Origin of the sequence: Pseudomonas sp. HR96 (assembly GCF_034059295.1) — a bacterium.
In the GTDB taxonomy this organism is placed as follows: Bacteria; Pseudomonadota; Gammaproteobacteria; order Pseudomonadales; family Pseudomonadaceae; genus Aquipseudomonas.
In genome coordinates, this window is the sequence record NZ_CP139141.1 from 1,745,797 (window position 1) to 1,801,801 (window position 56,005).

55 protein-coding genes (1 of these 55 cut by a window edge) are annotated in these 56,005 nt (G+C 64.9%); 31 read left to right on the top strand and 24 right to left on the bottom strand.

Going from position 1 to position 56,005, the window contains the following annotated elements:
• Window positions 1-256 precede the first annotated feature (256 nt).
• The 16 genes from flhA to SFA35_RS08290 all read left to right on the top strand — a co-directional run bounded on the left by flhA (window position 257) and on the right by SFA35_RS08290 (window position 16,796).
• On the top strand, window positions 257-2,386 hold the full coding sequence (flhA, locus tag SFA35_RS08215; protein ID WP_320577103.1) for a flagellar biosynthesis protein FlhA: 2,130 nt from the start codon (window positions 257-259) through the stop codon (window positions 2,384-2,386).
• Between the two features lie 12 nt (window positions 2,387-2,398).
• Entirely contained in the window at window positions 2,399-3,721 is a 1,323-nt protein-coding gene (gene flhF / locus SFA35_RS08220; protein ID WP_320577105.1) for a flagellar biosynthesis protein FlhF, read from the top strand.
• A gap of 115 nt (window positions 3,722-3,836) precedes the next feature.
• Window positions 3,837-4,670 carry a flagellar synthesis regulator FleN gene (fleN, locus tag SFA35_RS08225; RefSeq protein ID WP_320577106.1) on the top strand — a complete coding sequence of 278 codons (834 nt, stop codon included), beginning with the start codon at window positions 3,837-3,839 and terminating at the stop codon, window positions 4,668-4,670.
• Window positions 4,664-5,413, top strand: coding sequence for an RNA polymerase sigma factor FliA (gene fliA, locus SFA35_RS08230; protein ID WP_320578908.1), 750 nt, complete (start codon window positions 4,664-4,666; stop codon window positions 5,411-5,413). The genes fleN and fliA overlap by 7 nt, the downstream gene beginning before the upstream one ends.
• Before the next feature lie 115 nt (window positions 5,414-5,528).
• Entirely contained in the window at window positions 5,529-5,903 is a 375-nt protein-coding gene (locus SFA35_RS08235) for a chemotaxis response regulator CheY (protein WP_213876002.1), read from the top strand.
• Between the two features lie 19 nt (window positions 5,904-5,922).
• Complete coding sequence (locus SFA35_RS08240) at window positions 5,923-6,711, top strand: protein phosphatase CheZ (RefSeq protein WP_320577109.1); 789 nt, start codon at window positions 5,923-5,925, stop codon at window positions 6,709-6,711.
• A 44-nt stretch (window positions 6,712-6,755) separates the two neighbouring features.
• Complete coding sequence (locus SFA35_RS08245) at window positions 6,756-9,002, top strand: chemotaxis protein CheA (protein ID WP_320577112.1); 2,247 nt, start codon at window positions 6,756-6,758, stop codon at window positions 9,000-9,002.
• Window positions 9,003-9,066: 64 nt separating this feature from the next.
• A complete protein-coding gene (locus tag SFA35_RS08250) occupies window positions 9,067-10,194 on the top strand; it encodes a chemotaxis response regulator protein-glutamate methylesterase (protein ID WP_320577114.1) in 1,128 nt (375 codons plus the stop codon).
• Complete coding sequence (locus tag SFA35_RS08255; RefSeq protein ID WP_320577117.1) at window positions 10,194-10,934, top strand: flagellar motor protein; 741 nt, start codon at window positions 10,194-10,196, stop codon at window positions 10,932-10,934. Before SFA35_RS08250 ends, SFA35_RS08255 begins: the two co-directional genes overlap by 1 nt.
• Complete coding sequence (gene motD, locus SFA35_RS08260; RefSeq protein ID WP_414058531.1) at window positions 10,934-11,803, top strand: flagellar motor protein MotD; 870 nt, start codon at window positions 10,934-10,936, stop codon at window positions 11,801-11,803. The genes SFA35_RS08255 and motD overlap by 1 nt, the downstream gene beginning before the upstream one ends.
• 95 nt (window positions 11,804-11,898) lie before the next feature.
• On the top strand, window positions 11,899-12,687 hold the full coding sequence (locus SFA35_RS08265; RefSeq protein WP_320577121.1) for a ParA family protein: 789 nt from the start codon (window positions 11,899-11,901) through the stop codon (window positions 12,685-12,687).
• Window positions 12,687-13,613 (top strand): CheW domain-containing protein, encoded by a 927-nt coding sequence (locus SFA35_RS08270; RefSeq protein WP_320577124.1) that lies wholly within the window; start codon window positions 12,687-12,689, stop codon window positions 13,611-13,613. Before SFA35_RS08265 ends, SFA35_RS08270 begins: the two co-directional genes overlap by 1 nt.
• Before the next feature lie 28 nt (window positions 13,614-13,641).
• The gene (locus tag SFA35_RS08275; protein WP_320577126.1) at window positions 13,642-14,121 is read left to right on the top strand and encodes a chemotaxis protein CheW; all 480 of its coding nucleotides are present in this window, start codon (window positions 13,642-13,644) and stop codon (window positions 14,119-14,121) included.
• Window positions 14,122-14,514 (top strand): DUF2802 domain-containing protein, encoded by a 393-nt coding sequence (locus tag SFA35_RS08280; RefSeq protein ID WP_320577128.1) that lies wholly within the window; start codon window positions 14,122-14,124, stop codon window positions 14,512-14,514.
• Window positions 14,515-14,736: 222 nt separating this feature from the next.
• Entirely contained in the window at window positions 14,737-16,131 is a 1,395-nt protein-coding gene (locus SFA35_RS08285; RefSeq protein ID WP_320577130.1) for an ATP-binding protein, read from the top strand.
• Window positions 16,128-16,796 (top strand): response regulator, encoded by a 669-nt coding sequence (locus SFA35_RS08290; protein WP_320577132.1) that lies wholly within the window; start codon window positions 16,128-16,130, stop codon window positions 16,794-16,796. The genes SFA35_RS08285 and SFA35_RS08290 overlap by 4 nt, the downstream gene beginning before the upstream one ends.
• Window positions 16,797-16,875: 79 nt before the next feature.
• On the opposite strand, the gene SFA35_RS08295 is transcribed toward SFA35_RS08290, so the two are convergent.
• The 5 genes from SFA35_RS08295 to SFA35_RS08315 form a co-directional block, all read right to left on the bottom strand.
• A complete protein-coding gene (locus SFA35_RS08295) occupies window positions 16,876-17,181 on the bottom strand; it encodes a protealysin inhibitor emfourin (protein WP_320577134.1) in 306 nt (101 codons plus the stop codon).
• Window positions 17,181-18,242 (bottom strand): M4 family metallopeptidase, encoded by a 1,062-nt coding sequence (locus SFA35_RS08300; RefSeq protein WP_320577137.1) that lies wholly within the window; start codon window positions 18,240-18,242, stop codon window positions 17,181-17,183. The genes SFA35_RS08295 and SFA35_RS08300 overlap by 1 nt, the downstream gene beginning before the upstream one ends.
• An 87-nt stretch (window positions 18,243-18,329) precedes the next feature.
• A complete protein-coding gene (locus SFA35_RS08305; protein WP_320577139.1) occupies window positions 18,330-21,119 on the bottom strand; it encodes a dermonecrotic toxin domain-containing protein in 2,790 nt (929 codons plus the stop codon).
• A gap of 206 nt (window positions 21,120-21,325) precedes the next feature.
• Window positions 21,326-21,640, bottom strand: coding sequence for an EscU/YscU/HrcU family type III secretion system export apparatus switch protein (locus SFA35_RS08310; RefSeq protein WP_320577143.1), 315 nt, complete (start codon window positions 21,638-21,640; stop codon window positions 21,326-21,328).
• Window positions 21,637-23,253 carry a flagellar hook-length control protein FliK gene (locus SFA35_RS08315; protein WP_320577145.1) on the bottom strand — a complete coding sequence of 539 codons (1,617 nt, stop codon included), beginning with the start codon at window positions 23,251-23,253 and terminating at the stop codon, window positions 21,637-21,639. The genes SFA35_RS08310 and SFA35_RS08315 overlap by 4 nt, the downstream gene beginning before the upstream one ends.
• Before the next feature lie 178 nt (window positions 23,254-23,431).
• Between SFA35_RS08315 and ccmA the strand changes: the two genes are divergently transcribed.
• From ccmA to SFA35_RS08370, 11 genes are all read left to right on the top strand, one after another.
• Window positions 23,432-24,058 carry a cytochrome c biogenesis heme-transporting ATPase CcmA gene (gene ccmA, locus SFA35_RS08320; RefSeq protein ID WP_320577147.1) on the top strand — a complete coding sequence of 209 codons (627 nt, stop codon included), beginning with the start codon at window positions 23,432-23,434 and terminating at the stop codon, window positions 24,056-24,058.
• On the top strand, window positions 24,055-24,723 hold the full coding sequence (gene ccmB, locus SFA35_RS08325; RefSeq protein ID WP_320577149.1) for a heme exporter protein CcmB: 669 nt from the start codon (window positions 24,055-24,057) through the stop codon (window positions 24,721-24,723). Before ccmA ends, ccmB begins: the two co-directional genes overlap by 4 nt.
• Window positions 24,724-24,804: 81 nt before the next feature.
• Window positions 24,805-25,593: a heme ABC transporter permease gene (locus SFA35_RS08330; RefSeq protein WP_320577151.1), complete on the top strand. Its 789-nt coding sequence runs from the start codon at window positions 24,805-24,807 to the stop codon at window positions 25,591-25,593.
• Window positions 25,590-25,766: a heme exporter protein CcmD gene (gene ccmD, locus SFA35_RS08335; protein WP_320577154.1), complete on the top strand. Its 177-nt coding sequence runs from the start codon at window positions 25,590-25,592 to the stop codon at window positions 25,764-25,766. Before SFA35_RS08330 ends, ccmD begins: the two co-directional genes overlap by 4 nt.
• Complete coding sequence (gene ccmE, locus SFA35_RS08340; protein WP_320577157.1) at window positions 25,763-26,260, top strand: cytochrome c maturation protein CcmE; 498 nt, start codon at window positions 25,763-25,765, stop codon at window positions 26,258-26,260. Before ccmD ends, ccmE begins: the two co-directional genes overlap by 4 nt.
• Before the next feature lie 11 nt (window positions 26,261-26,271).
• A complete protein-coding gene (locus SFA35_RS08345) occupies window positions 26,272-28,245 on the top strand; it encodes a heme lyase CcmF/NrfE family subunit (RefSeq protein ID WP_320578910.1) in 1,974 nt (657 codons plus the stop codon).
• Window positions 28,242-28,778, top strand: coding sequence for a DsbE family thiol:disulfide interchange protein (locus SFA35_RS08350; RefSeq protein WP_320577159.1), 537 nt, complete (start codon window positions 28,242-28,244; stop codon window positions 28,776-28,778). The genes SFA35_RS08345 and SFA35_RS08350 overlap by 4 nt, the downstream gene beginning before the upstream one ends.
• The gene (locus SFA35_RS08355; RefSeq protein WP_320577163.1) at window positions 28,775-29,278 is read left to right on the top strand and encodes a cytochrome c-type biogenesis protein; all 504 of its coding nucleotides are present in this window, start codon (window positions 28,775-28,777) and stop codon (window positions 29,276-29,278) included. The genes SFA35_RS08350 and SFA35_RS08355 overlap by 4 nt, the downstream gene beginning before the upstream one ends.
• Complete coding sequence (ccmI, locus tag SFA35_RS08360) at window positions 29,271-30,473, top strand: c-type cytochrome biogenesis protein CcmI (RefSeq protein ID WP_320577166.1); 1,203 nt, start codon at window positions 29,271-29,273, stop codon at window positions 30,471-30,473. Before SFA35_RS08355 ends, ccmI begins: the two co-directional genes overlap by 8 nt.
• Before the next feature lie 25 nt (window positions 30,474-30,498).
• The gene (locus SFA35_RS08365; protein ID WP_320577168.1) at window positions 30,499-30,894 is read left to right on the top strand and encodes a hypothetical protein; all 396 of its coding nucleotides are present in this window, start codon (window positions 30,499-30,501) and stop codon (window positions 30,892-30,894) included.
• Between the two features lie 54 nt (window positions 30,895-30,948).
• Window positions 30,949-31,569, top strand: coding sequence for a hypothetical protein (locus SFA35_RS08370; protein WP_414058503.1), 621 nt, complete (start codon window positions 30,949-30,951; stop codon window positions 31,567-31,569).
• A 63-nt stretch (window positions 31,570-31,632) separates the two neighbouring features.
• Here SFA35_RS08370 and SFA35_RS08375 read toward each other — a convergent pair whose 3' ends face one another.
• The 6 genes from SFA35_RS08375 to gcl form a co-directional block, all read right to left on the bottom strand.
• Window positions 31,633-32,634, bottom strand: coding sequence for a sulfate ABC transporter substrate-binding protein (locus tag SFA35_RS08375; RefSeq protein ID WP_320577170.1), 1,002 nt, complete (start codon window positions 32,632-32,634; stop codon window positions 31,633-31,635).
• A gap of 98 nt (window positions 32,635-32,732) precedes the next feature.
• The gene (locus SFA35_RS08380) at window positions 32,733-33,560 is read right to left on the bottom strand and encodes an ion transporter (RefSeq protein WP_320577172.1); all 828 of its coding nucleotides are present in this window, start codon (window positions 33,558-33,560) and stop codon (window positions 32,733-32,735) included.
• A 30-nt stretch (window positions 33,561-33,590) separates the two neighbouring features.
• Window positions 33,591-34,478 carry an urea transporter gene (locus SFA35_RS08385; RefSeq protein WP_320577174.1) on the bottom strand — a complete coding sequence of 296 codons (888 nt, stop codon included), beginning with the start codon at window positions 34,476-34,478 and terminating at the stop codon, window positions 33,591-33,593.
• 97 nt (window positions 34,479-34,575) lie between these two features.
• A complete protein-coding gene (locus SFA35_RS08390) occupies window positions 34,576-35,475 on the bottom strand; it encodes a 2-hydroxy-3-oxopropionate reductase (RefSeq protein ID WP_320577176.1) in 900 nt (299 codons plus the stop codon).
• Window positions 35,476-35,486: 11 nt separating this feature from the next.
• Window positions 35,487-36,269: a hydroxypyruvate isomerase gene (hyi, locus tag SFA35_RS08395; RefSeq protein WP_320577178.1), complete on the bottom strand. Its 783-nt coding sequence runs from the start codon at window positions 36,267-36,269 to the stop codon at window positions 35,487-35,489.
• Between the two features lie 10 nt (window positions 36,270-36,279).
• Window positions 36,280-38,055 carry a glyoxylate carboligase gene (gcl, locus tag SFA35_RS08400; RefSeq protein WP_320577181.1) on the bottom strand — a complete coding sequence of 592 codons (1,776 nt, stop codon included), beginning with the start codon at window positions 38,053-38,055 and terminating at the stop codon, window positions 36,280-36,282.
• Window positions 38,056-38,291: 236 nt separating this feature from the next.
• On the opposite strand from gcl, the gene SFA35_RS08405 reads away from it, so the two are divergent.
• Window positions 38,292-38,717 carry a heme-binding protein gene (locus SFA35_RS08405; RefSeq protein WP_320577183.1) on the top strand — a complete coding sequence of 142 codons (426 nt, stop codon included), beginning with the start codon at window positions 38,292-38,294 and terminating at the stop codon, window positions 38,715-38,717.
• A gap of 570 nt (window positions 38,718-39,287) precedes the next feature.
• Here SFA35_RS08405 and SFA35_RS08410 read toward each other — a convergent pair.
• The 6 genes from SFA35_RS08410 to SFA35_RS08435 all read right to left on the bottom strand — a co-directional run bounded on the left by SFA35_RS08410 (window position 39,288) and on the right by SFA35_RS08435 (window position 46,301).
• Window positions 39,288-39,893 (bottom strand): TetR/AcrR family transcriptional regulator, encoded by a 606-nt coding sequence (locus SFA35_RS08410; protein ID WP_320577185.1) that lies wholly within the window; start codon window positions 39,891-39,893, stop codon window positions 39,288-39,290.
• A 266-nt stretch (window positions 39,894-40,159) separates the two neighbouring features.
• On the bottom strand, window positions 40,160-41,557 hold the full coding sequence (locus SFA35_RS08415) for a sigma-54 dependent transcriptional regulator (RefSeq protein ID WP_320577187.1): 1,398 nt from the start codon (window positions 41,555-41,557) through the stop codon (window positions 40,160-40,162).
• Window positions 41,554-43,281 (bottom strand): sensor histidine kinase, encoded by a 1,728-nt coding sequence (locus tag SFA35_RS08420; protein ID WP_320577189.1) that lies wholly within the window; start codon window positions 43,279-43,281, stop codon window positions 41,554-41,556. Before SFA35_RS08420 ends, SFA35_RS08415 begins: the two co-directional genes overlap by 4 nt.
• A gap of 44 nt (window positions 43,282-43,325) precedes the next feature.
• Window positions 43,326-44,204 carry an alpha/beta hydrolase gene (locus tag SFA35_RS08425; RefSeq protein WP_414058504.1) on the bottom strand — a complete coding sequence of 293 codons (879 nt, stop codon included), beginning with the start codon at window positions 44,202-44,204 and terminating at the stop codon, window positions 43,326-43,328.
• Complete coding sequence (locus SFA35_RS08430) at window positions 44,204-45,601, bottom strand: aspartate aminotransferase family protein (RefSeq protein WP_320577191.1); 1,398 nt, start codon at window positions 45,599-45,601, stop codon at window positions 44,204-44,206. The genes SFA35_RS08425 and SFA35_RS08430 overlap by 1 nt, the downstream gene beginning before the upstream one ends.
• Window positions 45,594-46,301 carry an MtnX-like HAD-IB family phosphatase gene (locus SFA35_RS08435; RefSeq protein ID WP_320577193.1) on the bottom strand — a complete coding sequence of 236 codons (708 nt, stop codon included), beginning with the start codon at window positions 46,299-46,301 and terminating at the stop codon, window positions 45,594-45,596. Before SFA35_RS08435 ends, SFA35_RS08430 begins: the two co-directional genes overlap by 8 nt.
• Window positions 46,302-46,586: 285 nt before the next feature.
• Here SFA35_RS08435 and SFA35_RS08440 point away from each other — a divergent pair, with 285 nt between their 5' ends.
• The 3 genes from SFA35_RS08440 to SFA35_RS08450 all read left to right on the top strand — a co-directional run bounded on the left by SFA35_RS08440 (window position 46,587) and on the right by SFA35_RS08450 (window position 48,970).
• Window positions 46,587-47,360 (top strand): MipA/OmpV family protein, encoded by a 774-nt coding sequence (locus tag SFA35_RS08440; RefSeq protein WP_320577195.1) that lies wholly within the window; start codon window positions 46,587-46,589, stop codon window positions 47,358-47,360.
• 106 nt (window positions 47,361-47,466) lie between these two features.
• A complete protein-coding gene (locus SFA35_RS08445; RefSeq protein ID WP_320577198.1) occupies window positions 47,467-47,649 on the top strand; it encodes a hypothetical protein in 183 nt (60 codons plus the stop codon).
• A gap of 121 nt (window positions 47,650-47,770) precedes the next feature.
• Window positions 47,771-48,970 carry a PLP-dependent aminotransferase family protein gene (locus SFA35_RS08450; protein WP_320577200.1) on the top strand — a complete coding sequence of 400 codons (1,200 nt, stop codon included), beginning with the start codon at window positions 47,771-47,773 and terminating at the stop codon, window positions 48,968-48,970.
• A 142-nt stretch (window positions 48,971-49,112) separates the two neighbouring features.
• Here SFA35_RS08450 and SFA35_RS08455 read toward each other — a convergent pair whose 3' ends face one another.
• The 7 genes from SFA35_RS08455 to puuE all read right to left on the bottom strand — a co-directional run.
• Window positions 49,113-49,901, bottom strand: coding sequence for an outer membrane protein OmpK (locus SFA35_RS08455; protein WP_320577201.1), 789 nt, complete (start codon window positions 49,899-49,901; stop codon window positions 49,113-49,115).
• A gap of 245 nt (window positions 49,902-50,146) precedes the next feature.
• On the bottom strand, window positions 50,147-51,499 hold the full coding sequence (locus SFA35_RS08460; RefSeq protein WP_320577203.1) for a nucleobase:cation symporter-2 family protein: 1,353 nt from the start codon (window positions 51,497-51,499) through the stop codon (window positions 50,147-50,149).
• 117 nt (window positions 51,500-51,616) lie between these two features.
• Entirely contained in the window at window positions 51,617-52,960 is a 1,344-nt protein-coding gene (locus tag SFA35_RS08465) for a urate hydroxylase PuuD (RefSeq protein ID WP_320577205.1), read from the bottom strand.
• 48 nt (window positions 52,961-53,008) lie between these two features.
• Window positions 53,009-53,512, bottom strand: coding sequence for an ureidoglycolate lyase (locus SFA35_RS08470; RefSeq protein WP_320577207.1), 504 nt, complete (start codon window positions 53,510-53,512; stop codon window positions 53,009-53,011).
• Between the two features lie 93 nt (window positions 53,513-53,605).
• Complete coding sequence (alc, locus tag SFA35_RS08475; RefSeq protein WP_320577209.1) at window positions 53,606-54,601, bottom strand: allantoicase; 996 nt, start codon at window positions 54,599-54,601, stop codon at window positions 53,606-53,608.
• 49 nt (window positions 54,602-54,650) lie between these two features.
• A complete protein-coding gene (gene uraD / locus SFA35_RS08480; RefSeq protein ID WP_320577210.1) occupies window positions 54,651-55,166 on the bottom strand; it encodes a 2-oxo-4-hydroxy-4-carboxy-5-ureidoimidazoline decarboxylase in 516 nt (171 codons plus the stop codon).
• On the bottom strand, window positions 55,163-56,005 hold the 3' portion of the coding sequence (gene puuE, locus SFA35_RS08485) for an allantoinase PuuE (protein WP_320577212.1). Its footprint extends 117 nt past the window's final position; 843 of the gene's 960 nt are visible here — the last part of the coding sequence; the start codon falls outside the window, past its right edge; it ends in the stop codon at window positions 55,163-55,165. Before puuE ends, uraD begins: the two co-directional genes overlap by 4 nt.

The following is a 56,005-nucleotide window of genomic DNA, read 5'->3' on the forward strand; positions in this document are numbered from 1 at the left end:
TGCTACTGGACGCATATATATCGAAACAGACGTGGGAGCGCGCGAAGCCCGCGATAGGCCGCGCGGGCGGCCGGTGGTGGCCATATTGGACCTCTCGACGAACACTCACCCCCATATTGGACCTCTCGCTATTTCCCGCCTGTATCCCCCTCGACACAACTTTGCAATTCTTTAGGGAAAGTTGGAAAGCTTCTTGCACAAGCCTTGTTACAACGCCTTGGGCGTCAAAAGATTGCTTGCACAATGGGGTACGTCGGTGGATCGCTCACAACTGATCAATACGGTTCGCAGCAACGCCAAGGGCCTGGGGCAGGGCAGCCTCGGCGTGCCTCTGTTGTTGCTGGTGATGTTGGCAATGATGATGTTGCCGATTCCGTCGTTCCTCCTCGACGTGTTCTTCACTTTCAACATTGCCTTGTCCATCGTCGTGCTGCTGGTCTGCGTGTACGCCATGCGGCCGCTGGACTTCGCCGTGTTCCCGACCATCCTGCTGGTGGCCACCCTGCTGCGCCTGGCGCTCAACGTCGCCTCGACGCGGGTGGTGATGCTCCACGGCCAGGAGGGCCACGCTGCGGCGGGCAAGGTGATCCAGGCGTTCGGTGAGGTGGTGATCGGCGGCAACTACGTGGTCGGTATGGTGGTGTTCGCCATTCTCATGATCATCAACTTCGTGGTGGTGACCAAGGGCGCCGGGCGCATCTCCGAGGTGAGCGCGCGCTTCACGCTGGACGCCATGCCCGGCAAGCAGATGGCCATCGACGCCGACCTCAACGCCGGCATCATCGACCAGAACCAGGCCAAGGCCCGGCGTATGGAAGTGGCGGCAGAGGCCGAGTTCTACGGGTCGATGGACGGTGCCAGCAAATTCGTCCGCGGTGACGCCGTCGCCGGCCTGCTGATTCTCTTTATCAACCTGCTCGGCGGCATGGCCGTGGGCATGATCCAGCACGGCATGAGCTTTGCCGACGCCGGCAAGGTCTACGCCCTGCTGACCATCGGTGACGGCCTGGTGGCGCAGTTGCCTTCGCTGCTGCTGTCCACTGCCGCCGCCATCATGGTGACCCGTGCGTCGGGCTCCGAAGAAATGGGCAAGCAGATCCACCGGCAGATGTTCGCCTCGCCCAAGGCGCTGGCGGTGTCGGGTGGCCTGATGGCGGTCATGGGCCTGGTGCCCGGCATGCCGCACCTGTCGTTCCTCAGCCTGGCGGCCATGGCTGTGGGCGGCGCGTACCTGCTGTGGCAGAAACAGAACCTGGTCAAGGAGCAGGCCCTGGCCGAAGTGGCGCGCCAGCAGGAGATGCTGCCGTCGCCAACCCGCACCCAGGAAACCAAGGAGCTGGGCTGGGACGACGTCACGCCCATCGATATGATCGGCCTGGAAGTGGGCTATCGGCTGATTCCGCTGGTGGACCGCAACCAGGGTGGCCAGCTGCTCGCGCGGATCAAGGGTGTGCGCAAGAAGCTCTCCCAGGACCTGGGCTTTCTCATGCCCACCGTGCACATTCGCGACAACCTCGACCTGGCGCCCAGCGCCTATCGCCTGACGCTGATGGGGGTGATCCTCGCCGAAGCGGAGATCTACCCCGACCGCGAGCTGGCGATCAATCCTGGTCAGGTGTTCGGCACCCTCAACGGCATCACCGCCAAAGATCCGGCTTTTGGCCTGGACGCGGTATGGATCGAGTTGAGTTTGCGTAGCCAGGCGCAATCTTTAGGCTATACCGTGGTCGATGCCAGTACAGTAGTGGCAACGCACTTGAACCAGATCCTGTCCAAGCACGCTCACGAGCTGATTGGCCACGAGGAAGTCCAGCAATTGCTGCAAGTACTGGCCAAAGGCTCGCCCAAGCTGGCTGAAGAGCTGGTGCCGGGTGTGCTGTCGTTGTCGGCGCTGCTCAAGGTGTTGCAGGCATTGCTGTCCGAACAGGTCCCGGTCCGCGATATCCGCAGCATAGCCGAGGCTATCGCCAACAACGCGGCCAGGAGTCAAGATACTGCCGCTTTGGTGGCACACGTGCGGGTCGGTTTGTCCCGCGCCATCGTCCAAAGCATTGTAGGCATTGAGCCGGAGCTGCCTGTGATCACGCTGGAGCCAAGGTTGGAACAGATCTTGCTCAATAGTCTTCAGAAGGCGGGTCAGGGTCAGGAAGAAGGCGTTTTGCTGGAACCGAGCATGGCCGAGAAGTTGCAGCGTTCGTTGATAGACGCCGCACAGCGCCAGGAAATGCAAGGCCAGCCAGTGATCCTGCTGGTGGCCGGGCCGGTTCGAGCGATGCTTTCGCGGTTTGGGCGTCTGGCGGTACCGAATCTGCATGTGTTGGCTTACCAGGAAATTCCTGACAACAAGCAAGTGACTATCGTCGCGACAGTAGGGCCCAACGGCTGAGGGTGATGGGTTATGCAAGTGAAGCGTTTTTTCGCCGCCGATATGCGTCAGGCCATGAAATTGGTCCGCGACGAGCTGGGCGCCGATGCCGCGATTATCGGTAACCGCCGCATCGCCGGCGGTGTCGAGCTGACGGCTGCGCTGGACTACAAGCTGTCGGCGCTGGCCCCCCGCGTACCCAACATCGAGCTGGAAGATGAACTGCGCAAGACCCAATCGCGTATCGTTTCCGCCCAGGCCGAACTGAGCAACCGCAGCGACAGCGACGGCGCCAACAACCGCCAGCTGTTCGCCGGCCTGCCGTTGACCGCCTCCGAGCCGCTGGTCGAGCCCAATTTCGTCGAGCCGGTGCGCCCCGCCGCAGCTGTGGCCCCTGCGCAGCCCGCGGTCGACCAGCGTCTGTTCGACTCCATGCGTTCGGAGCTCAACGGCCTGCGCGAGCTGCTGGAAGTGCAACTCGGCTCGCTGGCCTGGACCCAGCTGCAAGGCAGCCAGCCGGAGCAGGCCAACCTCTGGCGCCGCCTGCAACGCATCGGCCTGTCCGGCCCACTGTCGCGCGAGCTGCTGAGCCTGACCGGTGAAATTCGTGAACCTCGCCAGGCCTGGCGCATGCTGCTGGCCCACCTGGCGCGGATGATCCATACCCCGGAAGTCGAGCCACTGGAAGAGGGCGGTGTGATTGCCATGGTCGGCCCGGCCGGCATGGGCAAGACCACCACCCTGGCCAAGCTGGCGGCGCGCTACGTACTCAAGTACGGCGCCCAGAGCATCGCCCTGGTGAGCATGGACAGTTTTCGCATCGGCGCCCAGGAGCAACTCAAGACCCTGGGGCGGATCCTCAACGTTTCGGTGACCCAGGTCGACCCGGGCCAGTCGCTCGGCCAGGCATTGGAGCCACTGCTGCGCAAGCGCGTGATCCTGATCGACACTGCCGGCCTGCAGGCCAGCGACCCGGCCCTGCGCATGCAACTGGAAAGCCTGGCCGGGCGCGGCATTCGCGCCCGCAACTACCTGGTACTGGCCACCACCAGCCAGAAGCAGGTGCTGACCGCCGCCTATCACAGCTACAAGCGCTGTGGCCTGGCCGGTTGCATCCTGACCAAATTGGATGAAACGGCGAGTCTCGGCGAAGTGCTGAGCCTGGCCATCAGTACCGAATTGCCAGTGGCCTACCTCACGGACGGCCCGCGCATTCCGGACGATTTGCACCTGCCGCGCCGGCACCAGCTGGTCAGCCGCGCGGTGAACGTGCAAATGCAGGAGGAGCCCAGCGAAGAGGCCATGGCCGATATGTTCGCTGACCTCTACCACAGCCCTGACAAGCGTGTGGGCTGAGGGAGATGGGTGAGATGACGTTCCAAACTACCTACATCGATGGTCTGCATGCCCTGGTTGTCCAGGCGCAGTCGGTCGTGTGGCCTCGGTCTAAGTGACAAGGTAAACAACGAACATGGGCAGCATGCATCCCGTACAGGTGATCGCGGTGACCGGCGGCAAGGGTGGCGTCGGCAAGACTAACGTGTCAGTGAACTTGTCTCTGGCGTTGGCCGAGCTTGGCCGCAGGGTCATGCTTCTGGACGCCGACCTGGGGCTGGCGAACGTCGACGTCCTGCTGGGGCTGACACCCAAACGCACCCTGGCCGACGTGATCGAAGGCCGCTGCGAGCTGCGCGACGTGATGTTGCAAGGCCCCGGCGGGATCCGCATCGTGCCGGCCGCGTCGGGCACCCAGAGCATGGTGCACCTGTCGCCTGCGCAGCACGCCGGATTGATCCAGGCGTTCAGCGACGTCGGCGACAACCTCGACGTGCTGGTGATCGACACGGCCGCCGGTATCGGCGAGTCGGTGGTCAGCTTCGTGCGCGCCGCTCAGGAGGTCCTGCTGGTGGTGTGCGACGAGCCGACCTCGATCACCGACGCCTACGCCCTGATCAAGTTGCTCAATCGGGACTACGGCATGAACCGTTTCCGGGTGCTGGCCAACATGGCCCAGAGCCCGCAGGAAGGTCGCAACCTGTTCGCCAAGCTGACCAAGGTGACCGACCGCTTCCTCGACGTTGCACTGCAGTATGTCGGTGCCGTGCCGTACGACGAGTGCGTACGCAAGGCGGTGCAAAAACAACGCGCGGTGTACGAAGCTTTCCCGCGTTCCAAATGTGCCCTGGCGTTCAAGGCCATTGCCCAGAAGGTCGATACCTGGCCGTTGCCCGCCAACCCGCGGGGGCACCTGGAGTTCTTCGTCGAACGTCTGGTTCAGCAAACTAGCGCAGGGCCCGTATCATGAGCGCGAGCGGATATCGTATGTACAGCAAGGCTTCCCGCGAGTCCCAGCAGTACGAGTTGATCGAGCGCTATGCGCCTCTGGTCAAGCGAATCGCCTATCACCTGCTGGCGCGCCTGCCAGCCAGCGTGCAGGTGGAGGACCTGATCCAGGCCGGCATGATCGGCCTGCTCGAGGTGTCCACCAAGTACGACTCGAGCAAGGGCGCCAGTTTCGAGACCTACGCGGGTATCCGTATCCGTGGCGCGATGCTCGATGAAGTGCGCAAAGGTGACTGGGCACCCCGTTCGGTGCACCGCAATACGCGCATGGTCAGCGACGCGATTCGCGCAATCGAGGCAAAAACTGGCCGCGACGCTAAAGATCACGAGGTTGCTGCCGAACTCAAGTTGAGTCTCGACGATTACTACGGGATCTTGAACGATACCTTGGGCAGCCGGCTGTTCAGTTTCGACGACCTGTTGCAGGACGGCGGCGAACACGAAGGCTTGCATGAAGATGGCGCCAGCGGTTCGCTGGAGCCCTCGCGTGACCTGGAGGACGAACGCTTCCAGGCGGCCCTGGCCGACGCGATCGCCGGCTTGCCGGAGCGCGAGAAGCTGGTCCTGGCGTTGTATTACGACGAGGAGCTGAACCTCAAGGAAATCGGCGAGGTATTGGGGGTCAGCGAGTCGCGTGTCAGCCAGTTGCACAGCCAGTGCGCGGCACGTCTGCGCGGCCGGCTGGGCGAGTGGCGAGCGCGATAGCGGGTAACGGGAATGCCTGACAGCAGTCGCTGGAAGATAAAAATCGGATTTGATTGAACGCCCGCCCAGGGTCTGGGCGAGTCAAGACTGCTTGGAGGTCTAATTGGACAAGAACATGAAAATCCTCATCGTTGACGATTTTTCGACGATGCGGCGGATCATCAAGAACCTGTTGCGTGATCTGGGCTTTACCAACACGTCCGAGGCCGATGATGGCAACACGGCGCTGCCGATGCTGCAAAGCGGTGGGTTCGACTTTTTGGTGACCGACTGGAACATGCCCGGCATGTCCGGCATCGACCTGCTCAAGCAGGTGCGTGCCGATGACCGCCTCAAGCACCTGCCGGTGCTGATGGTGACCGCCGAAGCCAAGCGCGAGCAGATCATCGAAGCCGCCCAGGCCGGCGTCAACGGCTATGTGGTCAAGCCTTTCACCGCTCAGGTGCTGAAAGAAAAAATCGAGAAGATTTTCGAGCGCGTCAACAGCTGATGACCGCCACGGGGGCGCAATGGACCAGAAAAAGAATTCTTTGGGGGACTTCGAGTCGACCCTGAAGAAACATGCCGTCGAACTGGTGGACAGCCTTGAAAAAGGCAAGTTCGGCGACGCGGTGCAGTTGATCCATGAGCTGAACCAGACCCGTGATCGCGGCTTGTATCAGGAAGTCGGCAAGCTGACGCGCGAGTTGCACAGCGCCATCGTCAGCTTCCAGATCGACCCGCACATGCCGCAGGCCGAGGAGGTCTCGCAGATCACCGACGCCACGGAGCGGCTGTCCTATGTCGTGCGGCTGACCGAGAACGCGGCCAACCGGACCATGGACCTGGTGGAGCAGAGCACGCCGGTGATGAACGCGCTGAGCGACGAAGCCCATGCCCTGAGCGTCGACTGGCAGCGCTTCATGCGCCGGGAAATCGGCGCCGAGGAGTTCCGCGAGCTGGCTCGTCGGGTCGACGGCTTCCTGACGCGCAGCGAGCAGGGCAACCGCGAGGTGGGCAGCCACCTCAACGACATCCTGCTGGCCCAGGACTACCAGGACCTGACCGGGCAGGTGATCAAGCGCGTTACGCAATTGGTCACGGAAGTGGAAAGCAACCTGCTCAAACTGGTGTTGATGGCCAGCCAGGTGGACCGCTTCGCGGGCATCGAACACGACCATCAGCAGCTTCGCGATGAAAAAGATCACGAAATACATCCTGCCAGGGGTGAAGGTCCGCAGATTCATGCCGATAAACGTGAAGACGTTGTATCCGGTCAAGACGATGTCGACGATCTGCTGTCCAGCCTGGGCTTCTAAGCAACACCCAGGCTCGTGATTACTTCATTCCAGGGAGCACCCATATGAGCTTCGGCGCCGACGAAGAAATCCTCCAGGATTTCCTGGTAGAGGCCGGCGAAATTCTCGAGCAGCTGTCCGAACAACTGGTCGAGCTTGAGAGCCGGCCAGATGATGCGGATTTGCTCAATGCAATTTTTCGCGGTTTTCACACTGTAAAAGGCGGTGCCGGGTTTCTCCAGCTCAACGAGCTGGTGGAGTGCTGCCACATTGCCGAGAACGTCTTCGACATCCTGCGCAAGGGTGAACGTCGCGTCGACTCTGAGTTGATGGACGTGGTGCTCGAGGCACTGGATGCCGTCAACGGCATGTTCAGCGAGGTGCGCGAGCGCACCGACATCACCCCAGCCTCGCCCCAGCTGCTCGAAGCCTTGGCGCGCCTGGCCGAACCTGCCGGTGCCGAGCCTGCGCCAGCCGTGGCGGCACCCGCGCCGGCGGCTGCGGCCAGCGCTGCGCCTGCCGGCGCAGCCGATGAAATCACCGACTTCGAATTCGAAGCGCTGCTCGACTCGCTCAACAACGTCCACGAAGCGCCTGCCCCGGCGGCGCCGCCAGCGTCTGTCAGCGCTGCGCCTGTTGCACCGGCCGCGTCCGGCAGCGACGAGATCACCGACGACGAGTTCGAGAACCTGCTCGACCAGTTGCATGGCAAAGGCCAGTTCGCTGCCCCTGCAGCGGCTGCGCCGGCCAGGCCGGCGGCGGGCAGCGACGAAATCACCGATGATGAATTCGAGAACCTGCTCGATCAGTTGCATGGCAAGGGCTCCTTCGCCGTCGACAACCTTCCCGGCGCTGCGCCTGCGGCCAGCACCGAGCCGAGCACCACCGGCACCCAGGCGCCGGTCAAGGCCGGTGAGTTGATCACCGACGACGAGTTCGAGAACCTGCTCGACGAACTGCACGGCAAAGGCAAGTTCAGCGAAGTGCCGCCGGCCGCCGCCGAACCGGTTGCGGCCAAGCCTGCGCCGGTGCCGGCAGCAGCGCCTGCGCCCGTGGCCAAGCCCGCCGCTGGGCCCGCTGCTGCGCCTGCCGCCCCTGCTCGCGCGGCGGCGCCTGCCGGTGACAAACCGGCCGCCAGCGAAGCGGAAACCACGGTGCGGGTCGACACCGCGCGCCTGGACGAAATCATGAACATGGTCGGCGAACTAGTGCTGGTGCGTAACCGCCTGGTGCGCCTGGGCAGCAACAGCGCCGATGAAGCCATGCAGAAGGCCGTGTCGAACCTCGACGTGGTGACCGCCGACCTGCAGACCGCGGTGATGAAAACCCGCATGCAGCCGATCAAGAAGGTCTTCGGGCGCTTCCCGCGCCTGGTTCGCGACCTGGCTCGCCAGCTCAAGAAAGAGATCAACCTGGAGCTGGTGGGCGAAGAGACCGACCTGGACAAGAACCTCGTCGAGGCCCTGGCCGACCCGCTGGTGCACTTGGTGCGCAACGCGGTCGACCACGGCATCGAGTCGCCGGAAGAGCGCGAGGCTTCGGGCAAGTCCCGTGGTGGCCGCGTGGTGCTGTCTGCCGAGCAGGAGGGCGACCACATCCTGTTGTCCATCTCCGACGACGGCAAGGGCATGGACCCGGCGGTACTGCGGGCCATTGCGGTCAAGCGCGGGGTCATGGACAAGGACGCCGCCGACCGCCTCAGCGACACCGAGTGCTACAACCTGATCTTCGCCCCGGGTTTCTCGACCAAGACCGAGATCTCCGACGTGTCCGGCCGCGGTGTGGGCATGGACGTGGTCAAGACCAAGATTTCCCAGCTCAACGGCACCATCAACATCCATTCGGTCAAGGGCCAGGGCTCGAAGATCGTCATCAAGGTGCCGCTGACCCTGGCGATCATGCCGACCTTGATGGTGATGCTCGGCAACCAGGCGTTCGCCTTCCCGCTGGTCAACGTCAACGAGATCTTCCACCTCGACCTGTCGCGCACCAACGTGGTCGACGGCCAGGAAGTGGTGATCGTCCGCGACAAGGCCTTGCCACTGTTCTACCTCAAGCGCTGGCTGGTGTCTTCGGCGGCCCATGAGGAGCAGCACGAAGGCCATGTGGTGATTCTCTCGGTGGGCACCCAGCGCATCGGCTTCGTGGTCGACCAGCTGGTGGGCCAGGAAGAGGTGGTCATCAAGCCTCTGGGCAAGATGCTGCAAGGTACGCCAGGCATGTCGGGGGCAACGATCACCGGCGACGGTCGCATCGCGCTGATCCTCGACGTACCGAGCATGCTCAAGCGCTACGCGACCCGGCGTATCTGACGCCTCGGCGTAGCTGACAAAGGGCGGCGCCGCCTGCGGGCAGGCGCCTTCCCATGGAGTGTTTATGGCAGTCAAGGTTCTGGTGGTGGATGACTCCGGTTTTTTCCGCCGCCGTGTCTCGGAAATTCTTTCCTCGGACCCCAACATCCAGGTGGTCGGCACCGCCACCAATGGCAAGGAAGCCATCGATCAGGCCCAGGCCCTCAAGCCCGACGTGATCACCATGGACTACGAGATGCCGATGATGGACGGCATCACCGCCGTGCGGCACATCATGCAGCGTTGCCCGACCCCGGTCCTGATGTTTTCCTCGCTGACCCATGAAGGGGCCCGGGTCACCCTGGATGCTCTGGATGCCGGCGCGGTGGACTTCCTGCCGAAAAATTTCGAGGACATCTCGCGCAACCCGGACAAGGTCAAGCAGATGCTCTGCGACAAGGTGCACAGCATCTCGCGCAGCAACCGCCGCTTCAGCAGTTACTCGGCGCCCGTCGCGGCGCCGGCCGTGGCTGCCCCCGCGTCGAGCGCAGGCAGCGCCGTGCCCCGACGCAGCGTGGCGCCAGCACCAGCGCCGCGGCCAGCGGCGCCCGCGCCGGCGGCCTCGCACAACTCACCGGCGCCCAAGCGCAAGACCTACAAGCTGGTGGCCATCGGTACCTCCACCGGTGGCCCCGTGGCCCTGCAGCGGGTGCTGACCCAACTGCCGGCGAATTTCCCCGCACCCATCGTGCTGATTCAGCACATGCCTGCGGCATTCACCCGCGCCTTCGCCGAACGCCTGGACAAGCTGTGCCGCATCAGCGTCAAGGAAGCCGAGGACGGCGACGTGCTGCGCCCCGGTCTGGCGCTGCTGGCCCCCGGCGGCAAGCAGATGATGGTCGACAGCCGTGGCACGGTGAAAATCCTGCCCGGTGACGAGCGCCTGAACTACAAGCCGTGCGTGGACATCACCTTTGGCTCGGCGGCCAAGTCCTATGGCGACAAGGTCCTGGCGGTGGTGCTCACCGGCATGGGCGCCGACGGTCGCGAAGGCGCGCGCCTGCTCAAGCAGGGCGGCAGCCATGTTTGGGCGCAGGATGAAGCGAGCTGTGTGATCTACGGTATGCCGATGGCCATCGTCAAGGCCAACCTGGCCGATGCCGTGTATGGCCTGGACGATATCGGTCGGCATCTGGTGGAGGCGTGTATCTGATGGATGTCCTGAGCCTGATAGGGATCATCATGGCGTTTGTCGCCATCATCGGCGGCAATTTTCTCGAGGGCGGCCACATGGGCGCCCTGCTCAATGCCCCGGCGATACTTATCGTCATCGGCGGTACCGTCGGTGCGGCGCTGTTGCAGTCACCCATGAGCGCGTTCAAGCGGGCCCTGGTGATCGTGCGCTGGGTGCTGTTCCCGCCGCGCGTGGACCTGGCTGGCGGCATCGACCGGGTCGTGACCTGGAGCCTGACCGCGCGCAAGGAAGGCCTGCTGGGCCTGGAGACCATCGCCGACGGCGAGCGCGACCCCTATGCGCAAAAGGGCCTGCAGCTGCTGGTGGACGGCGCCGAACCCGAGGCGATCCGCAGCATCCTCGAGGTGGATTTCTACACCCAGGAGAGCCGCGACGTGCAGGCGGCCAAGGTCTTCGAATGCATGGGCGGCTACGCCCCGACCATCGGCATCATCGGCGCGGTGATGGGCCTGATTCACGTCATGGGCAACCTGGCCGACCCCTCGCAACTGGGCAGCGGCATCGCCGTGGCGTTCGTCGCCACCATCTACGGGGTGGCCAGCGCCAACCTGGTGCTGCTGCCAGTGGCCAACAAGCTCAAGGCCATTGCCCTGCGCCAGTCGCGCTACCGGGAAATGCTTCTGGAAGGCATCCTGTCGATCGCCGAAGGTGAAAATCCACGTTCCATCGAACTGAAGCTGCAAGGCTTCATGGACTGATCATGGCCCGTCGACGTCAACCCGAAGAGCACGAAAATCACGAGCGTTGGCTGGTGTCCTATGCCGACTTCATCACCTTGCTGTTCGCCTTCTTCGTGGTCATGTACTCCATCTCCTCGGTCAACGAGGGCAAGTACAAGGTGCTGTCGCAGGCTCTGATCGGCGTGTTCAACGACCCCGAGCGCAGCGTCAAGCCGATCCCGATCGGCGACGAGCGCGTGCTCACCACCAAGCCGACCGAGCAGCTGGTCAAGGATGCCGACCAGCCGGACGCGGCGATCTCCTCGCCGATCACGCCGTTGCAGAGCATCGCCAACCAGGTCAACGACGCCTTTGGCGACCTGATCAAGTCCGACCAGCTGACCGTGCGCGGCAACGAGATGTGGATCGAGATCGAGCTCAAGTCCGGGCTGCTGTTCGGCAGCGGCGACGCCATCCCCAGCGACAAGGCGTTCACCATCATCGACAAGGTCGCGCAGATCATCAAACCCTTCGACAACCCGATTCACGTCGAAGGCTTCACCGACGATCAGCCGATCCGCACCTCGCAGTACCCGACCAACTGGGAGCTGTCCTCGGCGCGCTCCTCGAGCATCGTGCGCATGATGATGGCCGACGGTATCAACCCCAGCCGCATGGCGTCGGTCGGTTACGGCGAGTTCCAGCCGGTGGCCAGCAACGCCAGTGCCGAGGGACGCTCGCGCAACCGCCGGGTGGTGCTGGTGATCTCTCGTAATCTGGATGTGCGGCGCAGCCTGACCGGTGCCGGCAGCACGGGCGGGCAACCACCGCCGGTGATTGCGCCCAAAGGCGTATCAACTGGCACACAAACTGCACCGACGCCTGTAAAGCGCTCGCCGGGAGCCTGAGCCGTCAAAACCCCGTCGCGAACCGATCAACTTGCAACGACTGTCCCGGCAGCGGCCGGTTCCAACCGCGCCACCCCGGGGGGGAAAGCAACACGATGAGAGTCTGGGCAGTAGCCAATCAAAAAGGTGGCGTAGGCAAGACCACCACGTCGATCGCCCTGGCCGGGCTGCTGGCCGAGGCGGGCAAGCGTGTGGTCGTGGTCGATCTCGATCCGCACGGCTCGATGACCAGCTATTTCGGCCACAACCCCGATCAGCTGGAAAACAGCTGCTACGACCTGTTCCTGCAAAAGGGCCACGTGCCTGAAGGCCTGCCGGCGCAGTTGCTGCTGGGCACCAGTGAGGAGCGTATTGCCCTGCTGCCGTCCAGCTCCGCGCTGGCCACCCTCGAGCGCCAGTCGCCGGGGCAGAGCGGCCTGGGCCTGGTGGTCGCCAAGAGTCTGGCGCAGCTGTGGCAGCAATTCGACTACGCGCTGATCGACAGCCCACCGTTGCTGGGCGTGCTGATGGTCAATGCCCTGGCGGCCAGCCAGCAGCTGGCGATTCCGGTGCAGACCGAGTTTCTCGCGGTCAAGGGCCTGGAGCGCATGGTCAGCACCTTGGACATGATCAACCGCTCGCGCAAGCAGCCGTTGCCCTACAGCATCATCCCGACTCTGTTCGACCGCCGCACCCAGGCATCGCTGGCGACCATGCGCACACTGCGTGACAGCTACCCCGAGCATATCTGGCAGGGTCATATCCCGGTCGACACGCGTCTGCGCGACGCCAGCCGGGCAGGGCAGACGCCTTCCTCCTTCGACCCGAAAAGCCGTGCCGTGCTGGCCTACCGGGCACTGCTCAAGCACATGCTGGCCCAGCAGCTGCAAGCGCAGGTGGCTTGATGAGCCGCCCAGTCGACATCGCCACCAAGCCCCGACAGGCGCTGCAGTCCTACCTGGACGGCCTGCTGCAGGAGGCCACCGAGGAGCTGGAACTGGAGCTGGCGCCGGTACCTGTGCCCGCGCCCATTGCCGAGCCGCAGGACGATTTCGAGGCTGCCGTGCGCGAGGAACAGGCTCGTGACGCGTTGCTGAGCAAGGTGATTGCCGCCGAGCCTGTCCCCGTCTCTGTCCCGGCCAGTCTGCCGCCGGCTGTGGCCGAGATCGCCCCTGCGCCGCTTGCCCCTGAACCGCAGGCGCAGCCGCTGGTCGTCGCCGAACCGGTGGTAGAGCCTCTGGTCGAACTGCACGCGCCCGCTGCCGCCACCGGCCAACCGCCGCCGCCGGCCAGCTTCGACGGCCGCCCGGACTGGGCCAGCGAGCCGTTCGAGTGCCTGCTGTTCGATGTCGCCGGCCTGACCCTGGCCGTGCCGCTGGTGTGCCTGGGCTCGATCTACCCGCTGGCCGGCCAGGAGCTGACGCCGCTGTTCGGCCAGCCGAACTGGTTTCTCGGCATCCTGCCGACGCAGATGGGCAACCTCAAGGTGCTCGACACGGCGCGCTGGGTGATGCCCGACCGTTACCGCGACGATTTCCAGCAAGGTCTGCAATATGTCATCTCGGTGCAGGGCTACGAATGGGGGCTGGCGGTGCATCAGGTCAGCCGTTCGCTGCGCCTGGACCCCGACGAAATCAAATGGCGCGGCCAGCGAGGCCAGCGGCCGTGGCTGGCCGGGACCGTGATCGAACACATGTGCGCCTTGCTGGACGTGGCGCAGCTGGCCGAATTGATTGCCAGCGGCGCCGTCAAACAAATGCAGGCGGCCGCTGCGGCTGCGGCCAAGCCGGCCAAGCCGGGCAAGCTTTCCAAACGGCCTGCGGGCCAATGAACATGAACACCAACGAGGGGTCAGGGTTATGAAGAAGTCGTCTGCACAAGGTTCCGAAGATCCGATTCTGCAGTGGGTCACCTTCAAGCTGGACAACGAGTCCTACGGCATCAACGTGATGCAGGTCCAGGAAGTGCTGCGCTACACCGAGATCGCTCCGGTGCCGGGCGCCCCGGCCTACGTGCTGGGCATCATCAACCTGCGCGGCAATGTCGTCACCGTGATCGACACCCGCCAGCGCTTCGGCCTGCAGCCCAGCGACATCAGCGACAACACCCGCATCGTCATCATCGAGGCGGACAAGCAGGTGGTGGGTATCCTGGTCGACAGCGTGGCTGAAGTGGTCTATCTGCGCCAGTCGGAAGTCGAGACCGCGCCCAACGTCGGCAACGACGAGTCGGCCAAATTCATCCAGGGCGTGTGCAACAAGAACGGCGAACTGCTGATCCTGGTCGAGCTGGACAAGATGATGTCCGAGGAAGAATGGTCCGACCTGGAGAACATCTGATTGATCTTCGAGGTGGCGGTCATTGTTCTGGCGCTGTTGTGGGTGACCACCGTGGCGCTGTTCTTGAGTTTTGCCCGCGAGCAGAAACGCCTGCGGGCCTTGCAGGAAGCCGACGACGCCACGCGTGACCAGCGCCTGCGCGACCTGGCCAAGCGCGTGGATGCCTACCAGAACGGTACCGTGCGCATGGGCGAGGCGCTGCACGAACTGCGCGCCGTGGTGGCGCCGCTGCCTGACAAGCTCGAGCAGCTGCACCAGCGCGACCCGGCTAGCCTGTCCTTCGACCAGGCTGCCAAGCTGGTGAGCATGGGCGCCTCGATCGACGAACTGACCCAGGCCTGCGGCCTGACCCAGGCTGAAGCGGAGTTGATGAGCAAGCTGCATCGCAGTTGAGAAGATGCTGATCGTATTCATGTGGGAGCGGGCCAGGCCCGCGATGTCTGATGTTCCGGGTTTCAGGATCAAACCGGCCTGGCGGCCTCTCGGGGGCTTTGCCCCCTCCCACCTGGCGACCGCACAATGTGCAGACATTATGGAGATTGCCCTCAGCCCCTTGTAACCACCGGACTCAGCGCCGTTAATGTCAGCTTCGCAATACATTCCAGCGCGCGCGCCATGAAACTGACCCTCTCCAGCAAGCTGTTCGTCGCCGTCCAGGCGCTGTGTACCTTTGCCGTGCTGGCGATGGGCTTTGCCGCATACCTGAGCTTTACCCACGGCTTTCTCGGGTACCTCAACGACCAGGCGGTCGAGCGCCTGCGCAGTACCTTGCCGCGCTTCGAGCAGGCATGGACCGCCCATGGCGACTGGGAGTATCTACGCAATAACGGCCACGGCTGGTTCGAGCTGATCCGTCCGGAACCGCCTGCGGGCAAGACTACCTTCTACCCCGGCACGCCGCCGATTTCCGACCTCACCGGGGCGATCCTGCGCTTCACCCTGCTCGACTCCCAGAAGCATTACGTAGCCGGCTACACCGCCTTCGATCGCCAGGCCGTGCTGGTGCCCATTGCCCACGACGACCAGGTGGTCGGCTGGCTGGCCATGACCCCCTTCGAAACCGTCAGCGCCACCGGTGACAGCCGCTTCCAGCTCAACCAGATCCGCTCCAGTTTGCTGATCGGGCTGATCTGCCTGCTGATCAGCGCGGTGATCGCCTGGTGGATCACCCACCAACTGCTGCAACCGGTCAAGCGCGTGGCCCTGGCCACCCGCCGTCTGGCTGCCGGCGACTACAGCACCGTGCTGCCCGAGACCGGCAATGACGAGGCCGCGCAGCTGGCCCGCGACTTCAACGGCATGGCCGCCACCCTGGCCAGCAACGAGCAGCAGCGGCGTGGCTTCATGGCCGACATCTCCCATGAACTGCGCACGCCGCTGGCAATCCTGCGCGCCGAACTGGAGGCCATCGAGGACGGCATCCGGGTCATGGATGGCCCGGCGCTGCGCTCCCTGCAAGGCGAGGTCATGGCGCTGAGCAAGCTGGTCGACGATCTGTTCGAGCTGTCGCTGGCCGAACTCGGCGGCCCGGCCTACCGCCGCGACCCGGTGGACATTGGCGCGCTGCTGGGCATGGCCGTGGACGCCTACGCCACGCGTTTCGCCGAGCGTCAGCTGAGCCTGCACCTGCAAGGCTGGCCGCAACCGCTGCTGGTGCTGGGCGACGACGCCAAGCTGGTGCAGCTGTTCTACAACCTGCTGGAAAACAGCCTGCGCTACACCGACGCCGGCGGCGCGGTGAACCTGCGCATGGGTCGCTTCGACGACCAGGTCTGCATCGATTTCCAGGACAGCGCCCCCGGGGTGCCGCTGGAGCAGCAGAAGCGCCTGTTCGAGCGTTTCTATCGGGTGGAGAACTCGCGCAGCCGCAGCAGTGGCGGGGCAGGGTTGGGCCTGGCGATCTGCCGCGGCATCGCCCAGGTGCATGGCGGCGAGCTGTCGGCGCAATCCTCGCCGTTCGGCGGCCTGTGGCTGACCCTGCGCCTGCCGGCGCTGGAGGAGCAGGCATGAGCCAGCGGGTGATGGTGGTGGAGGACGAGCCCAAGCTGGCGCTGTTGCTGGGCGATTACCTGCGCGCGGCCGGGTATGAAGTCGAGCACCTGGCCGAAGGCCTGGGCGTGATCGCGGCGATCCGGCGACAGCCGCCGGACCTGCTGTTGCTCGACCTGATGCTGCCGGGCCGTGACGGCCTGGACATCTGCCGCGAGCTGCGCGGTTTCAGCCAACTGCCGGTGATCATGCTCACCGCGCGGGTGGAAGAGATCGACCGCCTGCTGGGCCTGGAGGCGGGGGCCGATGATTATGTGTGCAAGCCGTTCAGCCCACGCGAAGTGGTGGCGCGGGTCAAGGCGGTGCTGCGCCGCTCGGCGCCGCCCACCGAAACCGGGCGCCCGGGGCTGGTGGTCGACTGCGCAAGCTACGAGGCCAGCCTCAACGGCGCGGCGCTGGAGCTGACCCCGGTGGAGTTCCGCCTGCTGGCGGCATTGCACGCCCGCGCCGGCCAGGTGCTGTCCCGCGAGCAGTTGATGGATCATCTGTACCATGACCACCGGGTGGTGACTGATCGGACCGTGGACAGCCATGTGAAGAATCTGCGGCGCAAGCTGGAAGCGGCCGCGCCGGGTGACGACCCGATCCGCTCGATCTATGGGGTGGGGTATTGCCTGGAGGTGTGATGGGTTCTGCGCAACCCGCTTCCCGAGCAAGCCCGGTGCTATAGGAACCACAGGAACCACAGGAACCACAGGGACCGGGCTACCGTCCGCCGGCTTTCCACAGCTCCAGCAAGCCTTTGGGCAGCTTGGACTCCGGTACCCGCAACTCCAGCTTGCCTTGCACCACCAACCGAAAATAGCGCTGGTCACCCCGGCCGGCGTCCTCGGGCTTCTGCGCAAAAGGCAGCAAGCCGTTGATCAGCTCGCACAGATGCCCGCGCGCTTCGTCGTTCAGCTGCCCCAGCTCGATCCGGCGCAACCCGTTGAGCTTGGGCATGAAGGCCACGCCGCCTTCCTGGGCGAGCTCCAGCACGCTGTCGGGATGCAAGGCTGCAAGCGGCTCCATCACAGCACCTCCACGGTTTTCCAGGCGGTCTTCACCTGGGTCGCGGCTTTCTGCCCGAGCAGGGTCCTGGCGTGCTTGACCGTGAGCTTGGCGAACTCGTCGAAGCGCGCGGTGCGGGTCAAGGTCGGGTCGCACAGGGTCTGGTACCAGACCTTGCCGACGGTATCCCAGCTATTGCCACCCAGCGCCGTCGCCGCCAGGTAGAACGCCCGGTTGGGAATGCCCGAGTTGACGTGCACGCCGCCGTTGTCGGCGCGATTGCTGACAAAGCCGGCCATGGTCGCCGGCTGTGGGTCCTTGCCCAGCAGAGGATCGTCGTAGGCAGTGCCCGGGGCGGACATCGAGCGCAGGCCCTTGCCGTTGATGCCCTTGAACAGGATGCCGGCGCCGACGATCCAGTCGGCCTGGGTCACCGTCTGCTTGAGGTGGTACTGCTTGACCATGGCGCCGAACACGTCGGACATCGACTCGTTGAGCGCGCCGGACTGCTCGATGTACAGCAGCGCATTCTGGCTCTCGGTGACGCCGTGGGTCAGCTCGTGAGCGACGATGTCGATGGCAATGGTGAAGCGATTGAAGATCTTGCCATCGCCATCGCCGAAGACCATCTGCTTGCCGTCCCAGTAGGCGTTGGGGTAGTCGACTTCGTAATGCACCGAGGCCACCAGCGGCAGGCCCTTGTTGTCCAGCGAATCGCGCTGCAGCACCTTCCAGTAGAAGTCGTACGTCGCGCCGAGGTACTCGTACGCTTCATCGGCGGCGCGGTTGTTGATCGCCGCCTGACCTTCCTTGCGCACCACGCTGCCGGGCAGGGTGCCCTTGTGCTTGGCGTTGTAGAGGGTGCGCTGGACCACGCCAGGGGTGTGCTGCGGTGTGGTCGCCAGCAATGCCATGGCCGCCGGCGCATCGGTCGGCGCCTGCGGCTTGGCCATGGCCAGGCGCACATGTTCGAGGGTCTTCTTGGCCGAGTCACGTTGGGGCTCGTCACCGTGTTCGCCGATGTGTTCGAGCATATAGGGCGGGATGACGCTTTGCGGCCGGCGGGGCGGGAGAGTTGTCATTGTTGGGTCCTTGCCTGACGGATCAGTCAGCATAGACCAGTGGGTGATGGGAGGGGCTTTACCCCCCCCCCACGCACAGGCAAAAACCTATTCCCAACTGCCGCCGCTGCCGATCCGGGCAAAGAACGTGAACGGCATGTTTGCGCTGACCGCCTCGCTGTAGCGATCCTGCTCCAGCGGGCCCAGCGCGTCGTCCGCGCGGGGCAGGGTGACGTAGTCGCACAATTCGCGCAGTTGGCTCAAGGCCGGCAACTGGGTGTCGATCACATCATTGAGCAGCCCCGGTCCGGTCATGTAGTTCAGCTGCCGGGCATAGCGCTGGTGTGCCGGCAGGTCGACCTCGGCCTTGGGGCGCTGGTTGTAGAAATCCGGATTGGCCCGGTAGCGCGCCAGCATTTCATTGGAGATATCGTCCAGCACCGGGTTGCCAGCATGGCTGCCCAACAGGCTGCTGTTGAACTTGACCTTCATGCCCAGGCGCTCGTCCGACACCGGGAAGGACACCAGCAGGCCACGCTCGTCGGCGACCAGGGCCAGTTCGTCGATGTGCATGGCCGGCCCTTGCCCCGGGACGTCGATGCCGAGCGCGAGGATCTCGTCGTCGCAGTCCATGTACAGGCCGCCTTCCCATTTGAGCAGCCGGTAGCGCAGGATGTCGCTGGCCGAGGCTTCGTTGATGGCCACGCCACCATTGCCGTCCAGCGCCGCCTGGTACTGGGCGTAGTAGTCGCTGGCCTGGAACGCCTTGAAGCCTTCCTGGGCCTCCAGTTCGACGATCTCCAGCGAGGGCGCCACGGCCTTGATCTTCGCCGAATTGATGGCGAACATTTCTGGCGACTGTGATGAGAGAAACAGCCGGTGTTCGAACGTGCTGTTCTTGAGCCGCTGCGCATTCTTCGCCAGGGTGCTCAGATACGGCTCGCCCATCTCGCGCTGGCCGACCCACAGGCAGGAAACCTTCTTCGGCACGGGCGTTGCGCCAACGGGATGCATGGCAGGGTAATCGACAGGCAGGCGCAGGCGGGAGCCCAGCGCGCGCAGCGTACTCATGCGCTGTTCGTCGGTCACTTCACGGTCAAGATCGGTCAGCCGGACCATCGAATCCTCGCTAGCGGCGGACGCTGCGCGTTCGGCCGGCGCAATGTAATAGGCGCCGACCGGCCCGTTGCCCGACACCAGGCGAAAGGCGTTGCGCTCGATGTCGTATTCCACCATCGCCAGATAACCGCCAATGGTGCATTGCAGCTTGTCCAGTTCGCCTTTCATCGAAGGGATGCGCTGCACCGCACCGGCCAGCTGTGGGTCGGCCCCGGGGAGCGTGTCGACCAGATTCATGTCGCGAAAGAAGGGCTCCAGTTCTGCCAGTTCGCCTTGCAGTTGCGGCGGGGTCAAAGGGCTCAGCGGATAGCCGAGCTGGCCATTGATGCGGCGCGGGCTGACGAACCCGGGGCGCTTGATGCTGAACAGCTCCGGGGCCTTGCTCACCACGCCGTGCAGCAGAGGCAGGGCGTTGAGCAGGCCGAACACCTGGCCTTCGATGCCTTCCAGACGGTCCTGCTGGTTCCTGGCTTCGAGCACCTGGTCCAGCGCCAGGCCGAATTGCGCCACGCCGCCCAGCGCCAACAGCACTGCCAACTCCGGTGCCAGCACTGCCAATGGGGTGAGCATGTTCATCGCGGTGCCGACGTAGCCGCGCCACTTGGCCTTGGTGACCCGGGCGTCGGTGGTAATGACGAATTCGGCGTCGTCGGTAGAGCGTTTGCGATAGCGGTTGGCCAGGGCCAGAAAAACGTCGCCGTCGATCGGCGGGGTGTATTCGCCGTCCTTGTAGTTCAGGGTATGCGCCGGCTCCCACACGCCGCTGGTGGCAAAACCGGCATAGTGGTTAGGGTCCAGCAGGTGCGGTTCGGGGTACAGGCCCAGGCCTGTCAGGGCGTTTTCCACGCCGCTGAAGTCCGTGCCGGTAGGCAGGTCGGCGAGGCGGAAATGGCCCTTGAGCGATTCGCGCTTGTCGCTGCTCTGGCATTGGCTGGCGAACCAGTTTTTCATCGCTGCCTCGTCGACGAACTCGTGCAACGGCGACGAGTTGCCGGGGATGTACAGCAGCACCAGGCCGCTGGCGTTGTTGCGCAGGTACAGGATGTCGGTGCTGGGGTAGCCGTACACGTCCAGCGCCGACACCTGCACCACCTCATTGCGCCGACTGCGCTGGCCCAGGCTGCTCCAGGTCGGCTTGGGTTGCACGCCCGCCACCTGCCAGGCCAGCGCCTGGCCGGCCTGACTCAGGCTGCCCTGCTGAACCTGCCGGTTGCAGGCCGTCAGGAACGCTGCCTTCAGGGCGACGCGGTAATGCTCCAGGCCTGTGGCCCAGAAGTCGTGCAGGCTGGCCTTGTAGGGGGTGAGGAAGTCCAGTTCCCAGATGAAGCGCTGAAAGTCCTCGGCGGGGATCTGCACATGGTTGTCGGCACCGTAGTGCTCGGCGCCGGTCTGCCGATACAGGCCGTTGTAGATCTGATAATCGGCGCCGTACTTGAACAGCCCGCGCATCTTCAGCGCCGTGGCCGGGGTGATCGGCACCGGCGGCGGGTCGCCGGCCCAGCCTTCATGCAGCACGGCGCCGATCAGGTCATTGCTCGACTCGCCTTGCCAGTTGCCCAGCAAGGCCTGGGTCAGGGTCATTTTCGCGGCGACCACGCCGACCCAGTGCTCGCCCTGGCGCTGGTAGTGCAAGGTCACCGCATCGACCTTGTCGGGGTCCAGCGCCAGCCTGCGGCCCTTGGCCCACTGGCGCACGGCATCAGCTGCAGCCCGGTCCGGGCGGGGGAAGGTTTTCAGGGTGTTGGCGAGAAAGGTGCGGGTGTCTTGATTGCTGGGCATTGGCTCTGTCCTTGGATAGGCACCGGGAGTGGTGCGCCGCCATGATCGGCAGGGCGAGGGGGGGTGCAGCGGTAGATAGTGCTCGGTCAGTGGATCAAACCGGCCTGGCGGCCTCTCGGGGGCTCTGCGCCCTCCCACATGTTGGAGTGCCAGCGGTCAATGTGGGAGGGGTGCAACCCCGAGAGGCCGCAAGGCCGGTTTGCCATTCAACGAGGCGTCACATCCTTCTCGATCCCAACCTGCGGCTCGACGAAGCCCTGGGGGAATTTGCCCTTCAGGCGCCAGGCGAAGGCGATGATCTCGGCGATGACCCGGTACAGCTCCTGGGGAATGCTGTCGCCCAGCTCCAGGCGAGCGAGCATTTTCACCAGCTCGGCGTTCTCGTAGATGGGCACTTCGTATTCGCGGGCAATGGCGAGGATGGCTTCGGCCAGCTCGGCGTCGCCCTTGGCGGTCAGGGTCGGGGCCTGGTGGCCGTCGTAGCTCAAGGCAATGGCCTGGCGAGGGGCGCGGTCGGTCATGCGGTTTCGTCCACCCAGCGTTGTTCGAGGCGAGTGCGCGGGCCGCGCGGGGGGATGCCCTGATGGCAGTTCAGCTCGCTGACGTTGAGGCCGCAGTCGAGCAGGCGGGCGCGCAGCGTGCCCAGTTGCGCGGCGATCAGCTGGGCGGTGCTCGGCTGTTCGGCCCACAGGTCGCTGGACACCACGCCGTGCAGCAGCTGTGCCTGAACCTGCAGCGGGCCCAGCGGGGCCAGGTCGAAGGCCAGTTCCAGGCGCCAGAGCTTGTGCTGGGTCTGCGCCGGCGCCGGGCGTTCGTTTTCCCGGCGCGGCGGCGCCTCGTCGTCGCGCAGGTCTTCGCGTTGCAGCTTGACCTGCAAGGGCACGATGTCCTGCAGGTTGCGCATGGGGATTTCCAGCTGCCAGGTGGTCTGCACGCGGCCCTGGGGGTTGATGCCGGTCTGTTCCAGGCTGGAAAGCTGATGACTCTGCAGGCGCGAGATGGCCGCGCTGGCCAGGCGCAGCAGGTGTTCGATGTCACCTTCGCCATCGCCTTCGGCGAGCAGTCGCTCGGGCAGCGGAAAGCCGACCGGCTCGGGCTTGGCGCCGACCTGGCCGAGCATGCCCAGGGCGTTGCGCACATAGCCCGGCAGCCCCTGGGCCAAGGCATTGACAGCGTTATTCGGTGCTGCCGGGTTGAAGCTGCTGGCCGCAGGCAGCAGTGGCGTCAGCTGGGCGATCAGGCGCAGCAGGCCGGTCTTCAGGTCGACCGGCTGGCTGGCAGCCTGGCCGGCGAGCAAGGCCGGCTCCATGAACACGCCGCTGCCCTGCAACGCCTGGGCGAGAGCTTTTGGATTGGCCATGTCGGGCAGCTCGGGCAGGCTGGCCAGTAGCGTTTGCAGGCTGTCCTGGACGTCGGCGGGCAGCACCATATCGGCCTGTTGCAGGGCGGCCAGGCCCGCCAGCATCGACGGCAGCGAGGCCTGGCGGCCTTGTTGCGCCGCCAGCTGCTGGGTCAGCGCCAGTTGATCGAGGCGCCCGCTGAGGGGCACGAACTGCAGCTGCTGGCTGCCCTGCACCTGGGCACTGAGCAGGCTGCCCAGGCGCAGCGGCTGCGGGCTGTCGAGGGTCAGCACGGCGCCGGCCTGGGCGCTGTTGAGCAGGCTGACCAGGGCTCGATAGACCGCCGGTTGGCCATTGGCCTGGGGCAACAGCTGGCTGGTCAGGACCTTGCCTTGCAGCAAGGTGCCGACCGGCAACTTGCTGGTGTCCAGTTGCACCAGGGCGCTGACCGCATCGCTGCGCGCCTGCTGCACGGTGACCGCCAGGGTGCTGCTGGTCGGCTGGCTGACGGTCAGCGCGGTACCGGGCAGCAGCGGCTGGGGGCTGCTGGTCTTGACCGTAGTCTGCTGGCCGCTGGCCAAGGTCACCTGCAGGAGCAATTCGAAGGCTTGACCGGCCTGCTTGAGGGTCAGCACCTGGGCCGGCGCGGTCTGGTCGCTGGGGACCACGGCTTCGGGTTGCAACAGCTGAAGCAGGTCGCCCGTGGCGGCGGCGTTGCGCGCAGCCGTGGCCAGCGCGGGGGGCACGGCCGCGGCGCCGGAGGGTGGCGAAAGGCTGGTTATTTCACTTGTCATTGACGGCAAACCTGTCGAAATGGCGTTCTCGGGCCAACGCCGAACGTCGGCGCCAAAGGCGCGAACGTCTGATTGCTGAAAAGTGACGCGTGGTTTGTATACAGATTCATGGCAGTATATCGGCCTGCGAACACCAGACTTGAATGACCCTTTTTTTACGCATCAAGGCAGTTTTTTTGTGATTGGTTCTGCACCCGCCGCCCTCCTTCAAGCCAACGCCCTGACCTGCGAGCGTGACGGCCGCCTGCTCTTCGAAAACCTTGACCTGTGTTTGTGCCCCGGTGACATGCTGCAGGTCAGTGGCCCCAACGGCAGCGGCAAGACCAGCCTGCTGCGCCTGCTCGCCGGCTTGATGGCGCCAGCCGCCGGCAGCGTCGACCGGCCCGCCGGCGAGGCCCAGGCGGGGCTGTTGTGGATCGGCCACGCCGCCGGCATCAAGGAGCTGCTGAGTGCCGAGGAAAACCTCGCCTGGCTGGCGGCGCTGCACCGCCCGGCCGCGCGCGCGGCGATCTGGCAGGCGCTGGCCGCCGTGGGCCTGCGCGGTTTCGAAGACGTTGCCTGCCATGCGCTTTCGGCCGGCCAGCAGCGGCGGGTGGCGCTGGCCCGGTTGTATCTGGACAGCGCGGCCTTGTGGATTCTCGACGAGCCGTTCACCGCCCTGGACAAGCAGGGCGTCGCCCAGCTCGAGGAGCACCTGGCGCGCCATTGCGAAAACGGCGGCGTGGTGGTGCTGACCACCCACCATAGCCTGGGCCTGATGCCGCCCGGTTATCGCGAGCTGGACCTGAGCGGGGCACGGCCATGAGCGTGTTTCTCCTGCTGTTGCGTCGCGAGGCCCTGCTGCTGGCCCGCCGCCCGGCCGAGCTGGCCAACCCCTTGGTGTTCTTCGCCATCGTCATCGCTTTGTTTCCCCTGGCCGTGGGCCCCGAGGCGCAGCTGCTGAGCACCTTGTCGCCGGGGTTGATCTGGGTTGCCGCGCTGCTCGCGGTGTTGCTGTCGCTGGACGGCCTGTTTCGCAGCGACTTCGAGGACGGCTCGCTGGAGCAACTGTTGCTGTCGCCGCATCCGCTGGCCTGGCTGGTGCTGGCCAAGGTGCTGGCGCACTGGACGTTTTCCGGCCTGGCGCTGGTCGTCGTCTCGCCCGTGCTGGCGGTCATGTTGGGCTTGCCAGCGGCGAGCATCCCGGTATTGTTGGCATCCCTGCTGTTGGGCACACCGGTACTGAGCCTGCTCGGTGCGGTCGGCGCGGCGCTGACAGTGGGGCTCAAGCGAGGCGGGCTGTTGCTCGCGCTACTGATCCTGCCTCTATACATTCCGGTCCTGATCCTCGGTAGCGGTGCCCTGCAGGCATCGCTACAAGGCCTGCCGACCACAGGTTACCTGCTCTGGCTGGGTAGCCTGACCGCGCTGGCGGTCACCCTGACACCCTTTGCTATCGCAGCCGGCCTGAAAATCAGCGTCGGCGAATAACCTGGACCGGCCGCACAGACGGCTCGCCAGAAACGGGATGTGCCTGATGAAAAGCAGCATTTTTATGAAAAGCAGTATTTTATGAAGAGCAGCACGTTCAACTGGACCTGGTTCCACAAGCTCGGCTCGCCCAAGTGGTTCTACGGCATCAGCGGTCGCCTGCTGCCCTGGCTGTCTGGTGCTGCAGCGCTGCTGATCGGCATCGGCGTGGTCTGGGGCCTGGCGTTCGCGCCGCCCGACTACCAGCAGGGCAACAGCTTTCGGATCATCTACATCCACGTGCCGGCGGCCATGCTTGCGCAGTCCTGCTACGTGATGATGGCGGTGGCCGGGGTGGTCGGCCTGGTGTGGAAAATGAAGATCGCCGACGTCGCCATCCAGTGCGCCGCCCCGGTCGGTGCCTGGATGACTGCACTGGCACTGGCCACCGGAGCCATCTGGGGCAAGCCGACCTGGGGCGCCTGGTGGGTGTGGGATGCACGCCTGACCTCGATGCTGATCCTGCTGTTCCTGTATTTCGGCCTGATCGCCCTTGGCCAGGCCATCAGCAACCGCGACAGCGCGGCCAAGGCCTGCGCAGTGCTGGCCATCGTTGGGGTGATCAACATCCCGATCATCAAGTTCTCGGTGCAGTGGTGGAACACCCTGCACCAGGGCTCGACGTTCTCGTTCACCTCCAAGCCCGACATGCCGGCCGAGATGTGGCTGCCGCTGCTGTTCACCGTGCTCGGTTTCTATTGCTTCTTCGGTGCCGTGCTGCTGCTGCGCATGCGCCTGGAAGTGCTCAAGCGCGAAGCGCGCAGCAGCTGGGTCAAGGATGAAGTACGCCAGGCGCTGGGCCAGCCCCAGGTCAAGGAGGTGGCGCCATGACATTTGCTTCATTCGGCGATTTCCTGGCCATGGGACACCATGGCCTGTACGTCTGGTCGGCCTATGGGCTGGGCCTGTTCGTCGTTGCCTTGAACATCGCCAGCCCGCTGCTGGCCCGCCGCCGTTACCTGCAGGAAGAGGCGCGTCGTCTGCGCCGGGAGAAGTCGCTGTGAACCCGCTGCGCAAAAAACGCCTGATGATCATCCTCGGTCTGCTCGCCGGGGTCGCCGTTGCCGTGGGCCTGGCCTTGAGCGCCCTGCAACAGAACATCAACCTGTTCTATACCCCGAGCCAGATCGCCAGCGGCGAAGCACCGGCCGACACCCGTATCCGCGCCGGCGGCATGGTCGAGAAGGGCTCTTTGCAGCGCTCGACCGACTCGCTCGACGTGCGTTTCGTGGTCACCGACTTCAAGCATGAGGTCACCGTCACCTACCGTGGCATCCTTCCTGACCTGTTCCGCGAAGGGCAGGGCATCGTCGCCCTCGGCAAGGTCAACGCCGACGGCGTGGTGGTCGCCGATGAAGTGCTGGCCAAGCACGACGAGAAGTACATGCCGCCGGAGGTCACCAAGGCCCTCAAAGACAGCGGCAAGATGAGCGAGAGCGGCAAGACGAGCGACAGCACTGCCTTGCAGGGCGGCGAGCAGGTAGGGGCAGCGCGATGAACGCACAACTGCTGGTGCCCGAACTGGGCCATCTGGCGATGATTCTCGCCTTGTGTTTCGCCGTGTTCCAGGCCAGCGTGCCGCTGATCGGCGCCTGGCGCGGCGACCGCCTGTGGATGAGCCTGGCGCGCCCGGCCGCCTGGGGCCAGTTCGCCTTCCTGGTGTTCGCCTTCGCCAGCCTCACCTACGGCTTCATGAACGATAATTTCTCGGTCGCCTACATCGCCCAGAACTCCAACAGCGCCTTGCCCTGGTACTACAAGTTCAGCGCCGTGTGGGGCGCCCACGAGGGCTCGCTGCTGCTGTGGGCGCTGATCCTTGGCGGCTGGACCTTCGCCGTGTCAATCTTCTCGCGCCAGCTGCCGCAGGTGATGCTGGCCCGGGTGCTGGCGGTCATGGGCATGATCAGCACCGGCTTCCTGCTGTTTCTGATCCTCACCTCCAACCCCTTTGCCCGGGTGCTGCCGCAGATCCCGCTCAACGGTGCCGACCTCAACCCGCTGCTGCAGGACCCCGGCCTGATCATCCACCCGCCGATGCTGTACATGGGTTACGTCGGTTTCTCGGTGGCGTTTTCCTTCGCCATCGCCGCCTTGCTCGGCGGCAAGCTCGATGCCGCCTGGGCGCGCTGGAGCCGACCGTGGACTATCGTCGCCTGGAGCTTCCTGGGCTTTGGCATCACGCTCGGCTCGTGGTGGGCCTACTACGAGCTGGGCTGGGGTGGCTGGTGGTTCTGGGACCCGGTGGAGAACGCCTCATTCATGCCCTGGCTGGTGGGCACGGCGCTGATCCACTCGCTGGCGGTCACCGAAAAACGCGGCGTGTTCAAAAGCTGGACCGTGCTGCTGGCCATTGCCGCGTTCTCCCTGAGCCTGCTGGGGACCTTTCTGGTGCGCTCCGGTGTGCTGACCTCGGTGCATGCCTTTGCCTCGGACCCGGCCCGCGGGGTGTTCATCCTGATCTTCCTGCTGTGCGTGGTCGGCGGCTCGCTGACCTTGTTCGCCGTGCGCGCGCCGGTGGTCAAGAGCCACGTCGGCTTCAACCTGTGGTCGCGCGAAACCCTGCTGCTGGGCAACAACCTGGTGCTGGTGGTGGCCGCCTCGATGATCCTGCTGGGCACCCTCTACCCACTGGCCGTGGACGCCCTCAGTGGCGCCAAGCTGTCGGTCGGGCCGCCGTATTTCAACGCGCTGTTCGTGCCGCTGATGGGCCTGCTGATGCTGGTGATGGCGGTCGGCGTGCTGGTGCGGTGGAAGGACACGCCGGTGCAATGGCTGCGTGGCATGCTTACCCCGGTGTTGATCGGCAGCGCCGTGCTGGCGCCGATCGGTGGCCTGTTGCTCGACGATTTCGACTGGCCGGTGCTGACTGTATTTGCGCTGGCCGCCTGGGTGCTGCTGGCCGGCGCGCGCGACCTGCTCGACAAGACCCGGCACAAGGGCCTGCTGCGCGGCGCACGCGGCCTGACCCGCAGCTACTGGGGCATGCAGCTGGCGCACCTGGGCATTGCCGTTTGCGCCCTGGGCGTGGTGCTGTCGAGCAACAGCAGCGCCCAGCGCGACCTGCGCATGGCGCCGGGTGAGAGCGTCGATCTGGCCGGCTACCACTTCATCTTCCAGGGCGCGCAGCACGTGCAAGGCCCTAATTACACCGCCGATCGCGGCACCGTGCAGGTCTTGCGCGGGGACACCCAGGTCACCTTGCTGCATCCGGAAAAGCGCCTGTACACCGTGCAGCAGTCGATGATGACCGAAGCCGGCATCGACGGCGGCCTGACCCGCGACCTCTACGTGGCCCTGGGCGAGCCGCTGGACAACGGTGCCTGGGCAGTGCGCATCCACGTCAAGCCGTTCGTGCGCTGGATCTGGTTCGGCGGCCTGCTGACCGCGCTGGGCGGCGCCCTGGCGGCGCTCGACCGGCGCTATCGGGTCAAGGTACGCGCCAAAGTGCGCGATGTGTTGGGCATGACGGAGGCAGCGGCATGAAGCGCTGGATGTTGTTGGTGCCATTGGCACTGTTCCTGGTGCTGGCGGTGTTTCTCTACCGCGGGCTGTACCTGAACCCCACCGAATTGCCGTCGGCGATGATCGGCAAGCCGTTCCCCGAGTTCGCCCTGACCACCGTGCAGGGCGGCCAGCCGGCCACTCGTGCGACACTGCTGGGCAAGCCGGCGCTGGTCAACGTCTGGGGCACCTGGTGCGTGTCCTGCCGCGAAGAGCACCCGGTGCTCAACCGCCTGGCCGAGCAGGGCGTAGTCATCTACGGCATCAATTACAAGGACGACAACGCTGCGGCCCTGAAATGGTTGAGCGAATTCCACGATCCCTACCAGCAGAACATCAGCGACCCGGACGGCACCCTGGGCCTGAACCTCGGTGTGTACGGCGCGCCGGAGACCTTCCTGATCGATGCCAAGGGCGTGATCCGTGACAAGTACGTGGGCGTGATCGACGACAGTATCTGGCGCGACAAGGTCGCTCCCCGCTACCAGGCCCTGGTCGACGAGGCCCGGCCATGAAGCGCTGGCTGAGCGCTGCAGCGCTGACCCTGAGCCTGGCTGGCGTGGCCCAGGCCGCCATCGACACCTACCAGTTCGCCAACGACGCCGAGCGCGAACGCTTTGTCCAGTTGACCCAGCAGCTGCGCTGTCCCAAGTGCCAGAACCAGGACATCGCCGACTCCAACGCGCCGATCGCCGCCGACCTGCGCCGGGAGATCTTCCGCATGCTCGGCGAGGGCAGGAACAATCAGCAGATCATCGACTTCATGGTCGACCGCTACGGCGAATTCGTGCGCTACAAGCCGGCCTTGACCGCGCGCACCAGCCTGCTTTGGTTTGGCCCGGCCGGGCTGCTGCTGGCCGGCGTGGTGGTGATCGGCGTGCTGGTGCGCCGCCGCCGTGGCGCGCCCGCTGCCGCCACGGACGAGCTGGCGCCCGCCGAACGCGAACGCCTGGCGCAACTGCTTGCCCCTGGCACCCCCAACAGCACGCTGAACGAAAAGAGCACCCATGACTGATTTATGGCTTGGCGCAGGGCTGATGCTGCTGGTCGCCTTGAGTTTTTTGTTGATCCCCTTGTTGCGTGGCCGTCGTGGCCAGCTGGAGGAAGACCGCACCGCCCTGAATGTCGCGCTGTACCAGGAGCGCGTCGCCGAATTGAGCGCCCAGCAGGATGAAGGCGTACTCAGCGCCGCCCAGCTGCACAGCGGCCAGGCCGAGGCCGCTCGCGAATTGTTGAACGACACCGAAGGCGTCATGCCGGCTGGCACGACCAGGCTGGGCAAGGCCGTGCCCTTGCTGGCGGCGCTGTTGGTGCCGGTGTTGGCGCTGGGGCTGTACCTGCACTACGGCGCCAGTGACCAGGTCGAGCTGACCGAGGAATTCTCCCAGCCGCCGCGCTCCATGGAGGAGATGACGACGCGCCTGGAGCGCGCCGTGGCGGCGCAGCCGGACTCACCGCAAGGCCTGTACTTCCTGGGCCGCACCTACATGAACCAGAACCGCCCGGCCGATGCCGCGCGGTTGTTCGAACTCGCCGCCAAACTCGCCGGGCGCCAGCCCGAGCTGCTCGGGCAGTGGGCCCAGGCCTTGTACTTCGCTGGCAACAAGCAGTGGTCGACGCAGATCCAGGGTCTGGTCGACGAAGCCCTGCAGGCCGATCCGCGCGAGGCCACCAGCCTCGGCCTGCTGGGTATCGCCGCGTTCGAAGGGCAGCGCTGGCAGCAGGCGATCGATTACTGGCAGCGTCTGTTGGCCTTGCTGCCAGCCGACGACGCCTCGCGCGCGGCGCTTGCGGGCGGCATCGACAAGGCCCGCGCCAGCCTGCTGGCCGCCGGTGGTCAACCCACCGCTGCCGCGCCAGTGGCCCCACAGGCCACGCTCAAGGTACGGGTGCGGCTGGGCGCGGCGCTGGCGGGCAAGGTGCAGCCTGGTGACAGCGTGTTCGTCTTCGCCCGCGCGGTGTCCGGGCCGCCGATGCCGCTGGCGGTCAAGCGCCTGACCGTGGCGCAGTTGCCCCAGGAGGTCGTGCTGAGCGACAGCGATGCGATGATGCCGAACTTGAAACTGTCGAACTTCCCTGAAGTCCAACTGATGGCTCGCGTGTCCCGCGCCGGCCAGCCGACCCAGGGCGAGTGGGTGGCGCGTGGCCAGGCGGTGTCCAGCCGCAGCGACGCGGTGCAGTCCTTGACCATCGACAGCCCGGATCAATAAGCAACGATTTCAGTGAGAACCGCGAATGCCGGCCATTGCCCGTTTTACCCTGCTGACCCTGGTGCTGGGGCTGAGCGCCTGTGCGGTGCAACCGCAGCAGAGCGCGCCGCTGCCGCCGATCCAGACCTTGCCCTCGGGCACCCCGCCGCAGGGCACGCCAGGCCCGGTGACCCCGCCCAGCGCGCCGGTCAAGCCGATGCCCAGAACCTCCGCCAGCTTCGCGCCGCCGCCGGGTGGTGCCAGCCATTGGGACCCAAAGCTGGGCGTGTATGTGCTGGAAGATCAGCCTGACACCTTTTACCGCCAGCGCACCTATTACCATTGGAACGATGGCTGGGGCTGGTCGACCAGCCCGCAAGGGCCGTGGCAGGCGACCGACGCCACCGGCGTGCCACCGGGGCTGGGGCGTTTGCATCCCTGATTCTGTGGCGCTGTCAGCGCCCACCTGATAACCATGAAAAGGAACGCTCGCCCCATGAACAAGTACCTCGCTTCCTTCTGCAAGGGTTCGCTGCTGGCTTCGGCCCTGCTGCTGGCGATGACCCAGGCCCAGGCCGCCGACGACCAGCGGGTCGGTGTTCGTGGCGCCATCACTGCCGTCGACGGCGATACCCTCAAGGTCCACACCAACCGCGGCCAGGACCTGAGCATTGCGCTGGCCAAGGACCTCCAGGTGCGTGGTGTGACCCTGGCCAACATCGCCGACATCAAGCCGGGCAGCTACGTCGGCACCGCTGCCATCCCCCAGGCGGACGGCACCCTCAAGGCCCTCGAAGTCCACGTGTTTCCACCGGAACTGGCCGGTACCGGCGATGGCCACCGCGCCTTCGACCTGACCAGGGACAGCACCATGACCAACGGCAGCGTCGGCGACCTGGTCACCGCCAATGGCCGCACCATGACCGTCAACTACAAGGGCGGCGAGAAGAAAGTGGTGGTGCCGGACGACGTGCCGGTGGTCAACCTGGTGCCAGGCGACCGCAGCCTGCTCAAGCCGGGAGTGAAAGTGTTGTTGTTCGCGCAGAAGGCGGCGGACGGGTCGCTGAGCACCAAGGCGGTCTCGGCGGGTGAGAACGGCGTCACGCCGCCGATGTAACCGCTTGCAAAACTCGGGGTCTTCGCCCCCTCCCAAGCTCGACTCAGGAGGGGGTCGATACAGCTATTTGCCGGTATAGATCTGATCGAACACCCCGCCATCGGCGAAGTGGGTCTTCTGCACCGTGCGCCAGTCGCCGAAGGTCTTCTCGACCGAGAGAAAATCGACCTTGGGGAAGCGATCGGCGTACTTGGCCAGCACCGCCGGGTCGCGGGGGCGCAGGTAGTTGGCGGCGGCAATTTCCTGGCCTTCCGGCGACCACAGGTACTTGAGGTATTCCTCAGCGGCGGCGCGGCTGCCTTTCTTGTCCACCACCTTGTCGACCACGCTCACCGGCGGTTCGGCTTCGGCGGACACGCTGGGGTAGATCACTTCGAACTGGTCGCGGCCGAACTCGCGGGCGATCATCTCCGCTTCGTTCTCGAAGGTCACCAGCACGTCGCCGATCTGGTTGGTCATGAAAGTGGTGGTGGCGCCGCGACCGCCGGTGTCGAGCACCGGAACCTGCTTGAACAGCTTGCCGACGAAGGCCTTGGCCTGGTCCTCGCTGGCGCCGTGCCTGAGCTCGTAGCCCCATGCCGAGAGGTAGGTGTAGCGGCCGTTGCCCGAGGTCTTGGGGTTGGGCACGATCACCTGCACGCCGTCCTTGAGCAGGTCGGGCCAGTCTTTCAGGGCCTTGGGGTTGCCCTTGCGCACGATGAACACGGTGGCCGAGGTGAACGGCGCGCTGTTGTTGGGCAGGCGCGTGACCCAGTTGTCCGGCACCAGCTTGCCGTTGTCGGCGAGGGCGTTGATGTCGGTGGCCATGTTCATGGTGATGACGTCGGCGGGCAGGCCGTCGATCACCGAGCGGGCCTGCTTGCTCGAACCACCGAACGACATCTGCACGTTGATCGAATCGCCGTGCTCGGCCTGCCAGTGTTTCTGGAAGGCGGCGTTGTAGTCCTTGTAGAAGTCGCGCATCACGTCGTAGGAGACGTTGAGTAGCGGCGCGGTGGCCGCATGCGCCAGGCTGGCGAGGCCGATACTGGCAGCGAGCAACGAGGCGCTCAGAAGTTTTTTCACTGTGAATTCCCTTGGGTGTTTTCGATGTTATCAGGGTATTGGCGCTGCGCATTATGCCAGCGCGGCGTTGCGCTTCGATCGAACGAAACGTGCTGTGCTTATTCCCGTTTGGCGAACAGGCTGCTGCCACAGCGCGAGCAGAATGCCGCGTTCGGTTCGTGGTGGTCCTTTTTGCATGAGGGGCAGGCATGCACCAACTCGTCGCCACGCATGGCGTTGGCCAGCTCGGCGGTGAAGATGCCGGTGGGCACGGCGATGATCGAGTAGCCGGTGATCATCACCAGCGATGAGAGTATCTGCCCCAGCGCGGTGGTCGGCACGATGTCGCCAAAGCCCACGGTGGTCAGGGTGACGATGGCCCAGTAGATGCCCTTGGGGATGCTGGTGAAGCCGTGCTCGGGGCCTTCGATAACGTACATCAGGGTGCCAAACAGGGTTACCAGGGTCGACACGCTGAGCAGGAACACGATGATCTTCTGCCGGCTGCCGCGCAGCGCCGCCAGCAGGTAGTTGGCCTGCATCAGGTAGGGGCTGAGCTTGAGGATCCGGAACACCCGCAGCATGCGCACCATGCGCACCACCATCAGGTACTGCGCGTCGCTGTAGAAGATGGCGATGATGCCGGGCACGATCGACAGCAGGTCGATCAGCCCATAGAAACTGAAGGCATAGCGCAGCGGTTTCGGCGAGCAGTACAGGCGCACCAGGTACTCCACGGCGAAGATGAAGGTGAAACCCCATTCGATCCAGGCGAACAGCCCGGCGTACTGCCGGTGCACCGTCTCGACGCTGTCGAGCATGACCACCAGCAGGCTGGCGAGGATGATCACCAGCAAGGCCTTGTCGAAGCGCCGGCCGGCGCGGGTGTCGCTCTGGAACACGACGATGTAGACGCGTTCGCGCAGGCTCGGGGATGGCTGGTTCATGGTGGCTCGGTCGGCGGCAAAGCGCAGAGCCTAGGAGCTTTGGCCATCCGTTTGCAAGGGCAGGTGGTTGCGCGCCGCCTCGCGCAGCACCCGCTCGCCGGCCTTGACCAGCCAGCAGGCGAGAATGAACGGCGCGGTCAGGCCCGGCAGCGGCAGTATGGAGAAGCCTGGCTCCAGCAGCACCGCCAGCCCGATCGCCAAGGCTGGACGCAGCCGCCCGCTGCTGAAGGCCAGGCCCGCCAGTGCCGGGTTGAAGCCATACAGGCCGGTGCCTGCCGGCTGGCCCTGGAGCAGCGCAAAGCCCAGCCCGCAGGCCGAACCGAGCAGCGCCCAGGCGGCTGCACGGCGGTCAGCCAGCAGCAGGCCAAGGACGATCAGCAGCCCGGCCAGGGGTTTGCCGAGCACGAAGATCTCGCCGATACCGACCAGCCAGGCTTGCCACAACGGCAGGTTGGGCGGCGCGGCGCCCGCTGGCGCGGAATCATTCAGTTGCAAGATCGCCCAGGCGAGCAGCACGAAGGGCGCGGTGTAGGCGGGCAGGCAGCTGGGCCGGGTGCAGCGGCGCAGCCACTGTTCGACCAGGATGGCACTGAGGCCGCTGCTGGCCAGGATCAGCAACGGCAGCAGCGCCGACCAGGCCATCTGGCTGCACAGCAGCACGCCGATCAGCACGCCGTTGTAGCTGTACAGGCCGGCCTGGCGTTGAACTCGGGGGTAGTCGCGGCGTTGTGCGGTGAGCAGGCCGCCGAGGGCACCCAGCAGAGCGCCGCCGACCCATTGCGGCTCGGTCAGCAGGATGGCCAGCAGGCAGCACAGGCCGCACAGCGGGTTGCGCTGCAAGATGACCTGGGAAAAGCCGTTGAGCAGGGCGGTGGCCCAGTCAGGGCAGAAGGATTCGGGGGGAGTGAAGGGGCGCAAGATTCTTTGTCTCGCAGTTGTTGTCAGGGTGTGGCGTTGTCGGCAAACGCTCGGGGGCTCTGCCCCCTCCCACAGGGGGGGCAAGGCCTTCGACGGGTTAGGACTGCTTGCCGTCGCGGATCGAGAAGTTGGCCATGTGCTCCAGGCCCTTGATCAGCGCCGAGTGGTCCCAGTTGCTGCCACCCAGGGCGGCGCAGGTGCTGAACACCTGTTGCGCGTTGGCGGTGTTGGGCAGGTTGATCGACAGCTCGCGCGCGCCCTGCAGGGCCAGGTTGAGGTCCTTTTGGTGCAGGCTGATACGGAAGCCCGGGTCGAAGGTGCCCTTGACCATGCGGTCGCCGTGCACTTCCAGAATCTTCGAGGAGGCGAAGCCCCCCATCAGCGCTTCACGCACCTTGGCCGGGTCGGCGCCGTTCTTGGCGGCGAACAGCAGGGCCTCGGCCACTGCCTGGATGTTCAGCGCGACGATGATCTGGTTGGCCACCTTGGCAGTCTGGCCGTCGCCGTTGCCACCGACCAGGGTGATGTTCTTGCCCATGCTCTGGAACAGCGGCAGGGCGCGATCGAAGGCCTTCGGGCAACCGCCGACCATGATGCTCAGGGTCGCGGCCTTGGCGCCCACTTCACCGCCGGAGACCGGGGCGTCGAGGTAGGCAGCGCCGGTCTCCTTGATGCGGGTAGCGAAGCCCTTGGTCGCGGTGGGTGAGATCGAGCTCATGTCGATCACCACCTTGCCGGCGCTCAGGCCCTTGGCCACACCGTCTTCACGGAACAGCACGTCTTCGACCTGAGGGGTATCGGGCACCATGACGATGATGAATTCCGCTTCCTGGGCCACTTCGCGCGGGTTGGCCAGGCCAACCGCACCGCCGTCCACCAGCGCGGCCGGGGCCGGGTCGTGGTGGGTGGAGAGGAACAGGCTGTGGCCTGCGTTCTGCAGGTTCAAAGCCATGGGCAGGCCCATGATGCCGGTGCCGATAAAACCGATTTTAGCCATTGTTGTTGTCCTCAAATCGCGTTGTGAGTCTTGAGCCAGCCGAGGCCGGCTTCGGTGGTGGTCAGCGGCTTGTATTCGCAGCCCACCCAGCCCTGGTAGCCAATGCGGTCCAGGTGCTCGAACAGGAAGCGGTAGTTGATCTCGCCGGTGCCGGGTTCGTGGCGGCCGGGGTTGTCGGCCAGTTGCACGTGATTGATCTTCGGCAGATGGGCCGACAGGGTCGGCGCCAGGTCACCTTCCATGATCTGCATGTGGTAGATGTCGTACTGCAGGAACAGGTTGGCGCTGGCGACCTTCTCCTGGATGGCCAGGGCCTGCGCGGTGTTGTTCAGGTAGAAGCCGGGGATGTCGCGGGTGTTGATCATTTCCATGACCAGCTTGATGCCCACGGCCTGCAACTTGTCGGCGGCGTACTTGAGGTTGTCGACGAAGGTTTTCTCGACGTCGGCGCACTGCAGGCCTTGCGGGCGAATACCCGCCAGGCAGTTGATCTGGGTGTTGCCCAGCACTTGTGCGTAGGCAATGGCGAGGTCGACGCCACCGCGGAACTCCTGCACCCGGTCGGGGTGGCAAGCGATGCCGCGTTCGCCGCCGGCCCAGTCACCGGCCGGCAGGTTGAACAGCACCTGGGTCAGCCCGTGACGGTCCAGCTGGGCCTTGATCTCGGCCGAGTTGTAGTCGTACGGGAACAGGTACTCGACGCCGCCGAAGCCGGCGTCGGCCGCGGCCTTGAAGCGCGCGAGGAAGTCCTGCTCGGTGAACAGCATGGACAGGTTGGCAGCAAAACGTGGCATCGAGGCGTCCTCAGTCGAGCAGGGAAATGGCAGTCGGGGCGTCAGCGCCGACCAGCGCGAGGTCTTCGAATTCGTTGACCGCGTTGATCTCGGTACCCATGGAGATGTTGGTCACGCGCTCCAGGATGATTTCCACCACCACCGGTACGCGGAACTCTTCCATCAGTGCCTGGGCTTTCCTCAGCGCCGGCTCGATCTGCGCCGGTTCGAACACGCGCAGGGCCTTGCAACCCAGGCCTTCGACCACGGCGACGTGGTCCACGCCGTAGCCGTTGAGCTCCGGTGCGTTGAGGTTCTCGAAGGCCAGCTGCACGCAGTAGTCCATCTCGAAGCCGCGCTGGGCCTGGCGAATCAGGCCCAGGTAGGAGTTGTTCACCACCACATGGATGTACGGCAGGTTGAACTGCGCGCCCACCGCCAGCTCTTCGATCATGAACTGGAAGTCATAGTCGCCTGACAGGGCCACGACCTTGCGGCTCGGGTCGGCCTTGACCACGCCCAGCGCGGCCGGAATGGTCCAGCCCAGCGGGCCGGCCTGGCCGCAGTTGATCCAGTGACGCGGCTTGTACACGTGCAGGAACTGCGCGCCGGCGATCTGCGACAGGCCGATGGTGCTGACGTAGCAGGTGTCGCGGCCGAATACCTTGTTCATCTCTTCGTAGACGCGCTGCGGCTTGACCGGCACGTTGTCGAAATGGGTCTTGCGGTGCAGGCTGCGCTTGCGCTCCTGGCAGTCGGCCAGCCAGGCGCTGCGGTCCTTGAGCTTGCCGGCGGCTTTCCACTCGCGGGCCACGGTGAGGAACATGTCCAGCGCAGCGCGGGCGTCGGAGACGATGCCCAGGTCAGGGGTGAACACGCGACCGATCTGGGTCGGTTCGATGTCGACGTGGATGAAGCGACGGCCCTGGGTGTAGACGTCGACCGAACCGGTGTGGCGGTTGGCCCAGCGGTTGCCCACGCCCAGCACCAGGTCGGATTTGAGCAGGGTGGCGTTGCCGTAGCGGTGCGAAGTCTGCAGGCCGACCATGCCCACCATCTGCGGGTGGTCGTCGGCGATGGTGCCCCAGCCCATCAGGGTCGGGATGACCGGGATGCCGATCAGCTCGGCGAATTCCACCAGCTGCTCGCTGGCATCGGCGTTGATCACGCCACCGCCGCTGACCAGCAAGGGGCGCTCGGCTTCATTGAGCATGGCCAGGGCTTTTTCCACCTGCACGCGGGTGGCGGCCGGCTTGGCGATGCTCAGCGGCTCGTAGGCGTCGATGTCGAATTCGATCTCGGCCATCTGCACGTCGAACGGCAGGTCGATCAGCACCGGGCCTGGGCGGCCGGTGCGCATTTCATAGAAGGCCTTCTGGAAGGCGTAAGGCACTTGGCCCGGCTCCAGCACGGTGGTGGCCCACTTGGTCACCGGCTTGACGATGCTGGTGATGTCGACCGCCTGGAAGTCTTCCTTGTGCATGCGGGCACGCGGCGCCTGGCCGGTGATGCAGAGGATCGGGATGGAATCGGCCGAGGCGCTGTAGAGGCCGGTGACCATGTCGGTGCCGGCGGGGCCCGAGGTGCCGATGCACACGCCGATGTTGCCGGCGTTGGTACGGGTGTAGCCCTCGGCCATGTGCGAGGCGCCTTCGACGTGACGGGCCAGCACGTGGGAGATGCCGCCGACTTTCTTGAGGGCCGAATACAGCGGGTTGATCGCGGCGCCCGGAATACCGAACGCGGTATCAACACCTTCACGGCGCATCACCAGAACGGCGGCGTCGATTGCTCTCATCTTGCTCATTTTTTGTGCCTCTTTGGCTTTGTAATTGTATACAAGTAGCTGTGGGAGGAGTGTATTCACGACTGCGGGGGCAGGTCAATGGCTTTTCGCCAGAAGGCTTGCGTGCAGCACGGGCGGTCACCTGCGACAATTTGCGCTTTATTGATGAGATAATTGTATACAAATAGATTTTGATTTGTGCTCTATTGATAGCTAGCTTTTTCCGCCATTACTTCCAATAACAACAGGACTCAACCATGAGCACACTGGATCTGCACACCGCCAACCGCGTGGTCGAACGCGCCCTGGCCTATGGCCGCGAGATCAAGGCCGCACCCTTGACCGTGGCCGTGATCGATAGTGGCGGCCACCTGGTCAGCCTGCAACGCGAGGACGGCGCCAGCCTGCTGCGCCCGCAAGTGGCCACCGGCAAGGCCTGGGGCGCGATCGCCCTGGGCAAGGCGTCGCGCCTGCTGGCCCAGGACTCGCAGCAACGCCCGGCGTTCTACGCCGCGCTCAATGGCCTGGGTCAGGGGTCGGTGGTGCCGGCACCGGGTGGCGTATTGATTCGCGATGCGGCCGGCAAGGTGCTTGGTGCGGTGGGCATCAGCGGGGATACCTCGGACATCGACGAGCAATGCGCGATCAATGCGTTGCAGGGGCTGGGCTTCGTGGTGGAGTGAGGCGAATGCGCTGGTGGGAGGGGGCAGAGCCCCCTAGAGGCCGAAGGCCGGCTTGATCTCAGGGCTCGAGAAGATCAGAAGATCGGGGGCTTCGCCCCCTCCCACGATCCCTGCAGTCAGCTATTCCCGAGGCAGGCGCTGGTGGGAGAGGGCAGGCTGGTGGGAGGGGGCAGAGCCCCCGAGAGGCCGAAGGCCGGCTTGATCTCAGGGCTCGAGAAGATCAAAAGATCGGGGGCTTCGCCCCCTCCCACGATCCCTGCAGTCAGCTATTCCCGAGGCAGGCGCTGGTGGGAGGGGGCAGGCTTGTGGGAGGGGGCAGAGCCCCCGAGAGGCCGGAGGCCGGCTTGATCTCAGGGCTCGAGAAGATCAGAAGATCGGGGGCTTTGCCTCCTCCCACGATCCCTGCAGTCAGCTATTCCCGAGGCAGGCGCTGGTGGGAGGGAGCAGGCTGGTGGGAGGGGGCAGAGCCCCCGAGAGGCCGAAGGCCGGCTTGATCTCAGGGCTCGAGAAGATCAAAAGATCGGGGGCTTCGCCCCCTCCCACGATCCCTGCAGCCTCTGAGCTCACCCCTCAATCCGGGGCACAACCCTTGAGCACCATGCGGATGATGGTCTGCGCCGCCGCCTCGTAGTCGGCGTCTTCCAGCCTGGCCTTGCCGGTGACCACCGAGATCTGCCAGTCGAAGTCGGCGTAGGTCTGGGTCGCCGCCCAGATGCTGAACAGCAGATGATGCGGGTCGATAGGTGCAATCTGTCCGCGCTCGACCCAGGTCTGGATGCACTCGATGTTATGCCGCGCCTGGGCGTTGAGCTGCTCGACCTGGTCGGCGCTCAGGTGCGGCGCGCCATGCATGATTTCGCTGGCGAACACCTTGGAGGCGAACGGCAGGTCGCGGGAGATGCGGATTTTCGAGCGGATGTAGCTGCTCAGCACTTCGTTGGGCTCGCCGTCAGGGTTGAACGGCGTAGACGCCCTGAGGATCGGCTCGATGATGCTTTCGAGCACCTCGCGGTAGAGGTTGTCCTTGGACTTGAAGTAGTAATAGACATTCGGCTTGGGCAGCCCGGCCTTGATGGCAATGTCACTGGTCTTGGTGGCGGCGAAGCCCTTGTCGGCAAACTCCTCGCTGGCTGCGCGCAAGATCAGTTCTTTGTTGCGCTCGCGAATGCTGCTCATCGGGTAGGGTATTCCTTGTCTGCGCACAGCTCTGGGCGGACCGGCATGGTAGCACCGCGCTTGCACGGGGCTCAATATTGGCATGGAGGTGCCCGGCATCAGGTTCAATATGGCCGCCACCGGCCGCCCGCGCGGCCTATCGCGGGCTTCGCGCGCTCCTACGTTTGTTTCGATTCATAGGCGTCCAGATGCATCACCTATGAGCGCCGGATGCACGCGTCGCAAACCGGCAGCGTAGGAGCGTGCGAAGCCCGCGATAGGCCGCTTCAATGCGCAATCTTCTCCACCTGAATCCCGAGTTTCTTCAAGCGGTACCAGAAGCTGCGCTCGGAAATCCCCAGGCGCTGCGCCGCCGCTGCCTGCACCCCATGGCTCTGCTGCAGAGCGGCGAGGATGAAGGCCTTTTCCAGCTCGGCGAGGCTGGCGTCGAGGTCGTCCGGCACGGCCATCTCGGCGCTTGCCAGCAGCCCCGCCGACTGGCGCACCGGGGCCGAACCAAACAGATAACCCGGCAGGTCGGCTTGCTCGATCTGCGCACCGCTGGCGACGATGGTCGCGCGCTCCACGCAGTTCTGCAGCTCGCGGATGTTGCCCGGCCACGGGTAGGCGAGCATGGCTTGCAGCGCCTCGTCGCTGAAGCCGGCAATGCGCTTGCCGGCGTCAGCGCCTGCGGTGCGGGCAAAATGCGCGGCGAGGGTGGCGATGTCCTCGACGCGGTCGCGCAGGGCCGGTAGCGGAATTGGAAAGACGTTGAGGCGGTAATACAGGTCCTCGCGGAACGTCTTGTCGGCGACGGCCTTGAGCAGGTCCTTGTTGGTCGCGGCGATCACTCGCACATCGACCCGCCGCTCGTGGCTTTCGCCCACCGGTTCGATTACCCGCTCCTGCAGCGCGCGGAGAATCTTGGCCTGCAGCGGCAAGGGCATGTCGCCGACCTCGTCGAGAAACAGCGTGCCTTTGTCGGCCTGTACGAAACGCCCGACGCGGTCGCTGATGGCGCCGGTGAAGGCGCCCTTGCGGTGGCCGAACATCTCGCTTTCCAGCAGGCCTTCGGGAATCGCCGCGCAGTTGACCGCCACGAAGGGCTGGTCGGCGCGGCTGCCATGGCGGTGGATGGCGCGGGCGACCATCTCCTTGCCGGTGCCGCTTTCGCCGGTGAGCAGGATGGTCGCACTGCTTTCGCGTACCGAGTCGATGGCCGTCAGCACGCGCTGGAAGGCCGGGCTCTCGCCGACCAGACTGGCGATCGGCTGGCGCGCCTGCAACTCGTCACGCAGGCGCTGGTTGTCGCGCAGTACGTCGGCGTATTGCAGAGCCTTGTGCACGGTGACGTCGAGTTCGTCGATGTCGAACGGCTTGGCGATGTAGTCGTAGGCCCCGTTGCGCATCGACGCCACGGCGTTCTTCACGGTGCTGTAGGCGGTCATGACAATGACCGGCAGGCGTGGGTAGCGCGACTTGATCTCCGCCAGCAGCTGCGGGCCGTCCATGCCGGGCATGCGCCAGTCGCTGATGACCAGGTCGATGGCCTGCCGCTCGAGCACCGCCAGCGCCTGCAAGCCGTTGCCGGCGGTGCTGACCAGCAAGGTATCGGTGCTCAGGGCCGACACCAGCAGGTCGCAGAGCTTGGCCTCGTCGTCCACCACCAGCACATGATGGCTCATACCGGCGACGCCTCGGCCGGCGCGGGGGCGTGGCTGGGCAGGTACAGGTTGAAGGTGGCGCCCAGCCCCGGACGGTTGACGCATTCGACCCGGCCGTCATGGTTTTCCATGATCGAGAAGACCTTGGCCAGGCCCAGGCCGGTGCCCGAGGCTTTGCTGGTGACGAAGGGGTTGAAGATGCGATCGATCATGTCGCTGGGCACACCCTGGCCGCTGTCGGAAACACTGATGATGGTGGTTTGCTGTTGTTTTGCAATGCTCAGCAGCAGGCGACCGCCGTGGGGCATGGCGTCGATGGCGTTGAGCACCAGGTTCAGGCAGGCCTGCTGCAGCTGTCGGGCGTCGGCATAGAGCGTGGCGTCGGGGGCCTGGTCGTCGATGCTGGCCTGCACCTGGTGGTTGGACAGTTCCGGCGCGCAGAAGCCCAGCAGCTCTTCGAGCAGCGGGCGCGCCGGGATCAGTGTACGCATCGGCGCGCTGGGCTTGGCGAAGTCGAGAAACTCGGTGATCAGGTCGTTGATGCGGGTGACTTCGCTGATCACGTATTCCAGATGGCGCATGTCGGTTTCCGGCAGGGCGGCGCGGCGGTGCAACAGCTGCGTGGCGGTCTTGATGATGCCCAGCGGGTTGCGGATCTCGTGGGCCAGGCCCATGGCGACCTCGCCGAGGGCGTGCAGGCGGTCGCGGCGGCGCAGCTGGGCTTCCAGCGTGCGCAGTTCCTGCAGGCCAGCCGCCATGTGATTGAAGGTGGTGGAGAGGTCGGCCAGCTCGTCGTCGCCGCCCACCTCGACGCGCTGTGCGTAGTCGCCAGCGGTGATTGCCTGCACGCCCCTGGACAGAGCCCGCAGCGGTTGCGCCAGGCGCCGCGAGACCAGCCAGCCGACGCTCAGCGACAGCGCCGAGCCGAGCAGGAAGATCAGGATGAACAGGTTGCTCTGGTTGACCAGGCCCATCAGGCTGCTGTGGCGCAGCAGGCCGCTGAAGACAATGCCCTGCAGCTGCCCGCCGTTGTTGAACACCGGCCGGTACAGGCCGCTGTAGCGGCTGGTGAATTGCTCGCTGGGCTGGCGGGTGCTGCGCAGCAGGTCTTCGATGCGCTTGGGGATGACGTTCGGCGAGTCTTCGAAACGCTGGCTGGAGAACACCTGGGCGAAGCCCTCGGGGCTGGCCAGGTACAGGCGCAGGTCCAGCGAGTGGACGTCGGCGACGCTGGTCAGGAAGCTGTCATCCAGGTAGGTGCCGATCAGCAGCTGGTAGTCGTCGCCGTTTTGCGTGGTGGCGAAGGTGGAGATAACAGTGCCGGTGGCGGTGCCGGCGTTGTTGACGGTCTGCAGGACGGCGTCCGGGGCCAGGCTGATCTGCTGGACGATCTCATCCGGGGCGTTGCTGAACACCAGCTTGTGGTCGCGGCTGCGGATCAGCGCGATGACATCGACGCCGGTGGCATCGGCGATGTCGGCGGTCCAGCGGTTGTCGCTGAAGGTGCCGTTGGCCACCGGTTGCGAATGATTGAGCAGCAGCTTGGCCACGCGCGCGTTGCCGCGAGTGATCTCGCTGATTTCATCCTCGACGATCTTGGTCGACTCCTGCAGCCAGACCCGCACGTTGCTGTCGAAGATCTGCGAAAGAGTAGTCGCGGCGAGTTCCGCCGCGATCATGGTCGGCACCACGCTGACCAGCCAGAAAGCCAGCACCAGCTTGCGTTGCAGGCTCCAGTGGATCACGAAAGCTCCTGTCGTCCGAGAAAGTTCTGGCCCTGCTTGCGCCCTCACGAGGCCAGCGCGCAGGCCTGCTGCAGGTCGCCCGGCGTTGCGCGGGCGCCGCTGCGCACCTGGTCATCCATGAAGTCGGCGCTCAGGTCGATCACTGTGCGGTACTGCAGGTCGACGGTGATCATATGGTAACAATTGTCCAATAGCACCTTGCGCACCGGCCCGCCCAGCTTGCGCTCGATGTAGTCGGCGTTCCAGCGGCTGGTGATGTCGTCTTCGGCCGAGTGCAGCACCAGCGCCGGGGTGGTCAGCGCCGGCATGCCGCGCTTGGTGGCGGCGATCAGGCGGTGCAGTTCGCGCACGCTGACCCCGGACATCATCAGCAATCCGGCGGCATCGCTCTGGCCTTCCTTCATCTGCTTTTCGACGATTGCCCGCAGCCGCGGGTTCTTGATGCCGTAAGGCGAGGACTCGACGAACTTGCACAGGTGCACGCCGAACGGAATGGCCATCAACAAGGGGGTGAATACCGCCCACCTGGTCATGTTCCAGCCGTCGTAGCGCAAGGTGGTGGAATACAGCAACAGCCCAGCCACCTGGCCCGGGTACTGCGAGGCCAGGTACATGGACATCACCGAACCCATCGACAGGCCGCCAACGAACACCTGCCGGTGCCGCTGGCGGATGCCTTCGAAGGCGCGCTGCACGCCGGCGTACCAATCGGTCCAGCGGGTGGCCTGGAGGTCGGCGTTGTCGCCGCAGTGACCGGGCAGGGTGGGTACGTAAACGCTGTAGCCACGCTTGGCCAGGCCCTGCGCCACCTTGCGCAGTTCGGTCGGGGTGCCGGTCAGGCCGTGGATCAGCAGCACGGCCGCTGCGCCGTCGCCGACCTTGAAGCCGGCATCGCCTTCGCCCAGATCGATCTGCGCCACCATCAGCGTGTCGTCACGCGGTGCAGCAGTTGATCGAGCAGCGCCAGCGCCAAATCGATTTCCGGGTAGCTGATTTCCAGCGACGGCGCCAGGGTGATGACGTTCTTGTAGTAGCCACCGACGTCGAGGATCAGGCCCAGCTTGCGGCCGTCGACGAGCATGTCGCCCTTCATGCCTTCGTCGACCATCTCGTCGAGCTTGGCCTTGTCCGGGGTGAAGCCGTCATCGCCGCAGATTTCCATGCGCAGGGCCAGGCCCAGGCCGTCGACGTCGCCGACGATGCGGTAGCGCTTTTTCAGGTCCTCGAGGCCGGCGAGGAAGTATTTGCCCTTGGCCATGACCATCGCGCCGTAGTCGATCTCGCTGGTCATCTTGAACATTTCCAGACCCACCGCAGTGCCCAGCGGGTTGGAGGCGAAGGTCGAATGGGTCGAGCCTGGCGGGAAGATGCCTGGGTTGATCAGCTCTTCACGGGCCCAGATGCCGCCCAGCGGGTTGAGGCCGTTGGTCAGCGCCTTGCCGAACACCACCACGTCGGGTTTGACGTCGAAGTGCTCGATCGACCACAGCTTGCCGGTGCGGTAGAAGCCCATCTGGATTTCATCGCAGACCATCAGGATGCCGTGCTGGTCGAGCACGTGCTTGAGCTCGCTGTAGAAGTTCATCGGCGGAATCACGTAGCCGCCGGTGCCCTGGATCGGCTCGACGTAGAACGCCGCATATTCGCACTGGCCGGTTTTCGGGTCCCATACGCCGTTGTATTCGGTCTCGAACAGGCGGGCGAACTGCTTGACGCAGTAGCTGCCGTATTCTTCCTTGGACATGCCCTTGGGGCCGCGGAAGTGGTACGGGAACGGGATGAACTGCGCACGCTCGCCGAAGTGGCCGTAGCGGCGGCGATAGCGGTAGCTCGAAGTGATCGACGAGGCGCCGAGGGTACGGCCGTGATAACCGCCTTCGAAGGCAAACATCAGGCTCTTGCCGTTGCTGGCGTTGCGCACCACTTTGAGTGAGTCTTCGATGGACTGCGAACCACCGACGTTGAAGTGCACGCGACCGTCCAGGCCGAATTTGCGCTTGGCGTCGACGGCGATGTGTTCGGCCAGTTCGATCTTGCCTTTGTGCAGGTACTGGCTGGCGATCTGCGGCAGGGTGTCGATCTGCTGCTTGAGGGCATTGTTCAGGCGTGGGTTGGCATAGCCGAAGTTGACCGCCGAGTACCACATCTGCAGGTCGAGGTAGGCCTGCTCGTCGGTGTCGAAAACGTAGGAGCCTTCGCAGCGGCTGAAAATGCGTGGCGGCTCGACGTAGTGCACGGTGTCGCCGAATGAGCAATATCTGGCTTCCTTGTCCAGCAGCAGTTGGTCTTGCGGGCTGGCGATGCGGATGTGTTCAGACATGGTGGAAGAGTTCCTGGTGTTCAAAGGCAGTAGTGGGGGCCAGCGGGGCAGGGCTGGTGCGTTCGGCCGGCAGGCGCGAGAGCAGCTGCGCCAACTCGCCGAAGTGGTCGAAGCGGGCGTGCGCGATACCCTCGCGAGCGCAGTAGTCGGCCAGGCTGCCCTTGGCGAAGACGAAGTCGGCGCTGGAGGCCACGCACATGTCCGACTTGCCGTCGCCGATCACCAGCACGCGGCGATCCTGTGGAGTGGACTTGCATTTGCAGTTGCCGGAAGCCGCGCGGCAGGCGTCGCTGGAATACGGGAAGTCGATGCGCCAGCTGTCCGGGCCGGTCTGGCGCAGGCGGTTGGCCAGGATCGGCAGCAGGGTGCAGTAGTGCCGCGAAAGGATGCGCGCGATGCCTTGTTCGATGCCGTCGCTGACCACTTCGATGGTGGCGCCGCGTTCGCGGACCAGGTCGACGAAGTCGGGGAACTGCGGATCGATGTCGACGCTGTCGAAGTATTCCAGCAGTTGCGCGGGCGTTGCCCTGACCATGGACAGCTGGCGGCTCAGGCATTCGCGCGAGCCGATCTCGCCGGCCAGCCACTGTGCTTCGACCGTTTCCCATTCCGGGCCGGCGAAGCGTTGAAGAATGTTGTCGATGACGTCGCTGCGGGTGATGGTCCCGTCGAAGTCACACACGATATGCCACTGCATCATCTGCAAGCACCTAGTCAATGGAGCACGGTGTTCAAGGGCGCGCTGGGCGCTTGCAGAGGGCTATAGCAGGGGCCGTGCCAGCAGACGGCGGTCGGCCAGTCGAAAGTTCAACTCGTTGATTTTCATGAAGTAATTTTGAGTAGATAGAGCCGCCGAGCGCTTTCTGCAGGCTGGGGCAGGACCACCAAGCTACAATTTTTGTAGCTCGCTACAAAGAACATCAGTGCTTGCGCACCGGGGGACGGTCGCGGCTTCATGCGCGCCTGTATCTACAGAGTTGCCGTCATGAAATTCGTTCGTTGCTGGCTGCTGGGCGCACTGCTCAGCGGCGTCGTGCAGGCCGATGCACTGCAGGGTGAAGCAGGCGCCGGCTTGTCCTGGCAAGTTCGCGACCCCAGTGGCAGCCGCCACGAGGTCAAGCCGATGCCGTACTCCGACCTGCAGTGGCAAGGACTGGACCTGGACTCCGAAGACGGCCTGTCGTTGACTGCGGTCAAGGGCTACGGGCTGAGTGCCGGGCCTTTCGTCAACTATATTCCCGGACGCACCGCCAACGGTTCGCTGCGCGGCCTGCGCGACGTCGACGACATGGGCGAGGGCGGCGCCTTCATCGCCTTCAGCCTGGCGCCCTGGTGGCGCCTGTCGGCCCAGGCCGGCCATGCCTTCGGTGCCGGCAGTGGGCAGGGCGGGGCGCTCGGCAAGCTGGCCGGCGAACTGGACTACCCCCTGGGCGGCGGCCCCAGCGAGAAGGAGACGATTTACGGCAGCACCGAGCTGACCGCGCATTACGGCGACCAGCGCTACGAGCAGACTTTTTTTGGCATCGCTCCAGCGCAAAGCCAGGCTTCAGGACTGAACCCCTACCGAGCCAGCGGCGGCCTGCAGGACATCACCCTGAGCCAGGGCGCGCAGATTCCGCTGAGCGCCCATTGGTCGTGGCTGGGCAACGTCAGCTGGATACACCTTGAAGGCTCGGCGGCGGACAGCAGCCTGGTGCGCGTGCATGGCCAGGTCAACCAGGCGCAAGTGCAGACGGCTATCGCCTACCGCTTCGACTGAGGTTCTCTCAAGAAAGCCGCTGGCCAGTCGATAAATTGGGCACGGCGGTCTTCGGATCGTCATCAAGAGTCGGTATCAAGGGCTGACTTGCCGAGGACCACAGTTCATGAACATGCGTGCATTGCACATCGCTGCGTTTCTTTCCTTGTCGGCGCTGATCTTCTTCGCCCTGGATTTCACCGCGCGCGCCGGCAGCGACAACGAGCTGGCGCTGCACTTCGACCAGCATCCGGCTGCGGCGCCCTACCTGTGCGTGGTCAAGGGCAAGCCGGTCAAACGGGTGGTTTGAGTCGATCGTGCCGGCAAGCCAACATGCCTGGGCGGAATGACATCCTGCGCAAACCTCGCTTGTCCGCCGCCTGACCCCCGCCGATACTGCAGGCTCGATCTGGCCACCTGCGACAGCCCCCATGCCTGACTATCGTTTCTCCAGCGCGTTCCAGGCGCCCACCGGCTCGGTGATTCGCGAGCTGTTCAAGTACCTGTCCCTGCCGGGGATGATTTCTTTCGCCGGCGGTTACCCTGCCGCGCAATTCTTCGACCGTACCGCCCTGGCTGCGGCCAGTGCGCAGGCGTTTGCCGAGGCTCCCCTCGATTGCCTGCAATACGCCGCCACCGAAGGCCTGCCCGCTTTGCGTGAGCAGCTCTCGCTGCTGATGGGCCGGCGCGGTGCACAGGTGAGCATGGACCAGGTGCTGGTCACCACCGGCTCGCAACAGGGCCTGGACTTGCTGATCAAGGTGCTACTCGAACCCGGCGACACCGTGCTGGTGGAGCGTCCCGGCTACCCGGCGGCGTTGCAGGCCTTGCGCATGGCTGGCGCCCGGGTGCTGAGCGCTGTCACCGACCGCGACGGCCTGGACACCGAGCGCCTGGCCGCGCAACTGGCTGCGCTGGCGCCGGGCACGGTGCGCCTGCTGTACTGCGTGCCGACCTTCGCCAACCCCACCGGCGCCTGCCTGCCACTGGCTCGCCGTGAGCAGCTGCTGGCTTTGGCCGCGCGGCATGACCTGCTGATCGTCGAGGATGATCCCTACGGCGCACTGCGATTCTCCGGCCAGGCGTTGCCTTCGCTGCTGGAGCTGTCGCAGCGCAGCGACGACGCCCAGGGCCGGGTGGTACACCTGTCGAGCCTGTCGAAGGTGATTGCCCCGGGTCTGCGCCTGGGCTGGATGGTCGCGCCGGATGCGATCAACCAGCGCTGCCGCATCGCCAAGCAGACTGTGGACCTGTGTACGTCACCCTGGGCTCAGCAAATCGCTGCCGAGTATCTGCGCGGGGGTGCGCTTGAAGTGGCCTTGCCGGGATTGCTGGCGGGGTATCGCGACAAGTGCCAGCGCATGCTGACGGGCCTGGCGGAGCTGGAGGAATACATCGAGATCAGTCCGCCAGCCGGCGGCATGTTCATCTGGGGCAAGTGCCGCCAGGGGGTGAGTGCCCAGGCGTTGCTGGAGCAGGCGATCGAACGGCGCGTGCTGTTCGTGCCGGGGGCGGCCTTCTACGCCGAGGCGCCGGAACTGGACAGCTTGCGCTTGTCGTTCGCAGCGCCGGATCTGCAGCAGATCGATACCGGCCTGGAGCGGTTGGGCGAGGCGTTCAAGCGCCTCTGACTGGCCCCGGTGGGAGGGGGCAGAGCCCCCGATTTGTTGATCTTGCCCTTGAGCAGATCAAACCGGCCTTGCGGCCTCTCGGGGGCCTGGCCCCCTCCCACGTCAAGCAGCAGCCAGATTCATTTCTCCCCGCTTGCGCGCCTTACCAGAACACCTTGACCAGCAAGCTGGCGGTGTTCTGGTTGGTGTCGAAGTCCGAGGTGCTTTCGATGCCGTACTTGTCTTTCCAGTAGTCATACTCGAAACCCACATACAACTTCTGCGGCGTCATGTGCAGGGCCTTGCCCAGGTCGTACTTGACCTGCGGGTTGACGTGCACGTTCTTGTGGTAGGTGCCGCGGCTGTTGCTGTCGCTCTGGGTGACCCAGTCGATGTAGCCGTCGATGAGGATGTCGGAGTTGCCCACCGGAATGGTGTACGACCACACCGGGGTGATCTGCCAGATGTTGTCGCCCGGGCGGTCGCCGCGGCTGTGGCGGTTGTAGAAGTTCAGCTGGAAGTAGTCGAAGCCGGGAATCTTCAGGTCCAAGCCCGGGCCGATCAGCCAGGATTCGACGTCGCCTTCACCGAACTCGTAGGTGCCGGCCAGGAGCACGTCCTTGATCGGGCCGAAGTTGAAGTCATGGCCGCTAATCTTGGCCAGCGACAGACGCGGGCTGTACTCGCCGTACAGCGTATTGGCGCCGACGTCGGAGTCGGGCTTGCCGTTGTAGAAGATGTTGTCGACGAACAGGAAGTTGTCCCCGTACTTCCACGAGTCGGCGTATTCGAAGGTCACCGTCTGCTGGTTCGGCGGGTTGACCTTGAAGTTCTGCCCATTGAGGTAGGTCAGGCTGTAGCTCTGCCATTGGAAGATGCCGTCGTCGGCCATGGCATGGCTGGCGGCGAACAGACTGCCGGCAAGCATCAAGCTGGTAAAGGTGCGCTTCATTGTGTTGCTCCCTGTCATCGGTCTTTGGTGAGTTCTAATATTTTTGTTTTGTCTGGTTGGTCAGCTTTTTAAGGTGCGCGAGCTCTAGAGCAAAACCTGCGCCAACTTTGTCAGGGCCGTAAGACGGCCTTGCGCCGCCAGAAATCACGTCGCAATGCCGTTTGGGTGCTCCTTGATGGAGCGTGTGGAAAGTGGCGCAGACAAAAGTGGGGCGTTTGGTCAGCTTTGCGACCGACCCGCCCTGGCTAGTGGTGCGCGGCCTGGTTCATGCGCTCGCGCCCGGCGCCGCCCAATACGTTGAACAACAGGTTGAGCAGTACCGCGCTGAGCGTCGCCATGGCGATGCCGCTGTGGGTGATGGGGTTCATCCACAGCGGCAGGTGTGCGAAGAACTCGGGGCGCACCACCGGGATCAGCCCCATGCCGACGCTCACCGCCACCAGCAACTGATTACGACGGTCGCCGATATCGGCCTGCTGGAGGATCTTGATGCCGGTGGCCGCGACCATGCCGAACATGGCGATGGCTGCGCCGCCCAGTACGGCTGGCGGAATGGAAGCCACCAGCAGGGCCGCCTTGGGCAGCAGCGAGAGGGCGATCAGCAGCAGCCCGGCGACGGCGGTCACCGAGCGGCAACGCACGCCGGTCATCTGCACAAGGCCGATGTTCTGGGCAAACGAGGAATGGGTGAAAGTGTTGAAGAAGCCGGCCACGAACGACGCGGCGGCGTCGCACAGCAGGCCGCGACGGAGCATGCCGGGGGTCACTTCGCGGTCGGTGATGGTTCCCAGGGCGAGGAACATGCCGGTGGATTCGACGAAGATGATCACCACCACCAGGCACATCGACAGCACCGGCGCCAGGCCGAAGGTCGGCAGGCCGAAATGCAGTGGAGTGACCACACGCAGCCAGGGCGCATCGCTCAAGCCGCCGAGGTCGACCATGCCGAGCATGCCGGCCACGGCGTAGCCCACACCCATGCCGATCAGTACGGCAATGTTCACCCAGAAACCGCCCATGAAGCGGTTTACCAGAAGAATGATGCCCAGCACCATCGCCGCCACCGCCAGGTACAGCGGCGCGCCGAATTCGCTGGCGTGGGCGCCGCCACCAGCCCAGTTGACCGCCACCGGGAACAGCGACAGGCCGATGGAGGTGATCACCGTGCCGGTGACCAGCGGCGGGAAGAAGCGCACGATCTTCGACATGAACGGCGCGATCAGCAGGCCGAAAAAGCCGGCGGCGATGGTCGCGCCGAAGATGCCGGTCAGGCCTACGCCCTGCATGCCGGCCATGGCCACCATGCTGCCAACGGCGGCGAAGCTGGCACCCATCATCACCGGCATGCGGATGCCGATGCCGCCGATCCCCAGTGACTGGACAATGGTGGCGGCACCGGCGACCAGCAGGTCGGCGTTGATCAGAAAGGCGATTTCATCTCGGGAGAGGCCGGCGGCTTGTCCGACGATCAGCGGCACCGCAATGGCGCCTCCGTACATCAGCAGAACGTGCTGCAGACCCACAAGGATCAGTTGCAGCAGGGGCAGGGGCTGTCGTGGTGGCGGCGCGGGAATGCGCGCCTGGTCGGACTCGGACATGCAACACCTCGGTTTCTTGTTTTTGTTGTGTTGTAACGGTCTTGCGGTAAACGGTGCGGGACCGGGCCGCCCGCAAGCAGGCAGCGTCGATTGTCCGGGCGTGCCCGGCCCCGGCGGTCAGTTGATCGACGCCCCCTTGCTCACCCATTGGCCGATCAGGTCACGCTCTTCCTGGGTCATCTTGGTCATGTTGCCCAGCGGCATGATCTGGCTGGTCACGGCTTGCGCCTGGATGCGCGGGGCCATGGCCTGGATCTGCTGCGGGGTGTCGAACATCACGCCGGCCGGCGCGGTGCTGAACAGCGGGCTGGTCGGGTTGGCCGAGTGGCACACGGCGCAGCGCTCGTGAATCACGCTTTGCACCTTGTGGAAGTCACTGCCGCCCGCCGCAGCCGTCGCTGGCGCAGGCGCTGCTGTAGTTGCGGCGGCCGGTGCCGCAGCGGGTGCCGCAGCAGTGGCAGGCGCAGGCGCTGGCTGTTCGTCGGCACGTACCCCACCCACGGCCGTTTCCGGCATCGGCTGGTATTCGATCGGCGCATTGGCGGCGGCCGCAGCGGCCCCCGGGTGACGCTCGGGGCCGGTGGCGTAGGCCAGGCAGATGATGCCCAGGGCGGCTACAGGCATGACCCAGGCGTACTTGCCGCTGTCGTGGCGGGTGTTGAAGTAGTGTCGGACCAGGACCGCGCACACGGCAATGCCGGCCAGGATCAGCCAGTTGTACTTGCTGCCGTAGGTGCTCGGAAAGTGGTTGCTGATCATGATGAACAGCACCGGCAGGGTGAAGTAGTTGTTGTGACGCGAACGCAGCAGGCCTTTGGCTGGCAGGGTCGGGTCAGGTGTGCGGTTCTCGGCGATGGCCGCCACCAGCGCGCGCTGGGCGGGCATGATGATACGGAACACGTTGCCGACCATGATGGTGCCGATCAGCGCGCCGGTGTGCAGGTAGGCGCCGCGGCCGCTGAAGATCTGGCTGTAGCCGAAGCAGGCGAGAATGATCAGCACGAACAGGATCAGGCCGAGCAGGGCAGGGCGCTTGCCCAGTGGCGAGTCGCACAGCACGTCGTACACCAGCCAGCCGATGGCCAGCGAGCCCAGGCCGATACCGATGCCTTCGATGCCGGTCAACGAGCTGCCCGGCTGCAGCAGGTACAGGGTCGGGTTGGAATAGAACACGATGCACAGCAGGGTCACGCCCGACATCCAGGTCCAGTAGGCTTCCCATTTGAACCAGTGCAGGTTGTCCGGCATTTTTGGCGGGGCCAGTTTGTACTTCTCCAGGTGGTAGATACCGCCACCATGGATCGCCCAAAGGTCGCCCGACAGGCCGTCGCGCGGGTTGACCCGGTTAAGGTTGTTTTCCAGCCAGACGAAATAGAATGAGGCACCGATCCAGGCGATGCCGACGATCATGTGAATCCAGCGCACGCTCAAATTGAGCCATTCGATCAGATGTGCTTCCACAGTTACTACCTCTTGCCGGTGACCGTTGCGCGGTCACCGAGCCTTCTCTTATAGGTGGGGGGCGAGGATCAGCAATTCGTCCTCATTGAAAAAATGCTCATCGCAGTTGTTGCCTGTGCCACTGCGATCAACCACCAGGAAGTCATCCCGCTTTTCGATCGTCAGCACCGGGTGGTGCCAGACGCCGCGATGGTAATTGATGCCCTGCTTGCCATCAGTGATGAAAGCACGGACATGCCCTGATACAGGTACGTCGCCAACCGGCGCGACCACGATCAGAAAGGGGTGGCCAAGCAGCGGCACGAAGGCCTGGCTGCCCAGCGGATGGCGCTCCAGCATGCGCACGGTCAACGGCATCTGCAGCGCCTCGGCGCGAAAGATGCTGATGATCGCCTGGTCTTGCGGCTGCGCCGTTTCGACGGCGGCCAGCTTATGGAAACGCATGGTCGAGCCATTGTTGATCATGAAGTGGCTGCTGCCCTCGGTTTCGATCACGTCGCCGAAGGGGGCAAAGGCTTCCTTGGTCAGGGGCTCGATCACTAATGTGCGCATTTTGTCGTGTTCCGTCAGTAGATCTTGCGATGGCCTCTGCGCGAGCTTGAGCTCCCACAGCGGCCACCTGCCGATCGTGTAGGGTTGAGATCTTTACTTGGCCACTTTACCCAGCAGGCGCAGGCGGCTTACACCGCCATCCGGGAACACGTTCAAGCGGATGTGCGTGATCGGGCCGAGCGCCTTGATCTGCTCCCGGAAGCTGTGCTCCTGGTGCATTTCCAGCTTCTGCGAGGGCAGCAGGTCGCGCCAGAACAGGCTCTGGGTTTCGATCTGGCTGTCGGTGCCGCCTTTGACGAAGGCGCCCTGGATAGAGCAACTATCCGGGTAGTTACCCTTGAAGTGCAGGGTGTCGACGACGATCTGCTCGACCACGCCTGGGTGGCCGAGGGCGACGATGACCCAGTCGTTGCCCGGGGTGCGACGCCGTGCGGTTTCCCAGCCGTCGCCCATGTTGATGCCGCGGCCCGGGTTGAGGATGTTGCTCATGCGCCCGAAGTGCTCGTCGGAGCAGGCCAGCGCACGGCCACCGTTCATGGCGGCGGCGAGGTCGACCAGCTCGTTGTCGGCCACAGCCGACCAGTCGCGGTGCGGCACGCCGTACACGCGCAGGCGTGCGACGCCGCCGTCGGGGTAGATGTTGAAGCGCAGGTGGCTGAACGCCTGGGTGCTGCTGATTTCGTGGTAATGGTGGCTGTTGCCCTGCAGCTCGACGGCGCTCAGCACTTCGGTCCACTGCGTGCTGTCGGTGGGGTCGCCTTCGGCCAGGTAGCAGCCTTCCAGAGACGCCGACGGCGGGAAGTTGCCGGTGAAGAACGAGGTGTCGATGTCCACACCCTTGATGGTGCCGGCCACGCCCAGGCGGATCACCGCGCTGTCATACCCTTCGAAACGCTTGCGGCGCGATTCCCAGCCGTCCATCCACTTGCCGTTGTCGTCGAACACGCCTTCCTTCCACACCGCAGGGGTAGGTTGGAACAGGCGGTTGACGTCGGCGAACCAGTCGTCAGTGACCGAGAGGGCCTTGGTGCCGAGACGGGCGTCGGCCAGGTTGACGAATTTCTCGAAGGGTACGGCGTAAGCTTTCATTGTTGTCTGCCTTGAATGAGGGGGCTTGGGAGTCGCGCGCCGGGCGCGCTTAAAACGTCATCAAGCGGAACAGGGCGATCTTGTTGATCTCGGCCAGCGCGCAGGCGAACTCGGCGTCGACCGAGTGATGAATGCGCGTTTCGAATGCCGCGAGAATCTGGTGCCGATCGCTGCCCTTGACCGCCATGATGAAGGGGAAGCCGAACCGGGCCTTGTAGGCTTCGTTCAGCTCGGTGAAGCGCTGGAATTCTTCGCTGGTGCATTGGTGAATACCGGCGCCAGCCTGTTCGTTGGTGCTGGCTTCGGTCAGTTCACCCCTGACGGCGGCTTTGCCGGCCAGGTCCGGGTGAGCGTTGATCAGCGCCAGTTGCCGGGCGTGGTCACTGCTCAAGAGGATGTCGCTCATACGCTGGTGCAGGGTTTCGATGCTGTCCAGCTCCGGGCCCTGGCCCAGGTCGTAGGTCTTTTCGGCGACCCACGGCGAGTGCTCGTAGACGTCCTTGAACGCCTCGACGAACTGCTCGCGGTTAAGAGTGGAAGGCTTGAGGGTCTGGAACGTGCTCATGGCTGCGCCTCTTCTACGACGGGCTGTGCGGTGAATGACTGTTGGGTGAGCGGGTGAGTGGCGTGCCAGTGCCGAGCGATGTCGACGCGGCGGGCGAACCACACCTGCTCATGGCTTTTCGCGTATTCAAGGAAGCGCTTGAGCGAGGCCAGGCGTGCCGGGCGACCGATCAGGCGGCAGTGCAGGCCGATGGAAAGCATCTTCGGCGCTTCGCCACCTTCGGCGTAGAGCACGTCGAAGGCGTCCTTGAGGTACTGGAAGAACTGGTCGCCATTGTTGAAGCCCTGCACCTGGGTGAAGCGCATGTCGTTGGTGTCCAGGGTGTAGGGGATCACCAGGTGGAGCTTGCCGGTGGGGTTGTTGGGCTCCCAGTAGGGCAGGTCGTCATCGTAGGTGTCGCAGTCGTACAGAAAGCCGCCTTCTTCCATGACCAGCCGACGGGTGTTTGGGCCGGTGCGGCCGGTGTACCAGCCCAGCGGGCGCTCACCGGTGATTTCGGTGAGGATGCGGATGGCTTCGAGCATGTGCTCGCGCTCCTGGGCCTCGTCCATGTACTGGTAGTCGATCCAGCGATAGCCGTGGCTGCAGATCTCGTGGCCGGCGGCGACCATGGCGCGGATCACCTCCGGGTGACGCTGGGCGGCCATGGCCACGGCGAAGATGGTCAGCGGGATGTCGAATTCCTTGAACAGCTTGAGGATGCGCCACACCCCGGCGCGGCTGCCATACTCGTACAGCGATTCCATGCTCATGTTGCGCTGGCCCTGCAACGGCTGGGCCGCGACCATTTCGGAGAGGAAGGCTTCGGATTCCTTGTCGCCGTGCAGGATGTTGCGCTC

Coding starts and splice junctions, on each gene's coding strand:
- SFA35_RS08390 (WP_320577176.1), bottom strand. CDS start 35,475: ATGGCTAAAATCGGTTTTATCGGCACCGGCATCATGGGCCTGCCCATG.
- SFA35_RS08450 (WP_320577200.1), top strand. CDS start 47,771: ATGCCTGACTATCGTTTCTCCAGCGCGTTCCAGGCGCCCACCGGCTCG.
- SFA35_RS08470 (WP_320577207.1), bottom strand. CDS start 53,512: ATGCGCACATTAGTGATCGAGCCCCTGACCAAGGAAGCCTTTGCCCCC.
- SFA35_RS08245 (WP_320577112.1), top strand. CDS start 6,756: ATGAGCTTCGGCGCCGACGAAGAAATCCTCCAGGATTTCCTGGTAGAG.
- SFA35_RS08265 (WP_320577121.1), top strand. CDS start 11,899: ATGAGAGTCTGGGCAGTAGCCAATCAAAAAGGTGGCGTAGGCAAGACC.
- SFA35_RS08445 (WP_320577198.1), top strand. CDS start 47,467: ATGAACATGCGTGCATTGCACATCGCTGCGTTTCTTTCCTTGTCGGCG.
- uraD (WP_320577210.1), bottom strand. CDS start 55,166: ATGAGCACGTTCCAGACCCTCAAGCCTTCCACTCTTAACCGCGAGCAG.
- fleN (WP_320577106.1), top strand. CDS start 3,837: ATGGGCAGCATGCATCCCGTACAGGTGATCGCGGTGACCGGCGGCAAG.
- SFA35_RS08410 (WP_320577185.1), bottom strand. CDS start 39,893: ATGAGCAGCATTCGCGAGCGCAACAAAGAACTGATCTTGCGCGCAGCC.
- ccmD (WP_320577154.1), top strand. CDS start 25,590: ATGACATTTGCTTCATTCGGCGATTTCCTGGCCATGGGACACCATGGC.
- SFA35_RS08455 (WP_320577201.1), bottom strand. CDS start 49,901: ATGAAGCGCACCTTTACCAGCTTGATGCTTGCCGGCAGTCTGTTCGCC.
- SFA35_RS08310 (WP_320577143.1), bottom strand. CDS start 21,640: ATGACCGACCGCGCCCCTCGCCAGGCCATTGCCTTGAGCTACGACGGC.
- SFA35_RS08290 (WP_320577132.1), top strand. CDS start 16,128: ATGAGCCAGCGGGTGATGGTGGTGGAGGACGAGCCCAAGCTGGCGCTG.
- ccmI (WP_320577166.1), top strand. CDS start 29,271: ATGACTGATTTATGGCTTGGCGCAGGGCTGATGCTGCTGGTCGCCTTG.
- SFA35_RS08350 (WP_320577159.1), top strand. CDS start 28,242: ATGAAGCGCTGGATGTTGTTGGTGCCATTGGCACTGTTCCTGGTGCTG.
- SFA35_RS08315 (WP_320577145.1), bottom strand. CDS start 23,253: ATGACAAGTGAAATAACCAGCCTTTCGCCACCCTCCGGCGCCGCGGCC.
- SFA35_RS08460 (WP_320577203.1), bottom strand. CDS start 51,499: ATGTCCGAGTCCGACCAGGCGCGCATTCCCGCGCCGCCACCACGACAG.
- SFA35_RS08430 (WP_320577191.1), bottom strand. CDS start 45,601: ATGTCTGAACACATCCGCATCGCCAGCCCGCAAGACCAACTGCTGCTG.
- SFA35_RS08255 (WP_320577117.1), top strand. CDS start 10,194: ATGGATGTCCTGAGCCTGATAGGGATCATCATGGCGTTTGTCGCCATC.
- SFA35_RS08365 (WP_320577168.1), top strand. CDS start 30,499: ATGCCGGCCATTGCCCGTTTTACCCTGCTGACCCTGGTGCTGGGGCTG.
- SFA35_RS08415 (WP_320577187.1), bottom strand. CDS start 41,557: ATGAGCCATCATGTGCTGGTGGTGGACGACGAGGCCAAGCTCTGCGAC.
- hyi (WP_320577178.1), bottom strand. CDS start 36,269: ATGCCACGTTTTGCTGCCAACCTGTCCATGCTGTTCACCGAGCAGGAC.
- ccmB (WP_320577149.1), top strand. CDS start 24,055: ATGAGCGTGTTTCTCCTGCTGTTGCGTCGCGAGGCCCTGCTGCTGGCC.
- SFA35_RS08295 (WP_320577134.1), bottom strand. CDS start 17,181: ATGGAGCCGCTTGCAGCCTTGCATCCCGACAGCGTGCTGGAGCTCGCC.
- SFA35_RS08305 (WP_320577139.1), bottom strand. CDS start 21,119: ATGCCCAGCAATCAAGACACCCGCACCTTTCTCGCCAACACCCTGAAA.
- SFA35_RS08370 (WP_414058503.1), top strand. CDS start 30,949: ATGAACAAGTACCTCGCTTCCTTCTGCAAGGGTTCGCTGCTGGCTTCG.
- SFA35_RS08440 (WP_320577195.1), top strand. CDS start 46,587: ATGAAATTCGTTCGTTGCTGGCTGCTGGGCGCACTGCTCAGCGGCGTC.
- SFA35_RS08425 (WP_414058504.1), bottom strand. CDS start 44,204: ATGGTGGCGCAGATCGATCTGGGCGAAGGCGATGCCGGCTTCAAGGTC.
- SFA35_RS08405 (WP_320577183.1), top strand. CDS start 38,292: ATGAGCACACTGGATCTGCACACCGCCAACCGCGTGGTCGAACGCGCC.
- flhF (WP_320577105.1), top strand. CDS start 2,399: ATGCAAGTGAAGCGTTTTTTCGCCGCCGATATGCGTCAGGCCATGAAA.
- SFA35_RS08270 (WP_320577124.1), top strand. CDS start 12,687: ATGAGCCGCCCAGTCGACATCGCCACCAAGCCCCGACAGGCGCTGCAG.
- SFA35_RS08300 (WP_320577137.1), bottom strand. CDS start 18,242: ATGACAACTCTCCCGCCCCGCCGGCCGCAAAGCGTCATCCCGCCCTAT.
- SFA35_RS08435 (WP_320577193.1), bottom strand. CDS start 46,301: ATGATGCAGTGGCATATCGTGTGTGACTTCGACGGGACCATCACCCGC.
- SFA35_RS08380 (WP_320577172.1), bottom strand. CDS start 33,560: ATGAACCAGCCATCCCCGAGCCTGCGCGAACGCGTCTACATCGTCGTG.
- SFA35_RS08330 (WP_320577151.1), top strand. CDS start 24,805: ATGAAGAGCAGCACGTTCAACTGGACCTGGTTCCACAAGCTCGGCTCG.
- SFA35_RS08250 (WP_320577114.1), top strand. CDS start 9,067: ATGGCAGTCAAGGTTCTGGTGGTGGATGACTCCGGTTTTTTCCGCCGC.
- SFA35_RS08235 (WP_213876002.1), top strand. CDS start 5,529: ATGAAAATCCTCATCGTTGACGATTTTTCGACGATGCGGCGGATCATC.
- alc (WP_320577209.1), bottom strand. CDS start 54,601: ATGAAAGCTTACGCCGTACCCTTCGAGAAATTCGTCAACCTGGCCGAC.
- SFA35_RS08275 (WP_320577126.1), top strand. CDS start 13,642: ATGAAGAAGTCGTCTGCACAAGGTTCCGAAGATCCGATTCTGCAGTGG.
- SFA35_RS08240 (WP_320577109.1), top strand. CDS start 5,923: ATGGACCAGAAAAAGAATTCTTTGGGGGACTTCGAGTCGACCCTGAAG.
- SFA35_RS08355 (WP_320577163.1), top strand. CDS start 28,775: ATGAAGCGCTGGCTGAGCGCTGCAGCGCTGACCCTGAGCCTGGCTGGC.
- gcl (WP_320577181.1), bottom strand. CDS start 38,055: ATGAGCAAGATGAGAGCAATCGACGCCGCCGTTCTGGTGATGCGCCGT.
- SFA35_RS08285 (WP_320577130.1), top strand. CDS start 14,737: ATGAAACTGACCCTCTCCAGCAAGCTGTTCGTCGCCGTCCAGGCGCTG.